Consider the following 57,671-nt stretch of genomic DNA (forward strand, 5'->3'; position numbering starts at 1 on the left):
GGCACCAGACTGGATGCACTGACTTTAAGCCTTGGCACCAGCCTTGCCCATCATCAGATTGATACGCGCCGTAAAGCCCTCGGCGACAGCAACACCGCAGACTATTCGGCCAACACAGTCCAGCTGTTCGGTGAAGCCGCCTACCGGATCGATACGGCCTATGCCGCCCTCGAACCCTTTGCCGCAGCCGCCTATACGCATCTGAAAACCGATGCCTTTACCGAGACCGGCGGCAAGACTGCCCTGTCAGGTCAATCTGATACAACTGACCTGACCACCACAACCCTTGGTCTCAGGGCCTCACATCGCTTCGTCTTGAGCGAGGCGACCGCACTCACTGCGCGCGGCATGGCGGGCTGGCGGCATGCCTTTGGCGATACCACACCGGAAGCCTCATTGGCCTTTGCCAGTGGTGGTCAGGCTTTTCCGGTCCATGGATTGCCCATCGCATCAGATACAGCCCTCGTCGAGGCAGGACTGGACTTTGGCATCGGCAAGGCAACCACGCTTGGCCTCAGCTATACCGGCCAGTTCTCGCAACAAACCCGCGACAATGCCGTCAAGGCCAATGTGACAACAAGGTTCTGATCGCGGACAATGACAATAGCGGCAGGCTGCTTGCGTAGCCCGCCGCTGCCAGTATAAGAAACAGCGCCCGGCAAGCACAGATTGTCGCGGATATCACCGGGATTGCACTTCAAAGCTTAGATTATAGTGGCTCTAGGCTTGACTTTTTGGCGGGTGTTGGTATGTGTCCGCCTGAATTTCCGCTTATAGCCACGTTGTTGGACTGAACGGCGGTCCTCTTCTAATTAAAACAGGTAAACTGAAAATGGCTAAGGCTGCGAACATCAAGATCAAGCTTCTGTCGACCGCTGACACCGGTTTCTTCTACGTAACGAGCAAGAACAGCCGTACGAAGACGGAAAAGATGTCTTTCCGTAAGTACGACCCGGTCGCACGCAAGCACGTTGAATTCAAGGAAACCAAGATCAAGTAATCTTGGCTTTTCCCGTATGATCAAAATGCCGCCTTCGGGCGGCATTTTTGTTTTCCGGGATATTTCTGGTTCTGTAATCGGCGCGCCGATTCGCGCCCTCTCTCCCACGCACGGGATATCGATCCAAAGAATCAGGCCCGGTTTGATCAGGCGGAGATACCTCTTTGGAAGGAAACGCCACTAGGCAGCGGCGGAAACGACCTTATTCCGCCCGGATGCTTTGGCGCCGTAAAGCGCCTCGTCGGCACGCTTGAGCATGTTCTGTACCGTGTCATCCTTTGACTGCACGCTGGCAATGCCGATGCTGATGGTTACCGGCACACTGGTGATACCGTCATCAACAAAGAATGGCGTCGAGGCCACCTCGCGGCGGATTCGCTCGGCCACGATAGCCGCCATGGTCAGGTCCGTATCGGGCATGACAATAAAAAACTCCTCACCGCCATAACGGCTCGCAAGATCGCTGCCGCGCACATTGCGCCGCAGGCGGCGGGCAAATTCACGCAGCACTTCATCGCCGCCATCATGCCCGTGCGTATCATTGATGAGCTTGAAGCGATCAATATCGGTCATCAGGATCGACAGCGGACGGCGGCGGTCGACGGCACGCTTGAACAATGTCGCAAGGTGTGTTTCGAGATAAAGCCGGTTGTGCAGGCCGGTCAGGCTGTCGGTGACGGCCATTTCGTAGGTTTTCACCACGCTGGCACGCAGGCCGTCATGATAGGCCTTGCGCCGCAGCTGGGTGCGCAAACGCGCCAGCAATTCGTTCGAATTCAACGGCCGGACCACATAATCATTGACGCCAAGCTCCAGCGCACGCCGGACTTTCGGCTCCTCGCCCGGATCGGCAACAAGGATAATCGGCATGGACCGGGTATTGTCGAGCGAGCGCAACTGCGCGCAAATCCGCAAGGGATCATGCTCGGCAAAACTCGATGCAATGATCAGGCAATCATGATTGCCCTGAATGGCATCAAAGAAACCGGTCTGCGGGTCGGTCTGGACATCAACCACGCATTCCGGCGACAGGACAGTCCTGATCCGCTCGGCGCTGGCCGGGCGTTCATCGATCAGCAGAACCCGCGCATCCCGCCCAAGAGTTTCGATCCCGCTCGGAAAACGCAGGATGGATTCAAGCCCGACATCGCGGGTTGTCGCGACGCGCAACCGCAATTCATCCGTGAGATTCTTCAGGCGCACAAGACTTTTGACCCGCGCAAGCAGTTGGAGATCGTTGACCGGCTTGGTCAGAAAATCATCAGCGCCAAAATTCAGGCCGGTGATGCGATCCATGTCCTGATCAAGCGCCGTCACCAGAATAACCGGAATATGCGCCGTATGAGGCTGGGATTTCAGCCGGCGGCAGACTTCGAATCCGTCCATCCCCGGCATCATCACATCAAGCAGGATGACATCAACGCTGTTGTTTTCGCAAAACTCCAGCGCCTCATAACCATTGGTGGCGGTGACAACTTCATAATATTCGGCGCTCAGCCGCGCTTCGAGCAGTTTCACATTGGCTGGAACATCATCTACGACAAGAATGCGGGCCGTCATATTTCACTTCTCCGGTAAAACTGACGGGTCAAACGTCGCCAAGGTAGGATTTGATGGTTTCTATGAATTTCGGCACTGAGATCGGCTTGGATATATAGGCTTCGCAGCCGCCCTGCCGGATGCGTTCCTCATCGCCCTTCATGGCAAAGGCAGTGACGGCAATAACCGGGATAACATGCAGGTCATCATCGGCTTTCAGCCATTTCGTCACCTCAAGTCCCGAGACTTCAGGCAGCTGGATATCCATGAGAATCAGATCAGGGCGGTGTTCGCGCGCCAGATCAAGCGCTTCAAGGCCATTGCGCGTCCGGATGGTTTCATAGCCGCTGGCTTCGATAAGGTCGCGGAAGAGCTTCATATTCAGCTCATTGTCCTCGACGATCATAACTTTCTTCACCATTGGCCACTTCCCATAGATCGTGCGTTGTGTGGGATTGCCGTATTGACAAGGCTCCCACTGCAGCATCATTGAATGGATGCATTTGATAGCGAGTTTTGATTGATGAAAAGGAAACTCTTCATGCCAATCAAAAATGCTGCGGATCATGTTTAACCAAGGCTTTATTGAACATGTTATTTTGATCAGATTCAATTGGCGCGTGCGCATTTGACCTGCGACAACCGGCCTGAATGGCTTCAATTGGCAATATTGTTCGCTGGGGGTGCCCCGTTGAGCACACATTACGGAGCAGACAAGACCCATGAAACAACAGATGAACCTCGACAGCGCGCAGGATCTGGCGATCAATTCCCTGGTTTTTCTGGCCGGGGATACGGATCTGCTGCCGCGCTTTCTGGCGCTCACGGGCATTACCGCCGAGCAGATTCGTGAGGCGGCACAGGAACCCGGTTTCCTCGCTGGCGTGCTGCAATTCTATCTGGCGCACGAACCAACCCTGATGCGCTATTGCGAGGCGACGCAAACGGTCCCTGCCCTGTTTCAGGAAGCGTTGCGGCTGTTGCCGGGCGGACGACAGGATGTGTATTGAGGCGTAAACGGCTTGCAAGACGCCTGCCACTTCGGTACGTTTGGCATGTTCTATTTATGTTCCTGGTATCATGGCAACCCTTAACGATCCCGAATTTGGATTTTGCCGCGACTGTCTGACCGCGCAGGCGTCGGCCGGGCGCCGGTGCCAGCAATGCGGCAGCCCGCGCCTCTTGCGCCACCCGGAACTCTACAAGCTTTCAATCGCCCATGTGGATTGTGATGCGTTCTACGCTTCGGTGGAAAAACGCGACAATCCTGATCTGCGTGACAAGCCTTTGATCATCGGTGGCGGCAAACGCGGCGTGGTCTCTACCGCCTGCTATATCGCCCGCATTCACGGCGTAAAATCGGCCATGCCGATGTTCAAGGCGCTGGAAGCCTGTCCGCATGCGGTGGTTATCAGCCCCAATATGGAAAAATATGTGCGTGTCGGGCGGGAAATCCGCCAGATGATGCGCGATCTGACCCCGCAGGTTGAGCCGCTGTCCATTGACGAGGCGTTTCTTGATCTGACAGGCACGCAGCGCCTGCATCATGATCCGCCTGTCCGGGTCATGGCACAGTTTTCCAATCGGGTGGAAAAGGAAATGGGCCTGTCCGTTTCTGTCGGCCTCTCCTACTGCAAGTTTCTGGCAAAGATCGCCTCGGACTTTGACAAGCCGCGTGGGTTTTCCATCATCGGCGAGGAGGAAACACCACGTTTTCTCTACGACAAGCCGGTCACTATGATCTGGGGCGTCGGCAAAGTGTTTGCCGCCACGCTGGAGAAGGACGGGATTCGCACCATCGGTCAGTTGCAAACCATGGAGCTTGGCGCGCTGATGCGCGCCTATGGCACTATGGGTCAGCGCCTTTATCAACTCTCGCGCGGCATTGACACGCGCCGGGTGGAACCCGACGGCGAATCCAAGAGCGTTTCGGCTGAGACAACCTTCAACGAGGATATCGGTACGCTTGACGATCTGGTTCCCATTCTGCGCTCGCTCGCCGAGAAGGTTTCACGCCGCCTGAAGGCAGCCGATATCGCTGGACGAACCGTGGTTCTCAAGCTCAAATCCAGCGATTTCAAGCTGAAAACCCGCAATCGCCAATTGGCTGATCCCACCCAGCTTGCCGACCGGATTTTCCGCACCGGGCTGGCATTGCTGGAAAAGGAGATTGACGGCACACGATTTCGCCTCATCGGCATCGGTGTAACTGATCTTGGCGATGATGGCCGCGCCGACCCGCACGATCTTGTTGATGTGCAGGCGACCAAGCGCGCCGTTGCGGAAACAGCCATTGATAAATTGCGCGGGAAATTCGGCAATAATGCCGTTGAAACGGGGTATACGTTTGGCAAGATCAGACAGAGAACAAGGCCAGTGCCGGATGAAATAGATTAGGTTTTTCTGATATTTATGGGATGTTTTTTATAGATTGAGTCAGGTGTAAGTGAGTGGCATTGGGTGTTCACCCCCTCTGTCCTGTCGGACTGCTGGGGCGAGCCACGGGTCTCGCCCGTCCTTCGGACCCCCCACAAGGGGGGAGATGTCCGACAGGACAGAGGGGGGTGAAAATTGGCAGATGCATTGTGTGGTTCGTGGTTCGACAAGCTCACCATGAGGGAGAGTGTGGATGAAAGGGAGCCATATTCTGCAACGTCGGTGATCTGCAATGCGAGTGATTATCGCTGCATCCACCCCTCTCCCTCATGGTGAGCTTGTCGAACCACGAACCTCACACAACGTCAAAACGCTACACCATCTCCACATCGACCACGCCGGGTATCGCCTTCATCGCGCTGGCAACTTGCGGGCCGACGCGATAGCGGTTGGGTAGCTCTATTTCCACTTCGCTCGCACCGTTTTCCTTGATCAGGATCAGGCTGACGATCTGACCGTCATTTTGTGGGGCGAGATAGGGTGTGATTGCGCTGAGGGGTTCGCTGGAGCGCATATAGAGCCGCAAGGCCTTCTGCATACGCGTCGCCTCGTCCTCGAGGGATTGCGCCGTCTGGATGCGCAGGCTGATGCCCTCGGGCCGGTCTTCGGCACCAACGGTCACCACAACGGAACGTCCGGGCTCCAGAAGATCGCGATATTGCGCCAGCGCCTCGGAGAACAGCACGGCTTCAAACTGGCCGGAGGCATCGGAGAACTGGATGATGCCCATCTTGTTGCCGGTTTTGGTTTTGCGTTCCTGCTTGGCGGTGATGGTTCCAGCCAGACGCCCGGCATTGGCGCCGCGTTTGACGGCAGCGGAGAATTCGGCCCAGCTCTGCACCCGCATCTTTTCGAGAATCGGGCGGTATTCATCCAGCGGATGGGCCGAAAGATAGAAACCAGCGGCCTCAAATTCACGCCGCAGTTTTTCCGCCGACAACCATGGCGCTGCATTGGGGAGCTGCAAGCCCTGCGAACCACCGGCGGCCATGCCGCCAAAAATATCCGCCTGCCCGCTGACACTGTCTTCCTGTGTGCGCTGGGCATGGCCGATAATACGGTCGAGACCGGCGATGAGCGCAGGCCGTTGGCGGCCAAAGCAATCAAACGCCCCGGCATTGATCAGGCTTTCAAAAACACGGCGATTGACCACACGCGGGTCAATTCTCTCGCAGAAATCTTCAAGACTGGCATAGGGCTTATCACCCCGTTTTTCGACGATGTGATCGACAGCCGCCTCACCGACGCCCTTGATGGCGGCCAGCGAATAGAAAATGCGGTTATCACCCACTTCGAAGAGGCGGAACGAGGTGTTGACCGATGGCGTGACCACTTCGATGCCGAGGCGCAGCGCCTCGCGCCTGAAATCATTGAGCTTGTCGGTATTGGCCATGTCATAGGTCATGGACGATGCGAGGAACTCAACAGGATAATGCGCCTTCATATAGGCTGTCTGGAACGAGACGATCGCATAGGCGGCGGCGTGCGATTTGTTGAAACCGTAATCGGCGAATTTGGCGAGCAGGTCGAAAATGAAATTCGCCTGTGGTTTGGTAACACCGCGTTCCACCGCACCATCGACAAAGCGCTCGCGCTGCTTGTCCATTTCGGCGCGAATCTTCTTACCCATGGCGCGGCGCAGAAGATCGGCTTCACCCAGCGTATAGCCGGACATTTCCTGCGCGATCTGCATCACCTGTTCCTGATAGATGATGACGCCCTGGGTTTCCTTGACGAGATGGTCGATCTTGGGATGGATCGAAGCCATCTCCTCATCGCCATTCTTGCGCGCATTATAGGTCGGAATGTTCTCCATCGGACCCGGACGATAAAGCGCAACGAGCGCGATAATGTCCTCGATCCGGTCAGGCTTCATGCCGATCAGCGCCTTGCGCATACCGGTACTTTCCACCTGAAACACGCCGACCGTCTCGCCGCGCGACAGCATTTCATAGCTTAGCTTGTCATCAAGCGGCAGATTGGAAATATCGACGGCAATGCCGCGCCGCTTGACCAGATTGACGGCCGTTTGCAGCACGGTGAGGGTTTTGAGGCCGAGAAAGTCGAATTTGACCAGACCCGCCTCTTCCACCATCTTCATGTTGAACTGCGTGACCGGCATGTCGGAGCGCGGATCGCGGTACATCGGCACGAGTTCGGAGAGCGGACGATCACCAATAACTATACCGGCGGCATGGGTCGATGCGTGGCGGTAAAGCCCTTCGAGCTTCAGCGCGATATCGAGCAAGCGCTCGACCACCGGCTCCTTGTCGCGTTCCTCGCGCAGACGCGGTTCATCCTCGATGGCTTTCGCCAGCGTTACCGGATTGGCCGGGTTGGCCGGAACCATCTTGGTCAGGCGATCCACCTGCCCATAGGGCATTTCAAGCACACGGCCGACATCGCGCAGCACAGCGCGTGCCTGCAGTGTTCCGAAGGTGATAATCTGCGCCACCTGATCCCGGCCATATTTGGCCTGAACATAGCGGATCACCTCGTCGCGGCGTTCCTGGCAGAAATCGATGTCAAAGTCCGGCATCGATACGCGGTCCGGATTGAGGAAGCGTTCGAACAGCAGGGAGAAGCGCAGAGGGTCAACGTCCGTGATAGTCAGCGCATAGGCAACGAGCGAGCCTGCACCCGAACCACGACCCGGACCCACAGGAATATCATGGGCTTTCGCCCATTTGATAAAGTCAGAAACGATGAGGAAGTAACCCGGATATTTCATCCGGGTGATGATCGAAATCTCGTATTCCAGCCGCTCCGCGTATTCCTGCGGTGTATGGCCATCGGCAAGGCCGAGTGTTTCAATGCGGCTCGCCAGACCTTGACGCGCCTGACGTGCCAACTCATCGGCTTCTTCCTGTAGCGCGGCTTCCGGATCATCGCTTATCCCGGTAAAACGCGGCAGGATCGGTGCACGGCTTTTTGGATAATAGGAGCAGCGCAACGCGATCTCGACGGTATTTTCAAGCGCTTCCGGAAGATCGGCAAACAGCGCGATCATCTCGTCTTCGGTCTTCAGATAATGATCCGGCGTCAGGCGGCGTCGATCATCAATCGAGAGCAGCGATCCGGCGGCAATGGCGAGCAGCGCATCATGCGCCTCATAATCCGCGCTCTTGGAAAAGAACACGTCATTGGTGGCAACGAGCGGCAACTCCAGCTCATATGCCAGATCAATATGGGTTGCTTCCAAGGCACGGTCATAGCCGCGATGGCGTTGCAATTCCACATAGAGGCGATCGCCATAGATCGAACGCAGATGGATCAGCCGCTGACGCGCGCGGTCAATACGCTCATCCTTGATCGCCTTGGCGATAGGACCTTCAGGCCCACCCGAAAGCACAATGATGCCATCGGACACCTCAGGCAGCCATGCGGCGGCAACATGGACAGGATCGCCCGCAGGCGTTTCCAGATAGGCGCGGCTGACAAGGCGAACGAGATTGGCATAGCCCGCTTCCGTCGCGGCCAAGAGAACAAGCGGCGCAAGACCAAGCGCTTCGCGCCGGTTGGCGCTGCGGCTCTCCTCGGCCTGATCATGAAAAGCAATATCAAGCTGGCAACCGATGATCGGCTGCAAACCGGATTTGGAACCCTTCTGGGCAAATTCAAGCGCACCGAACAGATTGTTGGTGTCGGTGATGGCAATGGCTGGCGCTTTGTTGGCAACGGCCAGATCAATAACCTTGGCGACCTGCAGCGCCCCTTCGAGCAGCGAATAGGCAGAATGCACGCGCAGATGAACAAAACGAAGCGCCTGCTTTTCCGCATTGCCTTCGTTCGGGTTACGCTGTCCGTCTGCCAATTCCTGCATCTCCAAAAGATTCCCGATGAATGCGCTGATTCACCATTTGGCCATTCTCGGGCAATGGCTCTGGGGTGTCCACCTATACTTTGGCCGCCAGATCGTGCGACTGTGAACAACCCCGCATTTGCACACGAAAGGCCCAATGGATGAGCAACGCATTTCCTGAAATCTATCTGGTTCGGCACGGTCAAACCGAATGGAGTCTTTCCGGCAAACATACGGGCCGAACCGACATACCGCTGACAGCAGCGGGCGAAGAGGCAGCGCGCCAACTCACGAATCGACTGCAAGGCCACGCCTTTGACGCCGTATGGTCGAGCCCGTCGCAGCGCGCATCGAATACCTGTGCCCTCGCCGGTTATGGCTCCGCCCGTCTCATCAAGGATGATCTGGCCGAATGGGATTATGGTTCCTATGAAGGTGTTACCACCAAGGAGATTCTGGCTGAGCGCCCCGGCTGGCAGCTTTTTCGCGACGGGTGCCCCAAAGGTGAACTGGCATTCGATGTCGGGGCCCGTGCAGACAGGATCATCGCCGAGATCCGCAACGCGAACAGCAGAATTCTCATCTTCTCAAGTTCGCATTTCCTGCGCGTCCTTGCGGCACGCTGGCTTGGCTTGCCGCCAGAGGGCGGCTCGCTCTTCGTTCTGGATACCGCCAGTATCAGCGTGCTCGGCTATGAGCATGATCTGACGGAGCCGGTCATTCGCCGGTGGAACCAGATATAACTGACTGGAACAAAATGACTGACGATTTCAGTCGTCATCACGGTTCCGGTCTCTTCAGATAACACTCACCCACATTGCGAATGTCGCAATAAACAGGCTGACTGTAACGAATGACATGACATCCTGGAAAAGTTCGCTCATCGGTAAAACCCTTCTTAGTTTGCTCTATGTATATGTTTTGTTCTATTTTTGTTCCAAAGTCAAGCACGCCAAAGCAACCATTGGTGCTATGGTTGTCGATTTCTTAACAGAGGGTAAAACGAAGCTGGATGGGATTGATGGCACGCAGTAAAAGGGATGCGAATTTGCTTCGCATCCCTTGTTCCCGGATCAGGAGACGGTGGTGATCTTGCCGTCCTGGAGCGTTACCCGGCGATCCATACGCAGGGCAAGTTCGTGATTGTGTGTGGCAATCATTGCCGACAGGCCGGACTGGCGCACCAGTGCTTCCAGCGCCTCGAAAACGTAGGACGCCGTTACCGGATCAAGATTGCCTGTTGGTTCGTCAGCCAGAAGCACAAGCGGTGCATTGGCCACGGCGCGGGCGATAGCCACACGCTGCTGCTCACCGCCTGAGAGTTCCGACGGGCGGTGCGAGGCGCGCGCGCCGACTTTCATATAATCGAGCAATTGCTGCGCGCGTTCGGAAGCCACGCGTGGTTTCATGCCCCGGATCATCTGCGGCATCATCACGTTTTCAAGCGCCGAGAATTCCGGCAACAGATGGTGGAACTGATAGACGAAACCGATATCATTGCGGCGGATCGCCGTGCGCTCTTCATCGGAGAGCGAGCCACAGGCGCGCCCATCCAGAATCACGTCGCCATTGTCAGGCCGCTCCAAAAGGCCCGCCGTGTGTAGCAGCGTCGACTTACCGGCACCTGACGGAGCGACAAGCGCCACCATCTCGCCTCGCCCAAGCGAGAAACTCGCATCGTCAAGAATGACGAGTTCCCGGTCAATTTCATTGTACCGGCGGCCGACATTGGTCAGCTGAAGAATAGGCCCGGCTGACATTATTCGTACCTCAAAGCTTCAACAGGATCGAGCTTGGCTGCGCGCCATGCGGGGAACAGCGTTGCCAGAAACGACAGGACAAGCGCCATCAGAATAACGGTGAAGGTCTCGTTGAAATCCATCTTGGCGGGCAATGTGCTGAGGAAATAAAGTTCAGGGTTGAACAGGGTCGTACCTGATAACCACGAGAAAAACTGTCTGATCCGCTCCACATTCAGGCAAACAAGAACGCCAAGCGCCACACCGGCAATCGTACCGGTGACGCCAATCGCTGCTCCTGTCATCAGGAAGATGCGCATGACCGAGTTTCGCGTTGCGCCCATGGTTCTGAGAATCGCAATATCGCGGCCCTTATCCTTCACCAGCATGATCAGGCCGGAAATGATGTTCAGCGCCGCAACAAGCACAATCAGGGTCAGGATCATGAACATGACGTTGCGTTCGACCTGAAGCGCCGAGAAGAAGGTCACGTTGCGCTGGCGCCAGTCCGTGAGCATCAGCGGCCGTGCCGCCGCATCCTCAATCGGCTTTTTCAACGCATCAACATTGTCAGGGTTGTTGGCAAAAATCTCGATGGATTGGACCTTGCCTTCCTGATTGAAATAAAGCTGCGCCTCGTCCAGCGGCATAAGTGCGATTGACGCGTCATATTCAGACATGCCGATCTGGAAAATTGCCACCACAGGATAGGATTTGACCCGCGGCGACACGCCGAGCGGGGTCACGTCACCATCCAGCGACATCAATGTGAGTTTGTCGCCAATGCCCAATCCCAGATTTTCCGCCATGCGCGTGCCGATAGCCACGCCGCCCGCCTTGTCGAAATTGGCAAAGGTGCCCTGTTTGACATTCTTGGCAACCAGCTGAAGCTTGTTGATATCCTCTTCACGCAGGCCGCGCACCAGTGTGCCGGTGCCCTGCCCGACATTGCCCTGCCCCAGCACCTGTCCTTCAATGACAGGAATGGCGAAGGAAACGCCCGGCACCGTATCGATGCGCTTGATAAGATTATCATAATCATCAAGCGGCCGATCCATTGGCTGCATGATGACATGGCCGTTAATGCCAAGAATGCGCGTCAGCAACTCGCTGCGAAAGCCATTCATGACGGCCATGACGATAATGAGCGTCGCCACGCCAAGCATGATGCCGGTGAAGGAAAAACCGGCGATCACCGAAATAAACGTTTCCTTGCGCCGGGCGCGCAGATAGCGCCATGCAATCATCCGTTCATAGGCAGAGAACGGTTTTGGACCCGGTTGGACAGCAGTGACGGCCGGTTCAGTCATAGAGTTCCAGCCTGAATGTCAGCAGGGCCTGCAAGCTTGTTGATTGCAGCTTCAATGCTCAGGGTTTCACGTTCACCCGTCGCGCGATCTTTTATCTCGACTTCGCCAGCGGCAACACCGCGCGGACCGACAATCACCTGCGTGGGCAGGCCGATCAGGTCCATCTTGGCGAATTTCGCACCGGGTCGGTCTTCCGTATCATCGAGCAAGGGCTCAAGACCGGCATTGGTCAAAGCTTCGTAGAGCTTGGCGGAAACCGCATCGCAGGCTTCATCGCCCGGCTTCATGTTGACGATGCCTGCACCAAACGGCGCAACCGCCTTCGGCCAGATGATGCCGTTCTCGTCATGCGATGCTTCGACGATCGCCGCGACAACGCGCGATGGGCCGATACCGTATGATCCCATGGAGACCAGATGATCCTTGCCATCGGGGCCACTGACCTTGGCACCCATTGGCTCGGAATATTTGGTGCCGAAATGGAAGATGTGCCCGACTTCGATGCCGCGCGCGGCGAGCTGATCGGACGAACCAACCTTGCCCCAGGCAGCTTCATCGTGCATTTCGTCCGTCGCCGCATAGGGCGTCGTCCATTGCGTTACGATATCGGCGATCTGCGCATTATCATCAAAATTGGTATCGGCACCGGGAACCGGCAGATCGAGATAAGCACGGTCACAATAGACCTGACTCTCGCCTGTCTCGGCCAGAATGATGAATTCATGGCTGAGTTCACCGCCGATGGGACCCGTATCAGCACGCATCGGAATGACCTTGATACCAAGACGTGAGAATGTCCTGAGATATGCAACGAACATGCGGTTATAGGCTGCCTTCGCTCCGTCGAAGTCGAGATCGAAGGAATAGGCATCCTTCATCAGGAATTCGCGCGAGCGCATAACACCGAAACGCGGGCGGCGCTCATCGCGGAACTTCCACTGGATGTGATAAAGATTGAGCGGCAGGTCCTTGTAAGACTTCACATAAGCCCGGAAAATCTCGGTGATCATTTCCTCATTGGTCGGACCATACAGCATCTCGCGATCACCGCGGTCCTTGATGCGCAACATCTCATCGCCATAGGCGTCGTAACGGCCGCTTTCACGCCACAGATCGGCGGACTGGATCGTCGGCATCAGCAATTCAATCGCGCCGGACCGATTCTGTTCCTCGCGGATGATATTCGATACCTTATTGAGAATACGCAGCCCTGCCGGCAGCCAGGCATAAATGCCGGCCGATTCCTGACGGATCAGACCGGCACGCAGCATCAGCCGGTGCGAGACGATTTCCGCCTCTTTAGGATTCTCTTTCAGGATAGGCAGAAAATAACGGGAAAGCCGCATTGAGATCACCAAATTGAAACACAGCCTGAATGCTTGAAGAATCAGGCAAAACCAAGTGCAAAGTTAGCGTATAACCCAAAAATCTTTGCTGATTTCCGCAAAGGATTACGCGCCATTGAAAGTGTCGCTGCGCTCGTCACAAAACCCTTGGGAATCCACGGCGCAGCAATGTTTCTTAGCGGCTTAACGACTGGTTGGGAACCCGCAACCCACAAATGAGACGCCTCGAATTTGTGACAGTTTTGTTACGCTGCCAGATTTGTAAGCAAAAAATGACTGTATCGAATATTTTTCGTGACATTTCGAAGGCAGTCCGCTATTTTTTTAATCATAATGAGAAAGTAAGAATAATTCTGCTTTCCAGCGCGGTCAAAGTCTTGGGAGGATGTGACCTTTGGCGCGGTAATACGCAGCCACCACGCAAGTGGATTAGGTCAGACGCGATCTAACAATGCAAGGCGAAAGCCTTGCATTTTTTTTGCTTTGTATTGGGAATACAACACGTTATCCAACATTTTTAAACTTGAATTAATGTACTGCTATTCTTTATGCCACTGCTTCATCGCTATATTTAAACTACTTGCACGCCCGGCATAATCATCGCATCGGCGATTTCAGCCATGGATGAGATTTTCTGTGTCCAGGCTAATGAATCCAAAAGTGCGAAAAAGGCTCTCTGATGCCGCTCATCGATTCGCATTCTTCCACCCGTCAGACCGCGGCATACGCCTAAGGTCGTAATGTTGAAATCATCTTGGCGTGCTAGCCTTCGATCATAAATTGACGCGTCCTTCGTGGGGATTGGCGCGTTTTTCGCATTAGTATGTTCGGGGACGACCCATGACTGACGACAGGTGCAACGCGGCAATGCCGCGCAAGCGCAGTATATGCATAAGCACAGTGACGCGTAACCGACCGGTCATGCTACAGAACCTGCTTGCTTCCTACGCAGCCATGCATATTCCTGATGATGTGCATCTGCATTTTCTCATTGTGGAGAACAATGAAGAGGCAACGCTTCGGGATATTGTGGAGCTTTTCCGTTCACAGGTGCCAGACCTATCTGTTCAATACGAACTCGAACCACGTCTAGGCATTGCGTTCGCCCGCAATCGCGCACTGGAATTTGCCTTGGACGGCAATCATGATCTGATGACTTTTGCCGACGATGATGAGCAGGTCGAACCGGATTGGCTGGTCGAGTTGCTGGCAGAACGGGATCGGGGTGACCTTGATATGGTCGCTTCGCCTGTTCGTTGTGCTCCCGTCGCATCCAATGTTTCATTTGCTGCGCGGCTTGTTTGGGCCGGGTTAAACTGCAGAAATAGAAAGAGTGAATATAAGGCAACGCGCAAACGCCAGAACAATGAAGCCAACAGAATATTGCTGGCAACCGGGAGTTGGATGGGCAAGCTCGACTTTTTCCGCCGCACCGATCTGCGCTTTGACAACGCGTTAGGTATGGCGGGCGGCGAGGACTGGCGGCTGTGCAGGCATGCATGGGCGCTGGGCGCAAAAACCGGCTGGACACCGCTGGCCGTCGCTTATGAGACTGTGCCGCTTGAGAGGCTGACGTTTCGCTATCACTTCCGGCGTGACAGGGACAACAGTGCCGTCGAGATTTGCGCAAAGCTCGCCAATTGCCGCATGACTACGCTGCTTCGCCTTCCGGGCTCTATCGCTGGCAGAGTTCTAAAGCTTTGCAGCTATGCTATCGCCGCACCATTTACGCGCGGTGAAGCGTTGATCCGGGTTGCCGCCTGTATGGGCAGTATTACTGGCATCTGTCAGGGTTGTTTTGGCAAGACTTCATCGCATTACAGGCAAACAACGGGGTCTTGAGGGTTGGGTGTTTTTTTGCGGGGTGATGGGTGGTTCAACACGCTCAGAGTCAGGGGGCTGCATTCTGCAATAGTTATTCTGCATAAACGTGGTTCGTGGTTCGACAAGCTCACCATGAGGGAGAGATGTGCTTGCAGGGAGCTTTATTCTGCAATGTTGGTGATTATCTTGCAGCCCACACCCTCCCTCATGGTGAGCTTGTCGAACCACGAACCATGTTCACGCCACCCACAATATTCATGCAAACACTAATCCAGTTTCGGGAAGAAAACCGGGATATCATCAACACCGAAACCGAGCTTCTGGTTCACGATATAGAAGATCACAAAGATAACTGCTGAGACAATCGTGGTGATGAGGAACACCCGCCCCATGCGATGCTTATGGGGCGCGCTGGCAGTCGTGCCAAGCGTGACATCATCTTCGTCGGCCTGGGTGCGAAGGCCAATCGGCAGCACGGTGAACAGCGTCAGCCACCAGAAGATGAAATAAACAGCCATTCCAGTTGCGATAGGCATTTCAGACCTGCTCCAGTTCGATCAGCGTCCCGTTGAAGTCTTTCGGGTGAAGAAAGAGAACTGGTTTGCCGTGGGCGCCGATCTTTGGTTCGCCGTCGCCCAGAATGCGGGCGCCTTGCTCTTTTAGATGATTTCGCGCCGCCAGAATATCGGTCACTTCGTAGCAGACGTGATGCATGCCGCCTGATGGGTTCTTGGCAAGGAAAGCGGCAATCAGCGAATCCGTATTCAGCGGCTCAAGCAGTTCGATCTTGGTATTGCCGACATCGATGAAGACAACGGTAACACCATGCTCCGGCAGAACCTGCGGCGCGGTGAGTTTTGCGCCAAGCATATCGCGATAAACAGCAGATGCCGCCGCCAGATCAGGAACAGCGATAGCAACATGATTCAGACGGCCGAGCATCATTTACCTCAAACGCGCGTTACGAACACGGTGACAACAGGCTTTTTGCCCCATGCCTCGTTGGTTGCAGCGCGCACCGCGCGGCGAACAGCCTCACGGACCATGGCGAGATCCCTACGCTTTTCCCGCGGAATACTTTGCACGGCGCTCACTGCAGCATCATAAAGCAGGTCTTCGAGAAGTTCACCTTCACGGTCATTCTCCGGCAGCCCGACAGGCACGACTTCCGGGTCTTCAATGATGTTGTACTTGGCATCAAGCAGCATCGACACGGCGACATGGCCGACATAGGAAAGCTTGCGGCGGTCAACGATGCCGACTTCTTCCTCGTCGCCGATCAGCCTGCCATCCTTGATCAAGCGGCCAAATGGCGCCTGATCGATGATCTCGGCCTTACCCGGTGCGAGACGCAATATATCGCCATTGCGCACCTGCGGCACTTCCGGAATGCCTGCCATGGCGGCGAGCGAGCCCTGTGCTACCAGATGTGCGGCTTCACCGTGAACTGGCACGAGGATACGCGGACGCACCCATTCATACATGCGCTTCAGCTCATTGCGGCGCGGATGGCCTGATACGTGCACCAGCTGATCATCATCGGAGATGATGTGAATGCCCTGTTCGATCAGCAGGTTCTTTGTCTCGATGATCGGCTTTTCATTGCCGGGGATCGTGCGCGACGAATAAATGACCGTGTCACCGGCCGAAAGCGCCACACTGCGCATTTCATCGCGGGCGAGCTTGGCGAGTGCAGCACGGGATTCGCCCTGACTGCCGGTCAGGATGATGACAATGTTTTCGCGGGGAATGAAACCGTAGTCCTCTTCGGACAGGAACTCCGGAATGCCGTCGAGATAGCCAAGTTCGCTGGCCACAGCGATCATGCGCTTCATCGAGCGGCCAAGCACCAGCACCTGGCGCCCGGCATCGCGGGCAGCAATGGCAATGGAGCGGATACGCCCGACATTCGACGAGAAGGTCGTGATGGCCACGCGGCCACGGGCATTCTCGATGATGTCGCGCAGACTGTCGCCGACTTCGCGCTCGGATGGCGATTCACCTTCGCGCAGCGCATTGGTGGAATCGCACATCATGGCGAGAACGCCTTCATCACCGAGCGCACGGAAACGCGCTTCGTCGATCAAAGGTCCAAGCGATGGTTCCGGGTCCATCTTCCAGTCACCCGTGTGGATGACGGTGCCAAGTGGTGTCTTGATTGCCAGCGAGACAGGTTCGGGAATCGAGTGGGTCACGGCGAGCGCTTCGAACTCGAAAGGGCCGACGTTGAATTTCTCTCCGGCACGGTAAATCGTAACGGGAATATCCGGTGCGCCCGGCTCGGAGTGACGCTTGGCTTCCAGCAATCCGGCTGTGAACGGCGTCGCATAGACAGGCACATTCAGCATGGGCCAGAGGTCCAGCAATGCGCCATAATGGTCTTCGTGGGCATGTGTGATCACAATGCCTTTGAGATTATGCCGTTCTGCCTGCAGAAAACGGATATCAGGAAGCACAAGATCAGCGCCAGGAAGATCCGGTCCAGCAAAGGTGACGCCCATATCAACGACGACCCATTCGCGTTTGTGAGCGGGGCCATAGCCATACACGGCCAGATTCATCCCGATCTCACCAACACCGCCTAGAGGCAGGAACACCAGTTCCGCCTGATCGGAATTTGCCATTTATACTCCTAACAACCGGCTATCCGGCACTTGCTGATGCGACTGCACCGAAGTGAACATCGCCGGCAGCAATCTTCACCCTCTCCCCATCATTATCGCGTATGACAAAACGACAGTCTTCGTCAATTGTCTCGAATATACCACGCAGCACCGAGCCGTCGACTCGTACTGCAACTTCACTGCCAATTCCGGCGGCCCGCTTCAGCCAACGCTTGCGGATTTCCGAGAGACCACGCCCCTCGTCCCAGATGCGGCTGTTTTCCTGCCAAGCATCAGACAGTGCCAGAAACAGGGTTTCCGCATCGCAATCCGCGCCGAGTTGCTTCAACGATGTGGCTGGATACGGCACGTCCTCAGGGTATGCAACCACATTGACGCCAATGCCAACGACGACAGCGAAGCGTCCGTCAGGCAAAAGCGTCGATTCAAGCAGAATGCCCGATAGCTTGGCCTTGTTGATCAGGACATCATTGGGCCATTTGAGTTCAATGCGCAGGTCAGACTTGCCTACGCCATCAACACCAACGGAAATCGCCGCCTGCGGGCACACCGCATCGAGCGCATCGGCCAGCGAAAGCCCGGCGACGAAGCCAAGCGTTGCTGCAGTCTTCAATTCAAAATTACCAGTAAGCAACAGCGATGCGGCCAGATTGCCGTGGGATGTCGCCCAAGCGCGGCCACGACGCCCGCGCCCGCTCTCCTGTTTTTTGGAAACAATCCACAACCGCCCGGCGTCACCCTCCTGCGCGCGTTCCAGCGCAACAGCATTGGTCGAACCAACAGTGTCAAAAGCTTCAAGCCTGAAACCGTTTTGCTGCGCCAGTGGCGAGAGCGAAAATCCCATTGATCAGGGTTCCCGGCCTCAGAAGAACGTTTTCGCGGCAGCTTCCGCATAGGTGCTAACAGGACCACCGATGAGCACATAAAGCAGCGTCAGCAGGCCTGAAACACCAAGAACCAGACGCAGTTCGCCGGCAACCGGAACAAAGCCTTCGGCTGGCTCATCGAACCACATGATCTTGATGATGCGCAGGTAGTAGAACGCGCCCACAACCGAAGCCACGATACCGATGATAGCCAGCGCATAGAGGTTGGCCTGAACAGCGGCAAGGAAGGTGTACCACTTGCCCCAAAACCCGGCGAGCGGCGGAATACCTGCTAGCGAGAACATCAGGATGGTGAAGATTGTCGCCATGATCGGATTGGTGCGGGAAAGTCCGGACAAATCCTCGATCAGTTCGACATTGCCGTGCTTGCGGCGCATCGCCAGAATGAAGGCAAACACACCCAGCGTGGTGATCAGGTAGATAAACATATAGATGACGACGCCGCGCACGCCAACCTGTGTACCGGCAGCCAGACCAACAAGCGCATAGCCCATATGGCTGATCGATGAATAGGCCATCAGGCGCTTGATGTTGCGCTGACCAATGGCGGCGAACGCGCCCAGAACCATTGAGGCGATGGCGATGAAGACGATGATCTGCTGCCAGTCATGGGTGATCGGCTGGAACGTCTCAACGGCAACACGGGTAAGCAGGGCCATAGCGGCCATTTTCGGTGCCGTGGCAAAGAACGCAGTGACCGGGGTCGGCGCGCCTTCGTAAACGTCGGGTGTCCACATGTGGAAAGGCACAGCTGATATCTTGAAGGCAAGACCCGCAAAGATAAAGACCAGACCAAACACCACGCCAAGCTGACGTTCACCGCCTGCAAGCGCCTGTGCGATACCTTCAAAACCTGTGTGACCGGTAAAGCCGTAAACGAGCGAGATACCGTAAAGCAGCATACCGGATGACAGGGCGCCGAGGACGAAATACTTCAGGCCAGCTTCCGTCGAGCGGGTGCTGTCACGGTTGATCGCGGCAACGACATAGAGCGCCAGAGACTGCAATTCGAGGCCGAGATAGAGCGACAATGTATCATTGGCCGAGATCATCAGCAGCATGCCGAGGGTCGCCAGCATGATGAGGATCGGGAATTCGAACTTGTCGAATTTTTCAGCCTTGGCAAAACCCACCGACATGACAAGCGTGACAATGGAGCCAACCAGTGTCAGCACCTTCATGAAGCGCGAGAATGGGTCCGAAACAAAGGCCCGGCCAAAAACATGGCCATCATGCGGGAACAGGACAACGAGCGCCAATGCTGCAAGCAGCACGGCAACCGCCAGTCCGTTGACCACGGAATTTGCCCGTTCACCGGAGTAGGCCCCGATCATCAGAAGAGCCAATGCTCCCACTGCGATGAGCAGTTCAGGGGCCATAAGCGTCAAGTTGGCAATCATGTCGGTCTGCATCGGCCTTGGCCTCTTCCTGCTATTTCAGCGCCAGTGTGGCGGCTGCGGACAGCGCGTTATTGTATTGATTGATAAGGGCGTGAACCGAGCTTGCCGTCGCGTCGAAAACGGGCATCGGATAAACACCATAGAAGATGGTGAGGATCACCAGCGGATAGACAACCAGCTTTTCGCGTGGCGACATGTCCAGCAGTGACTTCAGGCTTTCCTTGTCGAGCGAACCGAACACCACGCGGCGATAGAGCCACAGCGCATAGGCCGCCGAGAAAATCACACCTGATGTTGCAAACAGTGCAACCCATGTGTTGACCCGGAAGACACCAAGCAGCGTCAGGAATTCACCGATGAAGCCCGAGGTTCCCGGCAGGCCGACATTGGCCATGGTCAGGATCAGGAACACCACCGCATATTTCGGCATGTTATTGACAAGGCCACCATAGGCAGAGATTTCGCGGGTATGGGTGCGATCATAAACAACACCGACGCAAAGGAACAGCGCGGCTGAAACGAGGCCGTGCGAAAGCATCTGGAACAATGCGCCCTGAATGCCCTGCTCGTTCGCTGCAAAGATACCCATGGTCACGTAACCCATGTGCGCAACGGAGGAATAGGCGATCAACTTCTTGATGTCTTCCTGCATCAGCGCAACCAAGGATGTGTAGACGATGGCAACAACCGAGAGCGTGTAGATCAACGGAGCAAAATCAGCCGAGGCAACCGGAAACATCGGGAGGGAGAAGCGCAGGAAGCCGTAGCCACCGAGCTTCAACAGGATACCGGCCAGAATGGCGGATGCCGCTGTCGGTGCTTCCACGTGCGCATCCGGCAACCAGGTATGCACAGGCCACATCGGCATCTTCACGGCAAAGGATGCAAAGAATGCCAGCCACAGCCATGTCTGCATGGACACAGGGAAAGAATGTGCCAGCAGTGTTGGAATGTCTGTCGTGCCAGCCTGCCAGTACATGGCCATGATGGCGATCAGCATCAGGACAGAACCGAGCAGCGTATAAAGGAAGAACTTGAAGCTGGCATAGACGCGGCGCTTGCCACCCCAGACGCCGATGATGATGAACATCGGCACCAGCACGGCTTCGAAGAATACGTAGAACAGCACGATATCCAGCGCACAGAACACACCAATCATCAGTGTTTCAAGCACGAGGAAGGCAATCATGTATTCCTTGACGCGGGTCTGGATCGCTTCCCAGCTGGCAAGGATGCAAAGCGGCATCAGGAATGTCGTCAGGATGACGAACAGCATCGAAATGCCGTCCACGCCCATATGATAGGAAATTCCGGAGTCGAGCCAGGCAAGCTTTTCCACGAACTGGAAGCCGGCATGGCCCTTGTCGAAATAGTACCAGATCGGCAGGGACAAGAGGAATGTGATAACCGTCGTCCACAGTGCCACATTGCGGATATTGCGCCGCGCGGATTCACTGTCATCCCGGATCAGAAGGATCAGGAGCGCACCGACCAATGGCAGGAAGGTAACAGTCGAGAGAATTGGCCAGTCGGTCATCAGAAGTTGCTCCCGAGCATCATCCACGTGACGAGTGCGGCGACCCCAATGAGCATCGCGAACGCATAATGATAGAGGTAACCGGTCTGCAGACGCACCACGCGGTTGGTGATATCGACAACCCGGGCAGAAATCCCGTCCGGACCATGGCCGTCAATGAGCCAGCCATCGCCCTTCTTCCACAGGAACTTGCCAAGGGCCTTTGCCGGACGCACGAACAGGAAGTCGTAGAGTTCGTCAAAATACCACTTGTTGAGCAGGAACTGGTAGAGACCGCGATGCTGCTCGGCCAGACGCTTCGGCGTTTCCGGCGAGCGGATGTAGAAGATCCAAGCGAGGATAAATCCAGCCAGCATCGCCAGGAATGGCGAGGCGGCAACAAGCGCTGGAACATGATGATGCAGTTCCAGAATCTCGTTTTCCTTGCCCGTAAACAGCGCGCCCTTCCAGAACTCGGCATATTCGTGGCCGAAGAAGTATTCGCGGAAGACCACGCCGGCAAACAATGCACCAATTGCGAGAATGAACAGCGGCACCAGCATGACATAGGGCGATTCATGGACGTGATGCATGACATCGTGCGAGGCGCGCGGCTTGCCATGGAACGTCATGAAAATCAGGCGCCATGAATAGAAGCTGGTGAACAGCGCGGCAATCACAAGCAGGACAAAGGCATAAGTGGCAGCCGGGCTTGTCGAAGCATAGGCCGATTCAATGATCGCATCCTTGGAGAAAAAGCCAGCAGTACCGATAGACGTGCCGGGAATACCAAGGCCGGTCAGGGCGATCGTGCCGATAACCATCATCCAGTATGTTTGCGGGATCAGCTTGCGCAGACCACCCATATTGCGCATGTCCTGCTCATCGGAAACCGCGTGAATGACGGAACCCGCACCAAGGAACAGCAGCGCCTTGAAGAAAGCGTGTGTGAACAGGTGGAAAATGGCGGCGCCATAGGCACCAAGACCGAGCGCCACGAACATATAGCCGAGCTGCGAGCAGGTCGAATAGGCGATGACGCGCTTGATGTCGTTCTGGACGAGACCAACCGTTGCCGCAAAGAATGCCGTGGTTGCGCCAACGAATGTGACGACAATCAAAGCCGTGTGCGACAATTCGAAGATCGGCGACAGGCGGGCAACCATGAATACACCTGCCGTCACCATCGTTGCGGCGTGGATGAGTGCGGAAACCGGTGTCGGGCCTTCCATCGCGTCAGGCAGCCATGTGTGCAGCAGGAACTGCGCCGATTTACCCATCGCGCCCATGAACAGCAGCAGACAGGCAACCGTGATCGCTTCCTGCTTGCCCAGCGCATAGCCGAGGAAATTCAGGACAATTTTGCCGTCCCCTGCTCCCTCTGCTGGAAGATAGGAGGCAGCTGATTGAAACAGCGTATCAAACTGAACCGTATCGAACAGGACGAACAGCGAGAAAATACCGAGAAGGAAACCAAAATCGCCGACGCGGTTGACGATGAAAGCTTTCATCGCCGCAGCATTGGCCGAGGGTTTTTTGAACCAGAAACCGATGAGCAGGTAGGAGGCAAGACCCACGCCTTCCCAGCCGAAGAACATCTGAACCAGATTGTCGCCGGTCACCAACATCAACATCGCAAAGGTGAAAAGCGACAGATAGGCGAAGAAACGCGGCCGATGCGGATCGTGATGCATATAGCCGATTGAATAGGTATGGACGAGCGCCGAAACCGTGTTGACGACGATCAGCATGACGGCAGTCAGCGTATCAATGCGCAAGGCCCAATCAAAGCTCAGCGAGCCCGATTCAACCCAGTGCAGGACCGGAACCTTGAATGCTTCGCCATGGCCGAGCGCTACGGTCGTGAAGGCAATCCATGAGAGGACCGCAACCACGATCATCAGACCGGTGGTGACATACTCGCTCGCCTTTGCGCCGATAGCCGAGCCGAAGAGCCCCGCGATCAGAAAGCCGAGCAGCGGAAGGAAGACAATCGCCAGATACAGCATGCCCCCGTCAACCTTTCATCATGTTGACGTCTTCCACGGCAATCGACCCACGATTGCGGTAGAACACGACGAGAATAGCAAGTCCGATGGCCGCCTCAGCGGCTGCAACGGTCAAGACAAACAATGCAAAAACCTGTCCAACCAGATCCCCCAGAGCGGCGGAGAACGCCACGAAGTTCAGGTTGACCGCAAGCAGGATCAATTCGACCGACATCAGGATGACGATCACGTTCTTACGATTGAGGAAGATACCAAAAATCCCCATCGTGAACAGCAGCGCGGAAACTGTCAGATAATGTGCGATACCGATTACCATCATGGCGCTCCTGTCAAATACCCTTGCCCGTTTCGACCTGCTTGACCTCGATGGCCGTCTCGGGCGTGCGTGCGACCTGCTGCGAGATGTTCTGGCGCTTCACGCCTTCCTTGTGGCGAAGCGTCAGCACAATCGCGCCGATCATGGCGACCAGAAGCACGAGACCGGCAATCTGGAAGTAATAGATGTAATCCGTATAGAGGATGTCGCCGAGCGCTGCCGTGTTGGTGCGCGTCGCCACATCAGGCGTTGGCTGAACGACAACCCGTCCAATGCTCGGCGCGAAGATCGAGCCACCGAGAACGACGATCAGTTCAACGGCGAGGATCATGCCGACAAGCGCGCCAATGGGTGCATATTGTAATGCACCGCGCTTCATCTCGGTAAAGTCCACATCCAGCATCATCACAACAAAGAGGAAGAGGACGGCAACCGCGCCGACATAGACCACAAGAAGGATCATCGCCAGGAATTCAGCACCGGTCAGCAGGAAGAGCCCCGCCGCGTTGAAGAAGGCGAGGATGAGAAACAGCACGGAGTGCACGGGATTACGCGCCGCAATCACCATGAACGCACTGGCGACGGTGATGAAGGCGAAGAGATAAAAAAACGCCGCCGCAATACCTGTCAGCATGGGTTCCCCCGATTTCCATTCCGGCAGACTGTTCTGCCATTTTTAAAGCGATTCACGGAAGCTTCCGCGTATTCGCAGCCTCTTAACGCATGTTCCTGCCGGGTAGAAGCACCCTGCCCTAAGACACATGCGCGCACTCGGATGAGACGACGCCCCATCCACTCAATTCTTACCGGTACGGCGCATCCATTGCGATGTTCCGGGCCAGTTCGCGTTCCCAGCGATCGCCATTGGCGAGCAGCCGGTCCTTGTCATAATAAAGCTCTTCACGGGTTTCCGTGGCGAACTCGAAATTCGGACCTTCAACGATGGCATCAACAGGACAGGCTTCCTGACAGAAGCCGCAATAGATGCACTTCACCATGTCAATGTCATAACGCACCGTGCGGCGCGTTCCGTCATTGCGGCGCGGGCCAGCTTCGATGGTGATGGCCTGTGCCGGGCAGATCGCTTCGCAGAGCTTGCAGGCAATGCAGCGTTCTTCGCCATTGGGATAACGGCGCAGCGCATGTTCACCACGGAAACGCGGGCTAAGCGGTCCCTTTTCGTAAGGATAGTTCAACGTCGCCTTCGGCGCGAAGAACTGCCGCATCGACAGGAAGAATGCCCCGACGAATTCCGCCAGCAGGAGCGATTTAGCAGCTTGTGCGAGTTGTGCCATGCTGATTCTCCTTACGGTGTCAGGCCGGTGATTTTAAGAAAGGCCGCGGTTGCGATGACCATGAAGAGCGAGATCGGCAGGAACACTTTCCAACCCAGACGCATCAATTGATCATAGCGGTAACGCGGAACGAATGCCTTCACCATGGCGATCATGAAGAAGACGAAGAAGAGCTTGAGCATGAACCAGATGATGCCGGGTACCCAGTTCAGGAACCATACATCCACCGGGGGCAGCCAGCCGCCGAGGAACAGGATCGTCGTCAGTGCGCACATCAGCGTGATGGCGACATATTCACCAAGGAAGAACAGCAGGAACGCGGTCGACGAATACTCGATCATATGACCGGCAACGAGTTCCGATTCCGCTTCGACCAGATCGAAAGGCGGGCGGTTGGTTTCGGCAAGCGCCGAGATGAAGAAAATGACGAACATCGGGAACAGGCCGAGCCAATGCCAGTCCAGGAATGTGTTTGGCAGGCCGACCATCGTGCCAAGGCCCGTTTTCTGCGACAGGACGATATCCGTGAGGTTCAGCGAACCGACGCAGAGCAGAACGGTGACAATGACGAAACCGATGGAGACTTCATAGGAAACCATCTGTGCAGCAGAGCGGAGCGCACCGAGGAACGGATATTTTGAGTTCGATGCCCAGCCGGCCATGATGACGCCGTAGACTTCCAGCGATGAAATGGCGAGCACATAGAGAATGCCAACATTGACGTTGGCGATCGCCCAGCCTTCATTGACCGGGATGACCGCCCAAGCAGCCATGGCAAGCACCGAGGAAACCAGTGGTGCCAGCAGGAAAATGCCCTTATTGGCGCCAGATGGAATGATCGGTTCCTTGACGACGAACTTCAAAAGATCGGCAAAGGACTGCAACAGACCGAACGGGCCAACCACGTTCGGACCACGGCGCAACTGAACGGCCGCCCAGATCTTGCGATCCGCGTAAAGCAGGTAAGCGATGATCAGCAGCATCACCACGAGCATCAGCACTGATTTTCCAAGGATAATCAGCAGCGGCAGGATGTAGGTTGCGAAAATTTCCATATCAGTCTCTTCCCCGCCTACTCGGCCGCCTGCTTGAACCCGCCCTTGGCCAGCGCGGAACATTCAGCCATGACGGCGGAGGCGCGGGCGATCGGGTTGGTCAAGTAGAAGTCTTGCACTGGCGATACGAAGGCCGTCTTTTCAACGGTGCCCGATGCATTGGCCAGTTTCTGGATATCGGCAGCGTCACCGGCCTTGATGGCGTCGATGACAGCCAAATGCGGGTATTCTGCATAAAGTTTGGCGCGCAGTGCGGCCAGCGTGTCGAATGGCAGCTTCTTGCCAAGCACATCGGACAGTGCGCGCAGGATCGCCCAATCTTCCTTGGCATTGCCGGGCGCAAAAGCAGCACGGCTGGTCATCTGCACACGGCCTTCCGTGTTGACGTAAGTGCCGGATTTTTCCGTATAGGTCGCACCCGGCAGGATTACGTCAGCATTGTGTGCGCCCTGATCGCCGTGGGTACCGATATAAACGGTGAAGGCACTGCCTTTGTCCGCCCAGTTCAACTCATCGGCACCGAGCAGGAACAGCACATCGAGTGCGCCCTTCATTTCGGCAACCGACTTGCCGCCCTCGCCCGGCACGAAACCGATATCGAGTGCGCCAACGCGGCTGGCAGCAGTATGAATAACCCCGAAACCGTTCCAGTCATCGGCAAGTGCGCCAGTGTCCGCAGCGATCTTGGCGGCAAGCGCCAGAACCGCATTACCATCCGCACGGCTGAGAGCGCCCTGCCCGATGATGATGATTGGCTTCTTGGCCTTCTTCAGCACCGCGTGGAATTTTAGCGAACCATTGGCAAGTTCCGCCAATGTATCAGCACCAGCGCCGAGATATTCGTAGTTGAAGCGCAGGTCGGCCTGTTCGCCGATCAGTGCAATCGGGATACCAGCGGCGCGCCAGCGCTTGCGCAGACGCGCATTGAGCAGCGAAGCTTCATAGCGTGGGTTGGAACCGATGATGAGGATGGCATCAGCATCTTCAATACCGTCAATGCTTGGATTGAAGATGTAAGACGCGCGGCCATTGGCGGTGTTCAGCACCGTTCCGTCCTGACGCCCGTCAATATTGGCAGAGCCAAGCGAGGTAACGAGCTGTTTCAGCGCATACATTTCCTCGACGGTGGCAAGATCACCGGCAATCGCGCCGATCTTGTCGCCTGTCGTCTTGGCAATAGCAGCCTTGATTGCGTCGAAAGCCTCCGGCCAGCTTGCCGGAACGAGACGGCCATCCTTGCGAATATAGGGGCGGTCAAGGCGCTGGGTGCGCAGACCATCCCAGATGAAGCGGGTCTTGTCGGAAATCCACTCTTCGTTGACAGCCTCATTGACGCGCGGAAGTACGCGCATCACTTCGCGGCCACGCGTATCGACGCGGATCGATGAGCCGACAGCATCCATCACGTCAATGGATTCGGTCTTGGTCAGTTCCCACGGACGGGCCTGAAAAGCATAGGGCTTCGATGTCAGTGCGCCGACTGGGCAAAGGTCAATCACATTGCCCTGCAATTCCGATGTCATCGCCTGTTCGAGATAGGTGGTGATTTCGGCATCTTCGCCGCGACCAATGAGGCCAAGCTCGGAAATACCGGCAACTTCCGTCGTGAAGCGAACGCAGCGGGTGCAGTGAATGCAGCGGGTCATCACCGTCTTGACGAGCGGTCCGATATACTTGTCTTCAACGGCGCGCTTGTTTTCCTTGTAGCGCGATGCACCGATGCCGAACACCATGGCCTGATCCTGCAGATCGCACTCGCCGCCCTGATCGCAGATCGGGCAATCCAGCGGGTGGTTGATCAGCAGAAATTCCATCACGCCTTCACGGGCCTTCTTGACCATGGGCGTGTTGGTGAAAATCTCCGGAGTTTCGCCATTCGGGCCCGGACGCAGATCGCGCACGCCCATGGCGCAGGAAGCGGCAGGCTTGGGTGGTCCGCCCTTCACTTCAATCAGGCACATGCGGCAATTGCCGGCGATCGACAAACGCTCATGGAAACAGAAACGCGGCACCTCGGCACCCGCCGTTTCTGCAGCCTGCAGAAGCGTGTAGTGATCCGGTACTTCGATTTCCCTACCGTCGACTTTGATCTTTGCCATTATTCTTCTCCGGCACGGGTTGCCGCTTCATAAGCTTCAAACAGATCTTTCAGGGGAACGCCATTGATCGTCATTCCTGCGAGCATGGCGTTTTCGATCTTAACATTGCTCATATTAACATTTGTGAACAAGGTATTGGAAAGGTTCACATCTTCAACTTTTGAATTGCTGAGGTTCGTATTACCGATCCGCACACAAGACAGGTTAACGTTGTTAAATCCGGTGTTCGACAGATTGACATCGTCAAAGATGGAATTGGTAATCACGCATTCGCGTACATCAAGAACATCGCGCCTGGAATGTATCTCCATTTCAATGCCCCCCTGATGAGGTCTGGAGAGCTTTGGCCTGCGCCGTCCACTCATCCCGCACGATACGTCCGCCAAACTTCAAATGATCATCGATCCGGGCGACTTCTTGCGCCGACCACGCCGCAATCTGGGCATAGGTGTAGACACCAAGGCCGTTCAGAACCTGTTCCAGCTTTGGACCGACACCCGAAATCCGCTTCAGATCATCGGGCACAACAGATTTTTCCGTAGCAACCAGCTTTACCGGTGCAGCGGAAACAGTGACCGGAACTTCAGCAGCCTTGACGGTAACGGCTTTGGGAGCAGTTTCCACCGACTTCTTGCGTATGATCGTCTTCAATTCAGCAACATCTGGTGCTTGTTTGGCATCAGCCTCAGGCAAAGTACCCAGCGGCTTCAATTTTGTATTGGCATCAAGCACACCGGCCAGAGCACCGGCCCACAGGCCCCACATCTGGCTGGCAATACCGAGACTTAAAACAGACGCAGCCGCCAGCGCGCCTATGGGCGGCGTCAGCAGATTGGCAGCCGGAACGATCTGCTTCGGCATCACTGCCGACCAGTCTGCGCCCGGTTTTTTGTCTGTCTTGTTATCCGGCATGTCCCCTCAACCCTACTCTGCTGCAACAAGCACGGGGCTTGCCGAAGAAGCATTGCGTGTGAATTCATCAATGCGGCGCTCGATCTCAGGACGGAAGTGCCGGATCAGACCCTGCACCGGCCATGCAGCCGCGTCGCCAAGCGCGCAGATGGTGTGGCCTTCGATCTGCTTGGTCACGTCGAGCAGCATGTCGATTTCGCGCTTCTGCGCATTGCCGACTGCCATACGTTCCATGACGCGCCACATCCAGCCTGTGCCTTCACGGCATGGTGTGCACTGGCCGCAGCTTTCATGCTTGAAGAAGTAGGACAGGCGCGCAATCGCACGAACGATATCCGTGGATTTATCCATGACAATAGCCGCAGCCGTTCCGAAAGACGACTTGACGTTGCGCAGGCCATCGAAATCCATAGGGCAATCGATAATGTCAGCAGCCGGAACAACCGGGCAGGATGCACCGCCGGGAATAACCGCCAGCAGATTGTCCCAACCGCCGCGGACACCGCCCGCATGCTTATCAACCAGTTCGCGGAAGGTGATGCCCATGGCCTCTTCAACCGTGCAGGGACGATTGACGTGGCCGGAGATCATGAACAGCTTGGTGCCGACATTGTTCGGACGGCCAATGCCGGAGAACCACGCAGCACCACGGCGCAGGATGGTCGGGGCAACGGCAACGGATTCAACATTGTTGACGGTTGTCGGGCAGCCATAAAGACCCATATTGGCCGGGAATGGCGGCTTCAGGCGCGGCTGGCCTTTTTTGCCCTCAAGGCTTTCCAGCAAGGCCGTTTCTTCACCGCAGATGTAAGCGCCAGCGCCGTGATGGACGTAAATGTCGTAGTCCCAGCCGTTCTTGTTGTTCTTGCCGAGCAGCTTGGCATCGTAGCATTCGTCAATGGCCGCCTGCAGCGCTTCACGCTCGCGAATATATTCACCGCGAACATAGATGTAGCAGGTGTTGGCACCCATGGCGAAACCGGCAATCAGGCAGCCTTCGATCAGTGTATGCGGATCATTGCGCATGATATCGCGGTCTTTACAGGTGCCCGGCTCGGATTCGTCTGCATTGATAACGAGATAATGCGGGCGACCATCGCTTTCCTTGGGCATGAAGGACCACTTCAAACCCGTCGGGAAGCCGGCACCACCACGGCCACGCAGGCCGGAGGCTTTCATCTCGTTGATGATCCAGTCACGGCCTTTGGCGATGATCCCCGCTGTGCCATCCCATTGGCCGCGTGACATCGCACCCTTCAACGATTTGTCGAAAAGGCCGTAAATATTGGTGAAGATGCGGTCTTTGTCAGCGAGCATATCGCACCCGTCCTACTCTCTTCGTCCATTCTCCAGCGGAAACGCCTATCGTTTCCGCCAATGATATTATCTCGGCTTTTTGCCGAAAACCTTGATGTACTCGGCTTCGCCGCCCTTGGCCAAGGCCTTGGCCTGCTTCACCCAGTCGTCGCGTTCGATACGGCCCTTGAAGTTCAGGTAACCATCAACCCATTCGCGCTCAGCCTTTTTCCAGCTGGCGACCTGGGCATATGTGTAGATGCCAAGCTCGTGCAGAATGCCTGCAATCTTTGGACCAACGCCAGCAATCAACTCCAGATCGTCTACGACGGCTGGCTTTTCGATTGCTGCGGGGCGGTTCTTGTCCTCAAGCGAAACGGCAGGAACTTTGATTGACTGCACCGATGGCTTTTCGCCCAGTGAACCCTCGGCAATTTTGGGGTTCTTGATCGCACGCGCCGCAGCAGGTGTTGGTTCAGCGGGCTTTGATGCCGCATCTTCCGATGCCTTCGATGCCTTCACCTTCGATGGCGACTTGATCGCCTCACTGGTGGTCACATCATGCGTTACTGGCTTGGCCGCATTGGTTGGCGGGACGGCCGCGCCATTGGCAGCTTTCGCCGCAGCCTTTGGCTTGGCAACGCCATTGCCACCTGTAAGCGATGTACGCTCACCAATAGGAGCCGATAGATGACGATCAATCTGCGGTCCCGGGGTGATCGTGTCACCCTTGCCAGCTTCAAACGCATCGATGATTTCTTCGAGACGTTCCGGCGTCAGATCCTCATAGGTATCCTTGAATACCATGATCATCGGGGCGTTGACGCAGGCGCCGAGGCATTCCACCTCTTCCCACGACAAGGTGCCTGATGCGTTGAGTTCAAACTGGTCATGATGAATGCGATGCTGGCAGACCTTTTTCAGATCTTCCGAACCGCGCAGCATGCATGGTGTTGTGCCGCAAACCTGGATATGGGCGCGGGTTCCGACCGGCTTCAGCTGGAATTGCGTGTAGAACGTCGCAACTTCCAAGACGCGGATCAGCGGCATGTCGAGCATGATTGCAACATGTTCGATTGCTGCCTTGGTGACCCAGCCATCCTGCTCTTGCGCACGCATCAGCAATGGAATGACAGCCGACTGTTCGCGGCCCTTGGGATATTTCTTGATGGTCAGCTTGGCCCAGGCAGTGTTTTCGCGATTGAACGCAAACGCTGCTGGTTGGACGCTATCTTCTGCAAGACGACGGACGGACATTAGCGATCAACCTCACCAAATACGATATCGAGCGAGCCGAGGACAGCGGAGACGTCGGCCAGCATGTGACCACGGCACAGGAAGTCCATGGCCTGGAGATGGGCAAAGCCCGGAGCGCGCAGCTTGACGCGATACGGCTTGTTGGAACCATCGGAGACGAGGAACACGCCGAATTCGCCCTTTGGCGCTTCGACGGCGGCGTAAACTTCACCGGCTGGGACGTGATAGCCCTCGGTGTAAAGCTTGAAGTGATGGATCAATGCTTCCATCGACCGCTTCATCTCACCGCGCTTCGGCGGAACGATCTTGGCCGACATATTGGAAACAGGCCCTACCCGCTCCTTGCCGAGCAGGAGATCGACGCACTGGCGCATGATGCGAACCGACTGGCGCATTTCTTCCATGCGGATCAGATAACGATCATAGCAATCGCCGTTCTTGCCGATCGGAACATCAAATTCCATCTCGGAATAGCATTCATAAGGCTGCGACTTGCGCAGATCCCATGCGGCACCCGAACCGCGCACCATGACGCCGGAGAAACCCCATGCCCATGCATCTTCCAGTGTCACAACACCGATATCGACGTTGCGCTGTTTGAAAATGCGGTTCGGGGTGATCAGGTCATCAAGGTTCTTGACGGTCTGCAGGAATGGGTCGCACCACTTGCCGATGTCTTCGACAAGTTTATCAGGAAGGTCCTGATGCACCCCACCGGGACGGAAATAGGCCGCATGCATACGGGCACCACAGGCGCGCTCATAAAACACCATCAGCTTTTCGCGCTCTTCAAAGCCCCAGAGCGGCGGTGTCAAGGCGCCAACGTCCATGGCCTGCGTGGTCACATTGAGCAGATGCGAGAGAATACGGCCGATTTCCGAGAAAAGAACGCGGATCAGCTGACCACGCTTGGGCACTTCAATGCCGAGCAGACGTTCGACAGCCAGCGCATAGGCATGCTCCTGATTCATCGGCGCCACATAATCGAGACGGTCGAGATAGGGCACGGCCTGCAAATAGGTCTTGGCTTCCATCAGCTTTTCAGTGCCGCGATGCAGAAGACCGATATGCGGGTCAACGCGTGCGACCACTTCGCCATCCAATTCCAGCACAAGGCGCAAAACACCGTGTGCCGCAGGATGTTGCGGGCCAAAGTTAATGTTAAAGTTGCGGACGCTGTGTTCAGTCATATTTCGCTTCCTGGCGTCTTACACATCTGTATTCGAGCGCACTCAGTTCACCTTCGCCTTCTCATCACCGGGCAGCACATAATCAGTGCCTTCCCAGGGTGACTGGAAGTCGAAATTGCGGAATTCCTGCCGCAGTTCCACAGGCTCATACACCACGCGCTTGACCTCATCGTCATAACGGACTTCGACGAAGCCTGTCAGCGGGAAGTCCTTGCGCAGCGGATGCCCTTCAAAACCGTAATCGGTCAGGATGCGGCGCAAATCCGGATGACCGGAGAACAGCACGCCATAGAGATCATAGGTCTCGCGTTCGTACCAGTCAGCACCCGGATAAACAGGCGTTGCTGATGGCACCGGCGTATCCTCGTCGGTTGCTACCTTCACACGAATGCGCAGGTTCTGGCGCGGGGACAGGAGATGATAAACCACATCAAAGCGATGCGAACGATACGGATAATCCACGCCACTGATATCGATCAGCGAGATGAACTGGCACTGCACATCATCACGCAGGAATGTCAGCGTATCGATCAGCGCACCCGCTTCCACTTCGACAGACAGATCGCCATAGGCAAGTGCTACGGATTTCAGCGAAGAGCCCAGCTTTTCCGTGAGATAACCGGAGAGTTCATTCAATGCTTCTTCAAACATCGCCCTCTCCTATCGCTCAATCGTGCCGGTGCGGCGGATTTTCTTCTGCAGCATCAGAACACCGTAAAGCAGCGCTTCCGCAGTGGGCGGACAGCCGGGAACATAGATATCAACCGGAACGACGCGATCGCAGCCACGCACAACCGAATAGGAATAGTGGTAGTAACCGCCGCCATTGGCACAGGAGCCCATTGAGATGACATAGCGCGGCTCTGGCATCTGGTCATAGACCTTACGCAGCGCCGGGGCCATCTTGTTGGTCAGCGTACCGGCTACGATCATCACATCGGACTGACGCGGTGAAGCGCGCGGCGCAAAGCCGAAGCGCTCGCCATCATAGCGCGGCATCGATGTGTGCATCATTTCGACGGCACAGCATGCCAAACCAAAAGTCATCCACATCAGTGAACCGGTACGCGCCCAGGTGACAAGCGCGTCAGCAGATGTGACGAGAAATCCCTTGTCGGCAAGCTCATTGTTGATCTCACCAAAAAACGCATCATCGGAACCCAGAGGCTTGCCCGTATTGGGGTCAATAATACCTTTGGGCCTCGGTGCAACGAGGGTGGTATTGCTGTCGGTCAATCCCATTCCAGCGCTCCCTTTTTCCACTCATAAATAAAGCCGATTGTCAGAACGCCGAGGAAGATCATCATCGACCAGAAACCGAACCAGCCGATCTTGCTGAAGGCGACCGCCCACGGAAAGAGGAAGGCTACTTCCAGATCGAAGATGATGAACAGAATCGAGACAAGATAGAAGCGGACATCAAATTTCATGCGGGCATCATCGAATGCGTTGAAGCCGCACTCATAGGCCGACAATTTTTCCGGGTCTGGCGACTTGTATGCGACCAGAAAAGGCGCAACCAACAGTGCCAAACCGATTACCAGCGCTACCCCGATGAAGATAACGATGGGCAGGTAGGAACTTAAAAGCTCGTTCATGATCCGACTTTTTCCGCCTTGTGAACTCAGGCTGACAAGAATGCCATGTTATGCACATGACTGCCACATATACGCGACAGACCGCCCCGGCTTTAACACCGCTGCGATGCGGCGAGGGTTAGCGCGTTAGCGCCATGCGCGCAAGTGCAACAATCGCCCCAGTGTCACCCCGATTTGGTCACCATTGCGTGACGCAGATCAGTAAAAAGCTGCATATTTTGCTGTTTTCCGCCAGTTTAGCCCGCAAAACGCAGCTGAATCGCTCTTTAGAATGATATTAATGTGCCTTGCCGGCCTGTTCGTCCGCGACGTGGTTTTTAGAACTGCGACATTCGGTCCTATAAACGATTTAGGGCAAAATACAGATATTCTGCGCGCAGCAAAACAACACTCGCACCACGGCGCGAATGTTGTTTCACCAACTCTGGGAAAGAGGGGCGCTTAAAGACCCGCAAGTGGCTCGAGACTGAGCCTTTCACCCTCTTCGGAAACATATTTCTTCTGCTGCGCCTTGCGGTCCAGCAGCAGCGACCAGATCGCCACACCGAGCCCCAGCAAAGCCAGCACCGCTCCCACAAAGGGAAGATTCTGATAGGACACACCCCATGTCAGCGCCGCGCCACCGACCCAGGCACCTGCGGCATTGCCGGCATTGAACGCCCCCTGATTGAGCGTGGCTGCCAGATTGGGCGCCTCACTTGCGGTTTCGACGACTCGCATTTGTAATGGCGGCACGATGACAAAGGTCAAAACGCCCCACAGGAACACAACTGCAATCGCGGCCACGGCCGTGCCGCTGACTTCGGCAAGCAAGACGTGGGTGAACACAACGGTGACCAGCGTGCCGATAACGGTCGGCATCAACTTCCAGTCGGCAAGCCTGCCGCCGATGACATTGCCGATGGTCATACCAACACCAAACAGCAACAGCACCCATGTAACCGCCGAGGTCGATATGCCCGAAACGTCGGTAAGGATTGGCTTTATATAGGTAAAGACAGCAAAGAGACTGCCGGACGCTAGCGCCGAGATCAGCATGGCGAGCCAGACCTGCAGTTTTCCAAGAACCTTGATCTCACTCAGAATGCCTCCGCCCTTCTCTTCTTCCTTGGCCGCAGGCACCAGCAGCGCAATGGCGATGACTGCGGCTATACCAATGGCGACAACGGCAAAGAAGGTCGAGCGCCAGCCATAGACCTCGCCCAGTGCCGTGCCCGCCGGAACGCCGAGAATGTTGGCAAGTGTCAGACCGGCAAACATCAGCGCAATGGCACTGGCGCGCTTGTGGCGAGGCACAAGGCTGGCGGCAACAACGGAACCGATGCCGAAAAATGCACCATGGCCGAATGCCGTGACCACACGGGCGATCATCAGCATCCAGTAATTGGGGGCGATGGCACAAAAAAGATTGCCGATAACAAACAGCATCGCAAGACCGATGAGAACCGGCTTGCGCGGCAGCGATGCAGTGGCGATAGCGATGATGGGCGCACCGATAACGACGCCAAGGGCGTATCCGGTGACGAGCAGACCCGCATGGGGAATGGTGACATTCAGATCAGCGGCCATCTCAGGCAGAAGCCCCATGATGACAAATTCGGTTGTACCGATGCAGAACGACGCAATGGCAAGGGCAAGAATCGGCAAGGGCATGGATGGCAACCATCAGAGCTGGAGTAAGGAATCATGCTGCCTAGTCCAAGAAGGTTTCACAATTGTTCTTTGTGCAACGCAGCAATGCATTTATGTGGGGATGGGAAGTCCCCTGAATAAGCGATCAAATCGAATCATTCGATCCTTTAGGTCGAGACTGGCATTCCAAGTCACTCTGAATTAAGACGGCATAATCAAAGTCGAGTACGGTCGACCTACTTAGGGAAAGTTTTAAGTGACGGAATTAACGACGGACGCATCGTTTATGGCCTTCTCTGGACTGAATGAGTCCGGTTCTCACGACACCGCTGTTGTCAGGGATGCTTCCAAACTCATTGCATTTTATCTCCCTCAATTTCATCGCGTGGCTGAAAACTCCGAATGGTGGGGGCCTGGTTTTACCGAGTGGATGAATGTGGCGCGTGGACGTCCAAACTTTGTAGGCCACTATCAGCCGCATATCCCGCGGGAACTGGGCTTCTATGATCTTAGCCAAACTGCGGTAATCGCCGAACAGGCTGAACTCGCCCGGTTATATGGCATCCATGGTTTCTGTTTCTATCATTATTGGTTCAGCGGCCGACGCATTCTGGAACGTCCAGCAGAGAACTTTCTCAAGTCTGATATCAATATTAACTTCTGTTTATGCTGGGCCAACGAGAATTGGACCCGCACGTGGGATGGCGATACCAAGAGCGTGTTGCTTGAGCAAAAATATGCGGAAGATGACGCAGAAAATTTCATTGAAAGTCTGATCGAGTATTTTCAGGATTCCCGATATATTAAAGTCAACGGCAAGCCGCTCCTCGTTGTCTATCGAGCCAAACAAATACCTGATCCAAAAAAGACATTTGCGAAGTGGCGCGAACTGGCAAAACAACATGGTTTTTCTGATCTTCATATAGCGGTAGTCGATTTTTACGATATATCCTCGCCGGAAGAGTGTGCAGCGGACGCGCTGGTTGAATTTCCTCCCCATAAATTTAATAGCCGTAAAAGCGTGCCGGAAAACCCGCCAAAAGTGATTAATCCGGAATTCACAGGCAATCTCGTAGATTACCACAAAATGATTGCGCAAAGCGCTAACCGAGCGACACCCCCCTTTACACTTTATCGTGGCATCATACCGAGTTGGGACAACACAGCTCGGCGACAAAACACGCCTACGATCGTCGTCAACGCCAATCCTGATCTTTACCAGGAATGGTTGAGCTTTCTTCGAACATATACCCGTCAAGAATCAAAGGGAGCTGAGAATTTCATCTTCATCAATGCCTGGAATGAATGGGGTGAAGGCTGCCATCTTGAGCCAGACCAAAAATGGGGTCTATCGTATCTCGCAGCCACATTGCGATCCTCGTTCTATCATCCCAGCAATCCAGCAACTGAATCCTTGGCAGCAGCGCGCGAAGCTCTATTTGCGAAAACAGAAGAACTCATTTTGGTGCAGCATGGCAAGCAGATCACAGATGAAGCTGAAGCGCGTGCAACAGGATTGGCATTGGCACGATACCGCCCTCCCAACCCGATTGTGCAGCAATTTTCCGCCATTCTGATCAAATGGCCCTTCGTTCATCGGATTGCAAAGCGCGTATATTCGATGATCTCACACATACGAGGTTAATCTGGCTGTTGCGGTTTACCAACCTACCCAGTCCCATATGCTTTTGCTTTGACCCGAACATGGTAATTTGCTGTTTGATCAGAACTGCATGCGGAACTGAGCTGTTACCGAACCGCCGATAATATTCTCGCCATACTGAAAATCACCGCGCACGCTGCCGATGACAAGCCGGTCCACACCGTTGATCTTGCCTGTTAATGCTAGAAGATTGGCACCAAAACTGACTTCACCGTATGTCTTCAGACGATCTGTCTTGACTGGTAGAACAACTGGATTGGAACTGCTTGGATCCATTGTTAGTGTTGCATCAATATCACCAGCAAAGTCATGGTAGGCCGTCGCTGTGACGAATGGAGACAGGCGGATGCGGTCGTCCTTGAAGAAGAAATTCCGGGAAACAGTAATGCCGCCAAAACCAATCAAGCTCTCCACATCGGAGAATCGAACACGTGCCTCATTCTGGTTAAGCAGGATATTGCGCGGGACCAGCAGGTCATCCGTGCTGCTCTTTGAATAGGTAAAGCCGGTAGCAGGAATAAACGACCAATCCTTATACGGAAGCGTATAGGAGGTTGAACCGCCAATCGACATACGCTTGCCTTCGACATCGCCGCCCTTAATTTTGAAGATCGGGTCGTCAACGTTGACGGTGTAGTCCATCAGTTCCTGACGCACCTGCAAATCAATGAAGAACGGTCCCTTGGTATAGGCAGCGTAGGCACCATAGAACACAGAACTGAAATCCGTAGTGTTCGCAAAGTTCTTCTGATCGGACTTACCAAAAATCTGACCGCCAGTGATGCCGAAATTAACGTTACTGCCAGTGTCCTGGATGTTGAAGAAACCGCTATCCAAGCCTACCTGATAGCCGTAATAGCTTGTCTCGATCGTTGCGGGTGCCTCCACAGAAGTACCATCAGGCTGATAGATCGTACCCTTGGTATCGATTTTGGACATGCCGCCATTGGTTCTGATCCACGGAGCAAGTCCGAACTGGTTCTTGTCAGGATCAACCGGCGCTGAGATCAAACCGCTCGATGGCTTGAAGAACGATGAACCGATAACGTTCTGTGCCGCGATAAAGCCGGAGACCACACTACTTGCGGCTGTACCATTAATACCGGAACGAATGACAAAACGCGAAGGATCGCTCCCTGATCCACCAATGCGGGCGACATCATACTGCACGATGCCACCTGATGGCAGGCCTTCAACGGTTACCGTTCCGTCTCCGCCCTTAGCTGCATCCAAAACAAGGATCGTTTTGCCGAAGGCAGTCGGAGCCTGGCCCGCAGTGAGAGCATTCAGTTTCAGATTGGTCGTTCCCATCAACACGCCGCCAACGGTGACAGCATCAGCCGTCGAGTTGTCAAAATTGACGTCAAGAGCGATATTTGAGCCGGCGTGTCCGATATAGTCACCGGAAATTGTCAACTTGTCACCGACGGCACCGTTTACCAGACTAATTTGGCCGCCAGCGTTGTTTTCAAAACGCTCCAAACCGTTCAGCTGGGTGTTGCCAGTGGCTTTTATCAACCCCGAGTTCTGAATAACATCATTGCTACCCAGCAAATTCGATACGCCCGAATTGCCCATATCCCAAATGCCACCGGACATATTGTTGACGAGCGTCTGCGCCCCGGCTCCTGACGACAGCATACCCTGCATCTGCCCACCGGAATAATTATTGAGAACCGCCTGACCGGCAACATTGTCGAGTAACGTCAAACTGGCAGCATTTCCTGATGCGGATTTGATCGTTGAATAATTGTCGAATGTCACCACACCGGTGCTATTGCTTCGCAATGCGGTTTGCCCGGCAGTGATATCTTGATCAAGCAAAGCGTGGGAATTTGTTGTTTCGCCCTTGAAAGAGATAGCAGTATCCGTGGCGGTCAAAGCCCCACCAAGATCAAGTTCCATAGCACCGTTGCCAGTGGTTTCAAGAGCGACAGCGTTATTACCGCTGATTACATTGCCAGTCTTGACGGAAATATTGCCAGCTTGTGATTTAGCGAAAACACCGTAACTGCCGCCGTTCAGTGCACCGCTGCCAGCAATCGTCACATTTCCGCCAACAGAGCCAGCGGAAATAGCAGCTCCAGACGTTCCCGCAACCGCACCGTTCGCAGTGATATTTACGTTGCCGGCTCCTGTAGCATTAGCGCTGATACCAGCTGCGGCTGCCACAGCGCCATTGGTTTGGACATCGATCTGTCCGGTCTGTGAAGAGGCCAGGACACCGTAAGAGCCGCCCTGTACATTATCAAGAGCTATGACTGAAACATGCCCGCCTGCAGAACCCGCTGAAATCCCGGCACCCGATGTACCCAAGACCCCGCCGCTTGCTGTTACAGTTACATTGCCAGCACCCGTATTGTTGGCGCTGATGCCGTTTGCTCCGGATACTATTTTGCCGGCCTTTACGTCGATCTGACCGTTCTGCGAAGACGCCAAGATGCCGTAAGAACCGCCTTGTACATTATCACGAGCAGTAACTGAAACATTGCCACTCACAGAACCGGCCGCAACCCCGGCACCGGATGTACCCAATACCCCACTGTTTGCAGTAACCGTTACGTTACCGGTGCCTGTATTATTGGCACTGATGCCATTTGCACCAGATACGACCTTATCCGCCTGTACGTCAATCTGACCGTTCTGCGAAGAAGCAAGAATCCCGTAAGAACCGCCTTGCACTATGTCATGGCTTGTAACAGAAACGAAACCATCTACTGAGCCTGCCGAGATTCCAGCACCAGTTGTGCCTCCTACCGCTGCGTCAGCTACAATATTTACATTACCACCACCTGCGGTCGTGGCGTCAATTCCTGCCGTTCCAACTACAGTCGCGCTGGTGCGAATGGTGATGTTCCCGGTCGTCTCCCGAGCGGTGATTGCCGTACCAGTTGCGGTGCCGATAGGACTGTCGCCACTTGTGGAAATATTAATACCTTGGCCGGTGGTGTTCCACACATTGATGCCATTTTGTGAGAGAGCCGAAATGGTTCCCCCCATTGCTCTGACATTAATGTCGGCAATCACGTTACCGAAATTGATCGTACCGCCGGTCTGACCAAAGGCTTTGGTCGTTACACGATCAGCTCTATCCAGAGTGCCACCACTCAACAAATATGTATCCGTCTTTACACGTCCATCCATCGTACCTGTGCCGGATTGCTCGTAGAGTGAAGTCTCAACGGTTCCGTGCATATCTGCGGCATCCTTCTGCTGGACACTGCCGCCAACAGTTTTAATGGTGCCATTAGAGCGAATTATGGCACTACCGCTAAGGACAGCTGTTTCACCGGTTACAGTGCCTGCAAGAGCACCGGCAGAAATATTGTAGTGTGTTGCCTTGATATTATCGCTATCGATCGTGCCTTGTTTTTGGTCAAGCGTCGTTGCCGTGACTGTACCGGTCAGAGAACCACCGGAGAAGGTATATGTCGCCGTGGTGGCCGTACCATTCATTATTGTCCCAATAGACTGGGTGATGCTCGTAGCAGCATTGATTGTTCCACTGGATCTGATAATCCCAGAGTCGCTGATTACGGCATTCTGTCCAGTAACAGTCCCCGTCAACGCACCAGCGGAAATATTATAATTCGTTGCATTAATATTATCGCTCTGAATGGTCCCTTGTTTTTGATCGAGGGTTATCGCATGGACGGTACCTGTCAGAGTGCCACCGGAGAACGTATAGGTACTCGTCGTTGCATTCCCAGCCATGGTGCCAGTGGATTGGGTAATACTGGTGGTAGCATTAAGGGTGCTGCCCGCAACGACATTTCCACCGCCGGTTGTCATCGTCACGGTATCCGCATTAACTGTTCCAGTAAGCCTACCAGAGGCGGACAGGTCATAGGCATTCACATTTGCCGTTCCCGATAGCTCTCCACCGGTCTGAGTATAAAGTGGTGTCTTGGCCAGTAACGTGCCTACTGTGCCAGCCATTGTTCCGCCGGATTGGGTAATACTGGTGCCAGCATTGAGGTGCGCGCCCGCATCGACATTCCCATTATTCTTTATTGTTGCTGTATCTGTATTGACGGTTCCGGTCAGTTTACCATCGCCAGACAGATTATATGCATTCACATTTGCAGTTCCTGACAACTCGCCGCCGGTCTGAGTATAAAGCGGGGTCTTGGCTCCAGGCGTGCCCACTGTGCCAGCCATTGTACCACCAGATTGAGTAACACTTGTACTGGCATTTAATTGCACGTCAGCAGCAACAGTTCCGCCATCGTTAATTGTTGCCGATCCAACACCTATCGTGCCGTTCTTTATGGTTCCGCCGTCAACACTTAAACCGCCATCTTGCTGCTGGGTTGTGCCGCCAAGATCAAGCGTTCCACCTGATATCACTGTAGATCCTGTTGTAGCACCCAGTGTTCCACCGTCTTTGAGCAGAAGCGTTCCTTCTTCGACGGTTGTTCCCCCTTGATAGGTATTATTGCCGGAAAGAATAATTGTTCCTTTGTCCTGTTTTACAAAGCGAGATGATGCATCACCTGATATCTGGGCGTTGATTTCGCCCGTTATGCCCTGACCGGCTTTAAAATTGTTTGACGAATCAAACAGTTCATTTGTCAGCTTTAAACCATCGGCTGTTGTAGCTGATTTAATCTGGTATCCATTAACATTGAACGTCACACCGCCAATGGATTGCACACCACCTACGGTGACGATTCCAGTTCCGGGTGTACCTTGAAAAACAGCAGTATCGCGATTTGTACTTGACCAAGCAGTATTAACTTGCCCGAGTGAACCGGTCCAATTTGTTGTGGTGGAGTCCCAAGTTCCAGGACCACCATTTATAACCCCATTTCCAGTTGTATTGCTGCCATCCCAATACCGATTATCAGCGCGGGCCCCCTCAGGAGGCAAGACACCCAACCCCGCCGACAACAAACCGGACACCAGAGCAAACCGGGAAAGATTTGTCGTTGACCAAAGCTGGCTAACGTAATTCTTCCGCCGAGGTTTCCTGCGAGCGCAGCAATCGGAAGCCATGTTTTGTTTCTTCAATGAAGTGGATTTCATTTTGACCAAAAGTTAGGAGAGAGCAAATCAAGCTATTTTCTTCGCGCAAGTTACACAAACGCAATGGAGTACTCAACCCGAAGATGCACTTACATCACACTAGTTGCAATTATGTGTCGATCTCATGCCTATACTTTAGTCCGTTAAAACGAACAAAAGTTGCACCACACCATAATGCGCTCATCGTATAATCTGGACCGAAGCTAAAACACTAGAACGAACCAGCTAAATCCGCAGAAAAGCACCCATCTATCCTTAAAAAGCTGAATGAACACGTCGGAGCGACAACGCTCTGCTGTCAATACGCCAAGAAAATTTTCTACGACGAGTTGGTTCTATTGTCTATGTCACATCACTTTCCAACGTCAGCTGGAATTCGGCACCCAACTTCCCGACTCAATTAGGCCAAATTGATTTCAACATAGACGACAATATTCTTAGCGGCTTGGTTATCGCCCAAGAGGTACTGGATAATAGTTGAGATACACGCGTGCTGAGTTGTTCAATTTGCAACTCCTTGGCTTGGATATCTGCTTCACGGGCATCGAGCGCTGCCTGCTGTTCGGCAAGCTCCTGATGCACCGCCTCAAGCTCGGTTGCTCTGTACACCATTTGAGAGCTTAATTCCGTGTTCTCAGAGTTTAATTGCGTGTTCTCAGACTGCAGTTGACCTACTTCTGCGGCGATTTCAACGATCTCCTGCCGGATCTTTACATTTTCAGACTTCAGTTCAAGAGCCTTTGATGAAGTTTCAATAAATTCCTTTTGTATATCAGTAGCTTGCTTGAGTTGCTCGTGGGATACGACTAGTTTTCCGTCGCTTTTATCTTGTGACGCTATTGTTTCTATTCGGCCCACAACCTCAAAAATTTTACCCGATACCAATCTCTCATTTAGAACCGAGCGGTCAGCTTTGCGAATTACGCAAATAGAATTAGCAAACGACATCTCCGCTATTTCGAACTGGCTCTCTGGTAGATAGACACCATAGCGATCGGCGTAAGGTTTAAGATAATCAAAATCTTCTGATGGCTCCTTCCAGAAATCCTTACTCAGTAAATCGGTAAGCAATTTCAAGAATCCCATTGAGCTTAACTGGAGATCACTGCCGCCACCAAAATCTGGCCAGTATGAGCTATGGAGGTCTTCAATAACGTACAAGCCTCCCGGACTTAATTTTGGAAAATATAATGCAAATGAACGAATTACATCCTCAACTCGATGCGACCCATCATCAATAATGATATCAGGCTCTCCGAGCTTTTCGGTTATTTTCTGCGAGGTTTTGAGATCACTTGCGTCGCCGATAACCACGTCGATTCGCTGATCGGCGAATTGCAATTTTGCACATGCCGCATCAATATCGCACCCTAGAATTCTGTGGGCCTTGGGGAAAAACTGCGCCCATATCTCAAGCGACCCACCATTCTGGATGCCAATTTCCAGCAGATTGATTTCTTTCTCACGAAGAGATTCAAACTGCTTTTGATAAATCTCAAAATATGAGAGCCACTTATCCGAGCCAAACCCATGGTGTTGGTCAAATAGCTCTCTCAATGACTTTTTCTTCATATCACATTCCGATTACAAAAGAGATTGCTAAAGCATCGTGGTAACTGATGATACCCAGATGCACCTCTGATCCTTCCGATCTTGACTATCAGAAAAGGATAAAAACGTGGCAATTGGAAGCTACAAGGACAAATGTCCAATATAGCGTCGGCTGATTCACCCAGCATCATAGGTATTGCACATCAATTGGCGAAATATCTTTGACAAAATCCTCAGAGAATAATCGATTGTGCCATTAACTCGCGCTAATGCCGCGTACTTCGAGAAACCGGCGTACGTGTTAATTCTCACCAACGAATCGCCTCAGCGTATCAAGTATACTGCTCTATCGTAGCTAGTATTAACACGACAAAAGGCAAGTCAAACTCTACGGCCACCCCGGACATCACGCAACACAAACAATAAGCACGGGTCAGACCGGATAAAACTATAATTGGTCTCCTCAGAATTGAACACAAATGCAACTCAGCCTTCCGTTTGCCTCTTTCGCTGATGAAAATGAACGTAGAACTCCGTATGACAAGAGGTACGATAATAGTGTCTGTTGTTCAATTTCGCGATAAGAGTTTCCTGCTCGAGAAGAAGCGCATCTGGCACAGTCGATTGGAAGGTTACGCAGCGTACTCTTCTACGGAACCATTTAACTGCCTCTGGTCGGCCCTCGACACAAAATAACGTTTCAACTGCAGGAAACGCTTTTCAACGAGATAAAAGGACAAAACAGCCAAAACGAGTGTGACAGCAAAATTGTAGCCTAAAAGCTGCCATGGTCGCGGTTCCAGTTTTTGCAAAAACATTAATGTTGGGAAATGCCATAGATATAGGCCGTACGAAATTGTCCCGAGCCAAACGACGATCTTGTTCGATAATATCGAGTTTGTCAGACCGGTACGACGATAAAGAACATTGAGGATCAATATTACAGCTGCAATCTGCACAATAGTAAACCCGATAAGATTTGCAAACCTCGACAATTGATCAACAAACATCGCATGTAGAACTAGGATTACCACGCTCACCGGTGTCCAAAATCTTAGAGAAATTGGCATCTTCTGGCGGCACAGTTCATCTATTCGGGCTGAGGAGAGAGCAAAAGCCAGTAAACAACCCGCCAGCAGATCATCTGCTCGGGTATCAAAGCCGTTATAAATCCGATCTGTGCTGGCTCCTTTAAAAGTAAGAATATATCGGATCACAATCGAAGCAATGAGCAATATTGAGGTACATATGATTTTTGCTCTAAGCGTCGGCAGCCGAAAAAGGCCTATGCAAATCAGTGGCCAAACAAGATAGAACTGTTCTTCCACTGAAAGCGACCAAGTATGATCAAGGACATTGAATCGTGCCCAACCAAACGCTCTCGACCAGTTCATTAAATACAGTGCAGTGAATACGCTCGCCTGGAGATCATCATGTGGGCTCATTAATGTGAAAACGAAATGGCTAAATAATAGGAACGCTATCACTACCAGCGCGAGAGCTGGAAAGAGGCGCAATGCGCGCTTCGCATAGAAATTTCGAAAATTGAGGCGTCCCGTTTGCTCCAATTCCGCAGAAATTATGGATGTGATCAAAAAACCACTCAGCACAAAGAAGACATCAACGCCAAGAGAACCGCCGGGTAGTGAAAGTACTTTAGCGTGATACACGATTATCAGCAGGGCAGATATTCCACGCAATCCATTCAAGCCGGGTATAAATGTACCCGCTACGCTCTTTGTCATAAAAAATCCTGGTTCGTTTACGGGCAGTTGCTGATCCAGTACTCCATGCCCTGATCAAATTCAATCATGGCAATCACTTCTCTTTCAATGAAAACATTTGTAGAACAAAACACCATTGCAACTGCTTTCACTAAATATTTCGAAATTTGAAAAGGTAGACGATTTCAGCAGTGGGGAAGGCAAGCGGGCCGCGAGTCTACATCTTGTGAACGACAAATGTTCAATTATCATCACTTCGAGAGAAGCTACCGGCGAACATAATTGTATAAATACTTACTATATTATCGCACGTTATTACTTCATTGCTCTTGCAATGTCCGACTAAATCCTCGCGTTATACGATGAACTTTTAGTTTACAAAAAATAGAGTCTCGACAACAGAGCGAGAGACGTTTGATTTCAGGCATGCATTGGTAATGATCGGGAAATAGATTTCAGTCCAACCCTTCGAGCGACCCTATCGATATCAATCGACGACCTGAGACTCAAACAACGCATAGAACAATTCCAACAACATCGATTGGGTCGACGCGGCATCCTTGCTTTCATCGATGTTGTTGTGAAGGGTCATCTTTTCGATGCCCAAGACAACGAGTTTGTCCAGATCAATGGTTATGCGAACCACTGGCGCGCTGTCAACGGCGCAATCAAGACTTGCTGTCGTCATAAGATTGATACTTGAAAGGAAACAAGATGTCGTCCCGCTTCGTGCAGAGGAGATCGATTGGATAATATGAGCCGTCTCTCAATGATATCCAATCACCTTTGGCTCTGGCTGATGGTCGTTGTGATGACATTCACCTTTGTGAATCTCAACTGAGATTGAAATGTTCAAATCAGTTTCAGACGCGAATGTCAGAACTTTTATCGTTCTCGTTTGATTCTGGTTTGAACAGAAGCGCTCATCTGCTCACGAAAGAATGCTGCCGGCGTTGCGGGCGTTCTTGGAGGAAGAGAAACTTGACGAACCTGTTTTCGGTAAAGCGCGCATATTCAGTTTCTGAGACTTATTAAGGGCGAAGAATCACTAACGCGAGAATCCCTACTCAAACAATGTCTGGATTGATCAACAAAACAAGCTTCTTGGCTAACCGAAATTTCTTATGTCCAAGGGTGTTAAACCACCATTTATTGGTCAACTATGCCGTAAATTGTCCTGCTAGAATTAACCAAATGTCATGCAGTACCGCATTTATCCACCGCATCCCGCTGTTTGCTGAATATGCGTCGGCAGAGCGGGTAGAGTTGACATTCGTGATAGCAAATGACGTTCAAAAGTCGGAACAGCTGATCTTTTGCATCAACTTTTCCAACAACAGTTTTCGGAAAATCATTGATTTAAAAGGGGCAAAAGTGGCGCGAGTGACGGGGCTCGAACCCGCGACCTCCGGCGTGACAGGCCGGCACTCTAACCAACTGAGCTACACCCGCGCACTTTGCAAACCAGAAGTTCATCTGGTGTGAGGCGTCGTTTAAGGGGTTCGCAGGGGAGTGTCAAGCGCTTCGCAACACGAAAAATGCGATTGTGAAAAACTCTTCAAACAAATCATAAAAGTGTCGCATACCCCCTTGCCAATAGCGCGCGAAACGCCTAAACGCTCCCCACAGACCCTCTGTGAGGGGCGATTAGCTCAGTTGGTAGAGCGCTTCGTTTACACCGAAGATGTCGGGAGTTCGAGTCTCTCATCGCCCACCAATCCCTGAACGTTTTGATAGTTAGAATTTACCGAAAGCTTGGTAGATACAAGGGATTCATTGGCCATTTTTGGGCATGAGAGTGCCCAATCTTGCGCGTGCAATCCTGCAAATTATTATGCGAACCAGAAACCCTTCTGGTACCCAAACTCCCTCGACACCCTTATTCGACACCAGCTATGAGTAGGAATACAGATTTTAACTAGTATCGTAAGGGCCTCGATTCTATAAGAAGCCTCATTTTTGGAGGAGACGGATATGTTGCTGGAGAATACTACGAATGACGATGGTCGCCCGAAGCCTTTTCGTTTGCTCGGGTACTGTCCCGTTTGTAGGCAGGATACAGTTTTTGAAGGGCACAATGATTGGCACCGCGATTATCTTAACTGCACAAAGTGCCCCACAGGCTCGGTTCCTCGTGAACGCGCATTAGCCCTTGTTCTTTCAGAGCAACGCCCAGACTGGCGGAATTTGGCCATACACGAATCCTCACCATCACCTCGCGGAATATCGGCTGTTATCGCCAAAGAGTGTTCTCGATATATTGCGACACAGTATTTCCCCGACAACAAGTGGGGCGATGTCGTTGGCGGGGTCAGAAATGAGAACTTGGAAAAGCAGACATTCTCTAATGGTCAGTTTGATATTGTTGTGTCACTTGATGTGATGGAGCATGTTTATCATCCTGAGAAAGTTTTCTCAGAAGTCTTTAGGACCTTGAAGCCAGGTGGCTTATACATCTGCACGTTTCCGGTTCGAAAGAACCAGGTTGCAGGCTGGGAGCGCCGATTTGTGTTCAATCAAGACGGAACGCGTCACGATATTAAAGAGCCTGAAATTCACGGAAATCCCGTTAGCAATGAAGGATCAATCGTTACAGTAGATTATGGTTATGATCTACACCAACAGATCGCTGAGTGGGCACCATTTAATGTTCGCGTTTATCGGTTCTGCGATAAAGAGCATGGCATCATCGGAGAATACACCGAGGTTGTGGTTTGCAAGAAACCGATGGCGTAACATCCCAATGTTGGGCTTAGTGCACCAAAAAGTTTGACACCAAGAGTTGGGGGGGTAATGACAACGCCACCTATCCTTGTAAGAAGAGCCAATATGATTAAGCCAATTGCGTTTTACCTCCCACAGTTTCATCCAGTGAAAGAAAACTCAGAGTGGTGGGGGCCGGGTTTCACAGAGTGGACAAATGTCGCGAAGGCACGACCAAATTTTGAGGGTCACAATCAGCCTCAGATCCCCAGAGATCTTGGATTTTATGACCTCCGTATGGCTGAAACCATGCAGGCTCAAATCGAATTGGCAAAGGCCAATTCCATATTCGGGTTCTGCTTTTACTATTATTGGTTCTCAGGTCGTCGAATTCTTGAAAAGCCAATCGATGTGTTCGTTAACAACAAGATCGATTTCCCATTTTGCTTTTGCTGGGCAAATGAGAACTGGACCAAACGCTGGGATGGTGGCAACAACGAAATTCTCTTGGCCAATGAACATAGTGTCGAAAATGACAATCGCTTTATCGACGATGTCATTCCCTACATGCGGGATGACCGATATATTCGATACGACGGATTACCACTTATAATCATCTATCGTCCAGATATCCTTACGGATTCAAAAGCAACGTTTGCGCATTGGCGAAAGCGCGCAAAGGAAGCTGGACTACCGGGATTATTCATTGCTTCCGTAGCCTTCTATGACATTTTCCATCCCGATGATTGGGGGGCAGATGCTCTGGTAGAATTTCCTCCACATCAATATCTTGGTAATGCCTTCAGCTCAACAAGACCAAGGATCACCAATCCGGAGTTTCGTGGAAATATAATGGACTATCGCTCCGTCATGACGGAGTCCATTAACCGCAGACATGATGATTTTCTGTTCTTTCATGGTGCTATGCCATCTTGGGATAACACAGCGCGCAGGCAAAACGATCCGTTCACTTTCATAAACTCATCGCCCGAACTATTCGAACTATGGTTGCGAAACCAAAGCTTGAAAACCAGCGCTGATAAACAAAACAAAGAGAAGTTTGTCTTCATCAACGCTTGGAATGAATGGGCCGAGGGATGTCATCTGGAGCCATGTTTAAAGTATGGGCACCAACACCTTGAAGCAGTTCATAGGTCAGTAAACATTGATCGATATGTGACACCCACACCACCCCACGATAATGTTATGGGAGCCCTTGCTTCTATCGAGAATTATGACCTAGGAAACTTCAAATATTTATCTGGGCTTGAGATACGATATAGTGAAGCATTGGCAGATATCTCACATCTCAAGGCACATCAAATACCTGCTCCCGTCTCTCTTGCTTCGGCGATTGCGCAAAAGCTACGCGGCAATCCTATTGCTTATCGCATAGCCAGAAAGATTTTTCGCACTATGAGAAAAGTACGAGGGCAATAAATGTCTGTAGGTGCTATCATTGCTCACTTCGATCCCAGCGGGGAAAGGTCGTCAAACTGGCGCTTACTTCTGGAAACAGTTAGGTTATTTGCCTCAACTGGGGTGGTTGTCTCTACGGGCATTTCAGAAAAAGATAGTCAGGTTGCAAAAGACCTTGGATTCGCTGTAATCCGAAGGAAGAACATTGGCTACGACTTTATGAGTTATGCCGTCGGTTATGACGCCCTGAAAGGTGCTGCGCCCGTAAAACAAATTCTATTTTGTAATGACAGTTTTTTTGTATCCCGCAGCGATGTCTTCCGTCTGACTATTGAACGGTTAGTTGAAAGCGAGCGAATGGCCTTGTTCGCCACTGTTTCCAACCAGATAGTGCGCCATGGGCAAAGTTACCTTTTTTCCGTGAAACGCGAAGTTTTTGAACGGCGGGAATTTTCCGAATTTCTCCATTCAGTAAGACCCCTTGCGTCGCGAGAACATGTGATTTTCTCGTACGAACTGGGATTTTCGCACAAGTTAAATGATCTAAATGCCCCATTCTCAGGGTTAGTGGAGACTAAGGCAAAGAAGGTATTCTCCAACAAAAGGGGTATCAATCCAACTCATGACCATGCCAAGCAAATCGACAAGGAGCTTGGTATAATTAAGTATGAAAGGATCGTCAGAAATCCACTCGCCCTCAAGGGTGGCAACTGGTTGAAAGATATTTCCGACCGGGCTCGTGAAAATGGTCCTAAAACAGCAATGTTAACCGGCGTTAAGAAGCCCAAAGCTGTTGTCGTTTGCCACTGCCACTATCCCGAAGTTGTTGATGAACTTTTGGCTTATTTCGACAGATTCCCCGACGGAACAGACATACACGTCACGTCATCCAACAGTGACGTTCTGGCAAAATTCAAGGCTAAATGGCATAGGCGCCATGTATTCCTTGGAGTACATCCCGCGGAGAATAGAGGCCGCGATGTTCTGCCATTTTTCTCGTTGTTGCCAACGTTAGATATTGATGATGATACGCCGATACTAAAGATACACGGGAAGCGCAGTCTCTACTCACCCAAAGGTGAGTCATGGCGCAAAGATATGCTTACAAGTCTGGCAGGGTCAGAAGAATCCATCGAAGTCATACTTACCAATTTTAAGAATAACCCAAAGTTGGGCATACTGGGACCGGATCATTCATTTGTGAGTAGCCCCAACTATTGGGGCGCAAACAGAGACCGCGTCTTCTCTCTCATGGCAACTGCCGGAACACCGTCAGATGACGCAGACGATTTGGGCTTCTTTGCTGGAACTATGTTTTGGATACGTGCACAATGCGCAAAACAGGCCGCACAAATCGTTGACCGTAATAGTTTTGAACGTGAAGATGGCCAGAGGGACGGAACGTACGGTCACGCCCTTGAGCGGGCAATCCCGATGATACTTTTCAAAAAAGGATGGGAACTTCGCGAGATAACAGGTGTATCGCCACTCTATCCTGATCTCGTTCGGCAACGAAAACTCAGTTACTTCTGATTCGGCGTCCCAAGTACACTACGCGCCGACTGCGATGAATTATTGGCAATACCCACACGGAACTAACGGTGTGGGTTCGGGAAAATGAAACTTTTCTTTGGACAAATTCTACAGTTGATTTGGTCAAAGTTCTTGGAGTTCTTGGATAGGGCGCCCCTCGGACTTTCTCCGCTAATTTCGAACAGGCCCTGTGTTTTCCTCATTGCACGCATCATTTTCTGCGGCAACAATGTGTTTCTCCTTCCAAGAGACAAACCAAATAATGGGAACAACACATGGTAACGATCCGCACGTCACGATTCGCCGTCTTTTCACTCGCTACACTCTACCCTGCCCTTGCCTATGCCCATGTGGGCGTGGGGGAGACCAGTGGCTTCACCCACGGCTTTGCTCACCCCATATCCGGCCTTGATCACGTCCTTGCGATGATTCTCGTCGGCATCTTTGCCTTCCAGCTGGGCGGTCGCGCCCTCTGGCTCGTTCCCGCCGCTTTTGTCGGCATGATGGCCGTCGGCGGCGCGCTCGGCGTTGCCGGGATCACTGTGCCCTTCGTGGAGTTTGGAATAGCTCTCTCGGTCATCGTGCTCGGTGCAGCCGTGGCGTTTGAGGTTCAGGCGCCGGTGGCCATAGCAGCTGGCCTGGTGGGGCTGTTTGCGGTTTTCCATGGCCATGCCCATGGCGCGGAAATGCCTGAGAGTGCCGGTGGTCTTGCCTATGCGGGTGGGTTCATGGCTGCGACCGCCCTGCTCCACATCGCCGGTATTGGCATTGGCTTTGCTGTCGGCAAAATCGGCCAGCGCGTGGGCTCCAGCGTTGTCAGGCTTATTGGTGGGCTTGCGGCCCTTGTCGGCGTCGGCATCCTCACGGGCACGCTCTAAGACATCCACCGATAGAATCAAAAAAGCCGGGCAATTTCTTGCCCGGCTTTTTGTTTGTTTCGATCTTAGTGCGCGATCTGCGCCGAAGCATCATCCTCGGTGGATGCAGCTGCCGGTACATGAACCGGCTCGGTCCATTCGATCGGTACAGGCGCACGCACGAGCGCGTGTTTGAGCACCTCGTTGGCGTGGCTGACCGGAATGATCTCAAGGCCGTTCTTCACATTATCAGGAATTTCCGCCAGATCCTTGGCGTTCTCTTCCGGGATCAGAACTGTCTTGATGCCACCACGTAAGGCGGCAAGCAGCTTCTCTTTCAGACCACCAATCGGCAATACCCGTCCGCGCAATGTGATTTCGCCAGTCATGGCGATATCCTTACGCACAGGAATACCGGTCAGGATCGAAACGATCGCTGTTACCATGGCAACACCAGCCGATGGGCCATCCTTGGGTGTCGCACCCTCAGGCACGTGCACGTGGATATCCCTGCGATCGAAGAGCGGCGGTTCGACACCGAAATCGATAGCCCTTGAACGGACATAGGATGCCGCCGCAGAAATCGATTCCTTCATCACGTCGCGCAGATTGCCTGTGACGGTCATGCGGCCCTTGCCGGGCATCATGACGCCTTCAATGGTCAGCAATTCGCCGCCCACTTCCGTCCAGGCAAGACCTGTGACAACACCAACCTGATCTTCACCGTCGATCTGGCCGAAGCGGAACTTCTGTACGCCGAGATAATCGTTGATGTTGGCCTCAGTGACCTTCACCGACTTCTTGGTCTTCGACTTCAGAATTTCCGTCACGGCCTTGCGGGCAAGCTTCATCAGTTCGCGTTCGAGGCTACGAACACCGGCTTCGCGGGTGTAATCGCGCACGATGGCCCGAATGGCACCTTCTGAAACCGAGAACTCCTTCGGCTGCAACGCGTGATCGCGGATAGCCTTGGGCAATAGGTGCCGCTTGGCAATCTCGACCTTTTCGTCTTCCGTGTAACCGGCAATACGGATGATCTCCATACGATCCATGAGAGGACCGGGGATGTTCAGCGTATTGGCAGTCGTGACGAACATCACATTCGAAAGGTCATATTCGACCTCAAGATAGTGATCCATGAAGGTTGAGTTCTGTTCCGGATCGAGCACCTCGAGCAGAGCTGATGACGGATCGCCGCGGAAGTCCTGGCCCATCTTGTCGATCTCGTCGAGCAGGAAGAGCGGGTTGGACTTCTTTGCCTTCTTCATCGACTGGATGACCTTGCCGGGCATCGAACCGATATAAGTGCGGCGGTGACCGCGGATTTCAGCCTCGTCACGCACGCCGCCAAGCGACATACGGATGTATTCACGGCCGGTAGCCTTGGCGATCGAACGGGCCAGAGAGGTCTTACCGACGCCGGGAGGACCAACGAGACACAGGATCGGGCCTTTGATCTTGGTCGACCGCGCCTGTACGGCGAGATATTCCACGATCCGGTCTTTCACCTTGTCGAGGCCATAATGCTCGGCGTCCAGAACCTCATCGGCGAGGTTCAGATCGTTCTTCACCTTCGACTTCTTGTTCCACGGAATGGTCAAGAGCCAGTCGAGATAGTTGCGAACAACCGTCGCTTCGGCGGACATCGGGCTCATCTGACGAAGCTTCTTCAGCTCCTGATTGGCCTTCTCACGCGCTTCCTTGGAGAACTTGGTCTTCTTGATGCGCTCTTCCAGTTCGGCTGCCTCGTCGCGGCCATCTTCGCCGTCGCCAAGTTCCTTCTGGATCGCCTTCATCTGTTCATTGAGGTAGTATTCGCGCTGGGTCTTTTCCATCTGGCGCTTGACGCGCGAGCGGATACGCTTTTCCACCTGAAGAACGGAAATTTCCGACTCCATGAACGACATGGCTTTTTCCAACCGTGCACGTACGGAAAGAATGGACAGCATGTCCTGCTTTTCAGGAATCTTGATCGCAAGATGCGAGGCAACCGTATCGGCCAGCTTCGAGTAATCCTCGATCTGTCCGGCGGCGCCAACAACTTCTGGCGAAATCTTCTTGTTCAGCTTCACGTAGTTTTCAAAGTCGGACACGACGGAGCGAGCCAGAGCTTCGATTTCAACGGGATCTTCTGATGGTTCTGCCAGCGTCGTGGCATTGGCTTCGTGGTAATCCTCACGATCACTGAAACTGGTGATTTCAGCGCGGGCAATACCTTCAACCAGTACCTTTACCGTTCCATCCGGCAGTTTCAGCAACTGCAGGACATTGGCAATGGTGCCTATGCTGTAGATCGCATCCGACTGCGGATCATCATCCGCAGCGTTCTTCTGTGTGGCAAGCAGGATTTGCTTGTCGACGCCCATTACTTCCTCAAGTGCGCGAATGGATTTTTCGCGACCGACGAAGAGTGGAACGATCATGTGTGGGAAGACAACGATATCGCGCAATGGCAAAACGGCATAAAGCCCGCTTTCCCCACCCGCTGGTGTCTTCTTGCTTGCAACCGTCATTTCATGTCCTTTCTCAGGCCAATCGGCCTAGATCGCCACATCCGGGTACCCTTTGGTTGCATGATCTTTTCCAAAAATCGGGATCCATTTTTGGGATCATGCGAAGAGCGGCGTACTACCGGTTGTGCAGCTTAACCTTTACTTGGAGTGGCGAGGCTCTCGTTTCAAGCGCCCCGGTTTCAAGCACAGTCACAGAATCGTAATCTATCCTGCTCCTACCAACGTCCAAGCGCAATCTTTTGCGATGCAGCACACCTCTGAAGAGGATGATTTTCGTGGAAATCATCGGTCGACCGGGGCGATACTGCCCGCTTCGGGCTTTTACGCCTACGCTGCTCTCACAAAAATTGTGCGCCTCTCATAGTTAATCAATCGTAAATATTGTTTCGTGGCGCAATTAAGACGAGCAACAAATGCAAAAGGCCCCGCTGATGCGGAGCCCTTGCTTTTCTGACATCGCTTTGACGCTTTAAGCCGAAACGTTGCCCTTCTCTTCCTTGCGCTCCGCATAGATGTAGAGCGGGCGTGAATTGCCTTCGACCACATCGCCGGAGATGACAACCTCCTGCACGCCGTCGAGCGTTGGCAGTTCGTACATCGTATCGAGCAGGATCTTTTCCATGATCGAACGAAGGCCACGCGCACCGGTCTTGCGGGCAATGGCCCGCAAAGCGATTGCTTTCAACGCATCCTCATGGAACGTCAGCTCGACATTTTCCATATCGAACAGGCGCTGATACTGCTTGACCAGAGCGTTCTTCGGCTCCGACAAAATCTGCACCAGGGCAGCTTCATCGAGATCCTCGAGCGTCGCGATGACAGGCAGACGACCCACAAATTCGGGGATGAGACCGAATTTCAGCAGATCTTCGGGCTCAAGCTCGCGGAAGATTGCGCCAACACGGCGTTCGTCCGGGCTTTTGACCGCAGCGCTAAAGCCGATGGACGTCTTCTCGCCACGTGCCGAGATGATCTTGTCGAGACCGGCAAAAGCACCACCGCAGATGAACAGGATGTTGGTTGTATCCACCTGCAGGAATTCCTGCTGGGGATGCTTGCGTCCACCCTGCGGCGGAACGGAAGCGACCGTACCTTCCATGATCTTCAAAAGTGCCTGCTGTACACCCTCACCCGACACGTCGCGTGTAATCGACGGGTTGTCGGACTTGCGGCTGATCTTGTCGACTTCGTCGATATAGACAATGCCGCGCTGTGCCCGCTCGACATTATAGTCGGCAGACTGGAGCAGCTTGAGAATGATGTTCTCGACATCCTCACCGACGTAACCGGCTTCCGTCAGCGTCGTCGCGTCTGCCATGGTAAACGGCACGTCGATGATGCGGGCGAGCGATTGCGCCAGATAGGTTTTGCCGCAACCGGTTGGACCAACGAGAAGGATGTTGGACTTCGCCAGTTCGACTTCATTGTTTTTCGATGCGTGGGCCAACCGCTTATAGTGGTTGTGCACCGCGACAGAGAGAACACGCTTGGCATGGTTCTGACCGATGACATAATCATCGAGTACAGCCATGATTTCCTGCGGCGTCGGAACGCCTTCACGGGATTTCACCATCGAGGATTTGTTTTCCTCGCGGATGATGTCCATGCACAGCTCGACGCATTCATCACAGATGAAAACAGTCGGGCCCGCAATCAGTTTGCGAACTTCGTGCTGGCTCTTCCCGCAAAACGAGCAATAAAGCGTATTCTTTGAATCACCGCCGCCGTTGCTGACTTTGCTCATTGCAGTTTCCTTTCAGTATCGGCGCCCTGTTTGGCTGGGAACCGTTCACCCCCTTTGGACTATGCCCTGCGGGGAATGATTCGAATAGTAATTCGAAGAATAGGCTTCCTCTACTCACCAATGACTTAACGTAACGTCTGTTGGCCTGCATGCAAGCCGGTTGTGTGGCAAAAAGTCCGCATCCGGGTCAAAAAAAGTTCATTCTTGGCCCGGTGCGGCCATTTAGCCGGTTACTTTGCGTCGCCTTCGATGATCGCACGCGATTCAAGCACCTTGTCGATCAGTCCGAACTCAAGTGATTCCTGCGCTGTCATGAAGTGATCGCGATCGAGAGTCTTCTCGATTGTCTCGTAGTCGCGGCCCGTATGCTTCACGTAAATCTCGTTCAGGCGGCGCTTCATCTTGATGATATCCTGGGCATGGCGCTCGATATCCGAAGCCTGACCCTGAAAACCGCCTGATGGCTGGTGAAGCATGATACGGGCGTTTGGCAGAACGAAACGCATATCCTTTTCACCGGCGGTCAGCAGGAGCGAGCCCATCGACGCAGCCTGACCGAAGCAAAGGGTCGATACGGCAGGACGGATAAACTGCATGGTGTCATAAATCGCCATGCCTGATGTGACGACGCCGCCGGGTGAATTGATGTAGAGGTTAATTTCTTTCTTCGGATTTTCCGATTCAAGGAACAGGAGCTGGGCGCAGATCAGCGTCGCCATGCCGTCCTCGATCGGGCCGGTAATGAAAATGATGCGTTCTTTCAGCAGGCGCGAGAAAATATCATAGGCCCGCTCGCCCCGGTTGGTCTGCTCGACGACCATGGGTACGAGGTTCATTGCTGTTTCGATTGGATC

General features: G+C 53.5%; 45 protein-coding genes and 2 tRNA genes (1 of these 47 running past the window's edge). 12 read left to right on the forward strand and 35 right to left on the reverse strand.

Annotation, left to right across the window (positions count from 1 at the left end):
• Both BLU05_RS19455 and rpmG read left to right on the forward strand, forming a co-directional pair.
• A partial coding sequence (locus BLU05_RS19455) for an autotransporter outer membrane beta-barrel domain-containing protein (protein WP_139210491.1) occupies window positions 1–588 on the forward strand: 588 nt, incomplete at its 5' end.
• Window positions 589–832: 244 nt separating this feature from the next.
• On the forward strand, window positions 833–1,000 hold the full coding sequence (rpmG, locus tag BLU05_RS19460) for a 50S ribosomal protein L33 (RefSeq protein WP_008122896.1): 168 nt from the start codon (window positions 833–835) through the stop codon (window positions 998–1,000).
• A 180-nt stretch (window positions 1,001–1,180) separates the two neighbouring features.
• On the opposite strand, the gene BLU05_RS19465 is transcribed toward rpmG, so the two are convergent.
• Together BLU05_RS19465 and BLU05_RS19470 are read right to left on the reverse strand one after the other, a co-directional pair.
• Window positions 1,181–2,560 (reverse strand): PleD family two-component system response regulator, encoded by a 1,380-nt coding sequence (locus BLU05_RS19465; protein WP_091883742.1) that lies wholly within the window; start codon window positions 2,558–2,560, stop codon window positions 1,181–1,183.
• A 28-nt stretch (window positions 2,561–2,588) separates the two neighbouring features.
• A complete protein-coding gene (locus tag BLU05_RS19470; protein ID WP_091884087.1) occupies window positions 2,589–2,960 on the reverse strand; it encodes a response regulator in 372 nt (123 codons plus the stop codon).
• Between the two features lie 301 nt (window positions 2,961–3,261).
• Here BLU05_RS19470 and BLU05_RS19475 point away from each other — a divergent pair, with 301 nt between their 5' ends.
• Complete coding sequence (locus tag BLU05_RS19475) at window positions 3,262–3,549, forward strand: DUF3572 domain-containing protein (RefSeq protein ID WP_091883743.1); 288 nt, start codon at window positions 3,262–3,264, stop codon at window positions 3,547–3,549.
• 70 nt (window positions 3,550–3,619) lie between these two features.
• On the forward strand, window positions 3,620–4,936 hold the full coding sequence (locus tag BLU05_RS19480) for a DNA polymerase IV (protein WP_091884090.1): 1,317 nt from the start codon (window positions 3,620–3,622) through the stop codon (window positions 4,934–4,936).
• A gap of 352 nt (window positions 4,937–5,288) precedes the next feature.
• Here the strand turns inward: BLU05_RS19480 and dnaE are convergent, their stop codons facing one another.
• The gene (gene dnaE / locus BLU05_RS19485) at window positions 5,289–8,789 is read right to left on the reverse strand and encodes a DNA polymerase III subunit alpha (protein ID WP_091884093.1); all 3,501 of its coding nucleotides are present in this window, start codon (window positions 8,787–8,789) and stop codon (window positions 5,289–5,291) included.
• Between the two features lie 149 nt (window positions 8,790–8,938).
• On the opposite strand from dnaE, the gene BLU05_RS19490 reads away from it, so the two are divergent.
• A complete protein-coding gene (locus tag BLU05_RS19490) occupies window positions 8,939–9,520 on the forward strand; it encodes a histidine phosphatase family protein (RefSeq protein WP_091883745.1) in 582 nt (193 codons plus the stop codon).
• Between the two features lie 330 nt (window positions 9,521–9,850).
• On the opposite strand, the gene BLU05_RS19495 is transcribed toward BLU05_RS19490, so the two are convergent.
• The 3 genes from BLU05_RS19495 to proS are packed head-to-tail and all read right to left on the reverse strand — an operon-like array spanning window position 9,851 to window position 13,172.
• Complete coding sequence (locus BLU05_RS19495) at window positions 9,851–10,537, reverse strand: ABC transporter ATP-binding protein (RefSeq protein ID WP_091883747.1); 687 nt, start codon at window positions 10,535–10,537, stop codon at window positions 9,851–9,853.
• Window positions 10,537–11,826: a lipoprotein-releasing ABC transporter permease subunit gene (locus BLU05_RS19500; protein WP_091883748.1), complete on the reverse strand. Its 1,290-nt coding sequence runs from the start codon at window positions 11,824–11,826 to the stop codon at window positions 10,537–10,539. The genes BLU05_RS19495 and BLU05_RS19500 overlap by 1 nt, the downstream gene beginning before the upstream one ends.
• A complete protein-coding gene (gene proS, locus BLU05_RS19505; RefSeq protein ID WP_091883750.1) occupies window positions 11,823–13,172 on the reverse strand; it encodes a proline--tRNA ligase in 1,350 nt (449 codons plus the stop codon). Before proS ends, BLU05_RS19500 begins: the two co-directional genes overlap by 4 nt.
• 900 nt (window positions 13,173–14,072) lie before the next feature.
• Between proS and BLU05_RS19510 the strand changes: the two genes are divergently transcribed.
• Window positions 14,073–15,014, forward strand: a complete 942-nt coding sequence (locus BLU05_RS19510) for a glycosyltransferase family 2 protein (protein ID WP_244518440.1) — start codon at window positions 14,073–14,075, stop codon at window positions 15,012–15,014.
• A 248-nt stretch (window positions 15,015–15,262) separates the two neighbouring features.
• On the opposite strand, the gene BLU05_RS19515 is transcribed toward BLU05_RS19510, so the two are convergent.
• The 21 genes from BLU05_RS19515 to BLU05_RS19615 all read right to left on the reverse strand — a co-directional run bounded on the left by BLU05_RS19515 (window position 15,263) and on the right by BLU05_RS19615 (window position 36,103).
• Window positions 15,263–15,532: a DUF1467 family protein gene (locus BLU05_RS19515; protein ID WP_091883753.1), complete on the reverse strand. Its 270-nt coding sequence runs from the start codon at window positions 15,530–15,532 to the stop codon at window positions 15,263–15,265.
• Window position 15,533: 1 nt separating this feature from the next.
• Entirely contained in the window at window positions 15,534–15,938 is a 405-nt protein-coding gene (gene mce, locus BLU05_RS19520) for a methylmalonyl-CoA epimerase (protein ID WP_091883754.1), read from the reverse strand.
• Window positions 15,939–15,946: 8 nt separating this feature from the next.
• Window positions 15,947–17,620, reverse strand: coding sequence for a ribonuclease J (locus BLU05_RS19525; RefSeq protein ID WP_091883755.1), 1,674 nt, complete (start codon window positions 17,618–17,620; stop codon window positions 15,947–15,949).
• Window positions 17,621–17,639: 19 nt separating this feature from the next.
• On the reverse strand, window positions 17,640–18,464 hold the full coding sequence (locus BLU05_RS19530; protein WP_091883757.1) for a biotin--[acetyl-CoA-carboxylase] ligase: 825 nt from the start codon (window positions 18,462–18,464) through the stop codon (window positions 17,640–17,642).
• 18 nt (window positions 18,465–18,482) lie between these two features.
• Complete coding sequence (gene nuoN, locus BLU05_RS19535; RefSeq protein WP_091883758.1) at window positions 18,483–19,919, reverse strand: NADH-quinone oxidoreductase subunit NuoN; 1,437 nt, start codon at window positions 19,917–19,919, stop codon at window positions 18,483–18,485.
• 19 nt (window positions 19,920–19,938) lie between these two features.
• Entirely contained in the window at window positions 19,939–21,444 is a 1,506-nt protein-coding gene (locus tag BLU05_RS19540) for an NADH-quinone oxidoreductase subunit M (protein ID WP_091883759.1), read from the reverse strand.
• Entirely contained in the window at window positions 21,444–23,432 is a 1,989-nt protein-coding gene (nuoL, locus tag BLU05_RS19545) for an NADH-quinone oxidoreductase subunit L (RefSeq protein ID WP_175540675.1), read from the reverse strand. Before nuoL ends, BLU05_RS19540 begins: the two co-directional genes overlap by 1 nt.
• 7 nt (window positions 23,433–23,439) lie before the next feature.
• The gene (gene nuoK / locus BLU05_RS19550; RefSeq protein ID WP_091883761.1) at window positions 23,440–23,748 is read right to left on the reverse strand and encodes an NADH-quinone oxidoreductase subunit NuoK; all 309 of its coding nucleotides are present in this window, start codon (window positions 23,746–23,748) and stop codon (window positions 23,440–23,442) included.
• Between the two features lie 13 nt (window positions 23,749–23,761).
• Window positions 23,762–24,382, reverse strand: a complete 621-nt coding sequence (locus tag BLU05_RS19555) for an NADH-quinone oxidoreductase subunit J (RefSeq protein WP_091883762.1) — start codon at window positions 24,380–24,382, stop codon at window positions 23,762–23,764.
• Between the two features lie 169 nt (window positions 24,383–24,551).
• Entirely contained in the window at window positions 24,552–25,043 is a 492-nt protein-coding gene (gene nuoI, locus BLU05_RS19560; RefSeq protein ID WP_091883764.1) for an NADH-quinone oxidoreductase subunit NuoI, read from the reverse strand.
• Between the two features lie 11 nt (window positions 25,044–25,054).
• Window positions 25,055–26,098 (reverse strand): NADH-quinone oxidoreductase subunit NuoH, encoded by a 1,044-nt coding sequence (nuoH, locus tag BLU05_RS19565; RefSeq protein ID WP_091883765.1) that lies wholly within the window; start codon window positions 26,096–26,098, stop codon window positions 25,055–25,057.
• 17 nt (window positions 26,099–26,115) lie between these two features.
• Complete coding sequence (gene nuoG, locus BLU05_RS19570) at window positions 26,116–28,197, reverse strand: NADH-quinone oxidoreductase subunit NuoG (RefSeq protein ID WP_091883766.1); 2,082 nt, start codon at window positions 28,195–28,197, stop codon at window positions 26,116–26,118.
• Window positions 28,197–28,508, reverse strand: a complete 312-nt coding sequence (locus tag BLU05_RS19575; RefSeq protein ID WP_091883768.1) for a pentapeptide repeat-containing protein — start codon at window positions 28,506–28,508, stop codon at window positions 28,197–28,199. Before BLU05_RS19575 ends, nuoG begins: the two co-directional genes overlap by 1 nt.
• A 1-nt stretch (window position 28,509) precedes the next feature.
• Window positions 28,510–29,109, reverse strand: a complete 600-nt coding sequence (locus BLU05_RS19580; RefSeq protein WP_091883769.1) for a hypothetical protein — start codon at window positions 29,107–29,109, stop codon at window positions 28,510–28,512.
• A 12-nt stretch (window positions 29,110–29,121) separates the two neighbouring features.
• Window positions 29,122–30,426 (reverse strand): NADH-quinone oxidoreductase subunit NuoF, encoded by a 1,305-nt coding sequence (gene nuoF, locus BLU05_RS19585; RefSeq protein WP_091883771.1) that lies wholly within the window; start codon window positions 30,424–30,426, stop codon window positions 29,122–29,124.
• A 66-nt stretch (window positions 30,427–30,492) separates the two neighbouring features.
• Window positions 30,493–31,662 carry an NADH-quinone oxidoreductase subunit E gene (locus BLU05_RS19590; protein WP_091883772.1) on the reverse strand — a complete coding sequence of 390 codons (1,170 nt, stop codon included), beginning with the start codon at window positions 31,660–31,662 and terminating at the stop codon, window positions 30,493–30,495.
• Complete coding sequence (locus BLU05_RS19595; RefSeq protein WP_091883774.1) at window positions 31,662–32,852, reverse strand: NADH-quinone oxidoreductase subunit D; 1,191 nt, start codon at window positions 32,850–32,852, stop codon at window positions 31,662–31,664. The genes BLU05_RS19590 and BLU05_RS19595 overlap by 1 nt, the downstream gene beginning before the upstream one ends.
• A gap of 42 nt (window positions 32,853–32,894) precedes the next feature.
• Window positions 32,895–33,503 carry an NADH-quinone oxidoreductase subunit C gene (locus BLU05_RS19600; RefSeq protein ID WP_091883775.1) on the reverse strand — a complete coding sequence of 203 codons (609 nt, stop codon included), beginning with the start codon at window positions 33,501–33,503 and terminating at the stop codon, window positions 32,895–32,897.
• A 9-nt stretch (window positions 33,504–33,512) separates the two neighbouring features.
• Complete coding sequence (locus tag BLU05_RS19605; protein ID WP_091883776.1) at window positions 33,513–34,094, reverse strand: NuoB/complex I 20 kDa subunit family protein; 582 nt, start codon at window positions 34,092–34,094, stop codon at window positions 33,513–33,515.
• Complete coding sequence (locus BLU05_RS19610; RefSeq protein ID WP_091883778.1) at window positions 34,085–34,450, reverse strand: NADH-quinone oxidoreductase subunit A; 366 nt, start codon at window positions 34,448–34,450, stop codon at window positions 34,085–34,087. The genes BLU05_RS19605 and BLU05_RS19610 overlap by 10 nt, the downstream gene beginning before the upstream one ends.
• Window positions 34,451–34,891: 441 nt before the next feature.
• Window positions 34,892–36,103: an MFS transporter gene (locus BLU05_RS19615; RefSeq protein ID WP_091883779.1), complete on the reverse strand. Its 1,212-nt coding sequence runs from the start codon at window positions 36,101–36,103 to the stop codon at window positions 34,892–34,894.
• Window positions 36,104–36,338: 235 nt separating this feature from the next.
• Here BLU05_RS19615 and BLU05_RS19620 point away from each other — a divergent pair, with 235 nt between their 5' ends.
• Window positions 36,339–37,727, forward strand: a complete 1,389-nt coding sequence (locus BLU05_RS19620) for a glycosyltransferase WbsX family protein (RefSeq protein WP_210184621.1) — start codon at window positions 36,339–36,341, stop codon at window positions 37,725–37,727.
• Between the two features lie 78 nt (window positions 37,728–37,805).
• On the opposite strand, the gene BLU05_RS19625 is transcribed toward BLU05_RS19620, so the two are convergent.
• From BLU05_RS19625 to BLU05_RS19650, 5 genes are all read right to left on the reverse strand, one after another.
• Window positions 37,806–42,650, reverse strand: coding sequence for an autotransporter-associated beta strand repeat-containing protein (locus BLU05_RS19625; protein WP_175540676.1), 4,845 nt, complete (start codon window positions 42,648–42,650; stop codon window positions 37,806–37,808).
• 519 nt (window positions 42,651–43,169) lie between these two features.
• Window positions 43,170–44,345, reverse strand: coding sequence for a class I SAM-dependent methyltransferase (locus tag BLU05_RS19630; RefSeq protein WP_091883784.1), 1,176 nt, complete (start codon window positions 44,343–44,345; stop codon window positions 43,170–43,172).
• A gap of 611 nt (window positions 44,346–44,956) precedes the next feature.
• Window positions 44,957–46,069, reverse strand: coding sequence for an acyltransferase family protein (locus BLU05_RS19635; RefSeq protein ID WP_091883785.1), 1,113 nt, complete (start codon window positions 46,067–46,069; stop codon window positions 44,957–44,959).
• A 466-nt stretch (window positions 46,070–46,535) separates the two neighbouring features.
• On the reverse strand, window positions 46,536–46,736 hold the full coding sequence (locus tag BLU05_RS19645) for a hypothetical protein (protein ID WP_091883789.1): 201 nt from the start codon (window positions 46,734–46,736) through the stop codon (window positions 46,536–46,538).
• 687 nt (window positions 46,737–47,423) lie between these two features.
• A tRNA-Asp gene (locus BLU05_RS19650) sits at window positions 47,424–47,500 on the reverse strand.
• 189 nt (window positions 47,501–47,689) lie between these two features.
• Here BLU05_RS19650 and BLU05_RS19655 point away from each other — a divergent pair.
• The 5 genes from BLU05_RS19655 (at window position 47,690) to BLU05_RS19675 (ending at window position 52,581) form a co-directional block, all read left to right on the forward strand.
• Window positions 47,690–47,765, forward strand: a tRNA-Val gene (locus BLU05_RS19655).
• Between the two features lie 257 nt (window positions 47,766–48,022).
• Window positions 48,023–48,784 (forward strand): methyltransferase domain-containing protein, encoded by a 762-nt coding sequence (locus tag BLU05_RS19660; protein WP_091883790.1) that lies wholly within the window; start codon window positions 48,023–48,025, stop codon window positions 48,782–48,784.
• 57 nt (window positions 48,785–48,841) lie between these two features.
• Window positions 48,842–50,191, forward strand: a complete 1,350-nt coding sequence (locus BLU05_RS19665) for a glycosyltransferase WbsX family protein (RefSeq protein ID WP_091883792.1) — start codon at window positions 48,842–48,844, stop codon at window positions 50,189–50,191.
• Window positions 50,192–51,703 (forward strand): rhamnan synthesis F family protein, encoded by a 1,512-nt coding sequence (locus BLU05_RS19670; RefSeq protein ID WP_091883793.1) that lies wholly within the window; start codon window positions 50,192–50,194, stop codon window positions 51,701–51,703.
• Window positions 51,704–51,978: 275 nt separating this feature from the next.
• Window positions 51,979–52,581: a HupE/UreJ family protein gene (locus tag BLU05_RS19675; protein ID WP_091883795.1), complete on the forward strand. Its 603-nt coding sequence runs from the start codon at window positions 51,979–51,981 to the stop codon at window positions 52,579–52,581.
• Window positions 52,582–52,646: 65 nt separating this feature from the next.
• Here the strand turns inward: BLU05_RS19675 and lon are convergent, their stop codons facing one another.
• From lon to BLU05_RS19690, 3 genes are all read right to left on the reverse strand, one after another.
• Window positions 52,647–55,073 carry an endopeptidase La gene (lon, locus tag BLU05_RS19680; protein WP_091883796.1) on the reverse strand — a complete coding sequence of 809 codons (2,427 nt, stop codon included), beginning with the start codon at window positions 55,071–55,073 and terminating at the stop codon, window positions 52,647–52,649.
• A gap of 469 nt (window positions 55,074–55,542) precedes the next feature.
• Complete coding sequence (clpX, locus tag BLU05_RS19685; RefSeq protein WP_091883798.1) at window positions 55,543–56,817, reverse strand: ATP-dependent Clp protease ATP-binding subunit ClpX; 1,275 nt, start codon at window positions 56,815–56,817, stop codon at window positions 55,543–55,545.
• Between the two features lie 230 nt (window positions 56,818–57,047).
• Window positions 57,048–57,671, reverse strand: partial view of an ATP-dependent Clp protease proteolytic subunit gene (locus BLU05_RS19690; protein WP_091883799.1) — the 3' portion only. Its footprint extends 6 nt past the window's final position; only the last 624 of its 630 coding nucleotides appear in the window; its start codon lies off the right edge, out of view — the gene reads right to left on this strand; the stop codon is at window positions 57,048–57,050.

The sequence above is a fragment of the Phyllobacterium sp. OV277 genome, from assembly GCF_900104355.1.
In the GTDB taxonomy this organism is placed as follows: domain Bacteria; phylum Pseudomonadota; class Alphaproteobacteria; order Rhizobiales; family Rhizobiaceae; genus Phyllobacterium.

Excerpts from the sequence above, each read along its gene's own strand:
- rpmG (WP_008122896.1), top strand. The coding sequence starts at position 833 with ATGGCTAAGGCTGCGAACATCAAGATCAAGCTTCTGTCGACCGCTGAC.
- BLU05_RS19465 (WP_091883742.1), bottom strand. The coding sequence starts at position 2,560 with ATGACGGCCCGCATTCTTGTCGTAGATGATGTTCCAGCCAATGTGAAA.
- BLU05_RS19470 (WP_091884087.1), bottom strand. The coding sequence starts at position 2,960 with ATGGTGAAGAAAGTTATGATCGTCGAGGACAATGAGCTGAATATGAAG.
- BLU05_RS19475 (WP_091883743.1), top strand. The coding sequence starts at position 3,262 with ATGAAACAACAGATGAACCTCGACAGCGCGCAGGATCTGGCGATCAAT.
- BLU05_RS19480 (WP_091884090.1), top strand. The coding sequence starts at position 3,620 with ATGGCAACCCTTAACGATCCCGAATTTGGATTTTGCCGCGACTGTCTG.
- BLU05_RS19490 (WP_091883745.1), top strand. The coding sequence starts at position 8,939 with ATGAGCAACGCATTTCCTGAAATCTATCTGGTTCGGCACGGTCAAACC.
- BLU05_RS19495 (WP_091883747.1), bottom strand. The coding sequence starts at position 10,537 with ATGTCAGCCGGGCCTATTCTTCAGCTGACCAATGTCGGCCGCCGGTAC.
- BLU05_RS19500 (WP_091883748.1), bottom strand. The coding sequence starts at position 11,826 with ATGACTGAACCGGCCGTCACTGCTGTCCAACCGGGTCCAAAACCGTTC.
- proS (WP_091883750.1), bottom strand. The coding sequence starts at position 13,172 with ATGCGGCTTTCCCGTTATTTTCTGCCTATCCTGAAAGAGAATCCTAAA.
- BLU05_RS19515 (WP_091883753.1), bottom strand. The coding sequence starts at position 15,532 with ATGCCTATCGCAACTGGAATGGCTGTTTATTTCATCTTCTGGTGGCTG.
- mce (WP_091883754.1), bottom strand. The coding sequence starts at position 15,938 with ATGCTCGGCCGTCTGAATCATGTTGCTATCGCTGTTCCTGATCTGGCG.
- BLU05_RS19525 (WP_091883755.1), bottom strand. The coding sequence starts at position 17,620 with ATGGCAAATTCCGATCAGGCGGAACTGGTGTTCCTGCCTCTAGGCGGT.
- BLU05_RS19530 (WP_091883757.1), bottom strand. The coding sequence starts at position 18,464 with ATGGGATTTTCGCTCTCGCCACTGGCGCAGCAAAACGGTTTCAGGCTT.
- nuoN (WP_091883758.1), bottom strand. The coding sequence starts at position 19,919 with ATGCAGACCGACATGATTGCCAACTTGACGCTTATGGCCCCTGAACTG.
- BLU05_RS19540 (WP_091883759.1), bottom strand. The coding sequence starts at position 21,444 with ATGACCGACTGGCCAATTCTCTCGACTGTTACCTTCCTGCCATTGGTC.
- nuoL (WP_175540675.1), bottom strand. The coding sequence starts at position 23,432 with ATGCTGTATCTGGCGATTGTCTTCCTTCCGCTGCTCGGCTTTCTGATC.
- nuoK (WP_091883761.1), bottom strand. The coding sequence starts at position 23,748 with ATGGTAATCGGTATCGCACATTATCTGACAGTTTCCGCGCTGCTGTTC.
- BLU05_RS19555 (WP_091883762.1), bottom strand. The coding sequence starts at position 24,382 with ATGCTGACAGGTATTGCGGCGGCGTTTTTTTATCTCTTCGCCTTCATC.
- nuoI (WP_091883764.1), bottom strand. The coding sequence starts at position 25,043 with ATGGCACAACTCGCACAAGCTGCTAAATCGCTCCTGCTGGCGGAATTC.
- nuoH (WP_091883765.1), bottom strand. The coding sequence starts at position 26,098 with ATGGAAATTTTCGCAACCTACATCCTGCCGCTGCTGATTATCCTTGGA.
- nuoG (WP_091883766.1), bottom strand. The coding sequence starts at position 28,197 with ATGGCAAAGATCAAAGTCGACGGTAGGGAAATCGAAGTACCGGATCAC.
- BLU05_RS19575 (WP_091883768.1), bottom strand. The coding sequence starts at position 28,508 with ATGGAGATACATTCCAGGCGCGATGTTCTTGATGTACGCGAATGCGTG.
- BLU05_RS19580 (WP_091883769.1), bottom strand. The coding sequence starts at position 29,109 with ATGCCGGATAACAAGACAGACAAAAAACCGGGCGCAGACTGGTCGGCA.
- nuoF (WP_091883771.1), bottom strand. The coding sequence starts at position 30,426 with ATGCTCGCTGACAAAGACCGCATCTTCACCAATATTTACGGCCTTTTC.
- BLU05_RS19590 (WP_091883772.1), bottom strand. The coding sequence starts at position 31,662 with ATGTCCGTCCGTCGTCTTGCAGAAGATAGCGTCCAACCAGCAGCGTTT.
- BLU05_RS19595 (WP_091883774.1), bottom strand. The coding sequence starts at position 32,852 with ATGACTGAACACAGCGTCCGCAACTTTAACATTAACTTTGGCCCGCAA.
- BLU05_RS19600 (WP_091883775.1), bottom strand. The coding sequence starts at position 33,503 with ATGTTTGAAGAAGCATTGAATGAACTCTCCGGTTATCTCACGGAAAAG.
- BLU05_RS19605 (WP_091883776.1), bottom strand. The coding sequence starts at position 34,094 with ATGGGATTGACCGACAGCAATACCACCCTCGTTGCACCGAGGCCCAAA.
- BLU05_RS19610 (WP_091883778.1), bottom strand. The coding sequence starts at position 34,450 with ATGAACGAGCTTTTAAGTTCCTACCTGCCCATCGTTATCTTCATCGGG.
- BLU05_RS19615 (WP_091883779.1), bottom strand. The coding sequence starts at position 36,103 with ATGCCCTTGCCGATTCTTGCCCTTGCCATTGCGTCGTTCTGCATCGGT.
- BLU05_RS19630 (WP_091883784.1), bottom strand. The coding sequence starts at position 44,345 with ATGAAGAAAAAGTCATTGAGAGAGCTATTTGACCAACACCATGGGTTT.
- BLU05_RS19635 (WP_091883785.1), bottom strand. The coding sequence starts at position 46,069 with ATGACAAAGAGCGTAGCGGGTACATTTATACCCGGCTTGAATGGATTG.
- BLU05_RS19645 (WP_091883789.1), bottom strand. The coding sequence starts at position 46,736 with ATGACGACAGCAAGTCTTGATTGCGCCGTTGACAGCGCGCCAGTGGTT.
- BLU05_RS19660 (WP_091883790.1), top strand. The coding sequence starts at position 48,023 with ATGTTGCTGGAGAATACTACGAATGACGATGGTCGCCCGAAGCCTTTT.
- BLU05_RS19665 (WP_091883792.1), top strand. The coding sequence starts at position 48,842 with ATGACAACGCCACCTATCCTTGTAAGAAGAGCCAATATGATTAAGCCA.
- BLU05_RS19670 (WP_091883793.1), top strand. The coding sequence starts at position 50,192 with ATGTCTGTAGGTGCTATCATTGCTCACTTCGATCCCAGCGGGGAAAGG.
- BLU05_RS19675 (WP_091883795.1), top strand. The coding sequence starts at position 51,979 with ATGGTAACGATCCGCACGTCACGATTCGCCGTCTTTTCACTCGCTACA.
- lon (WP_091883796.1), bottom strand. The coding sequence starts at position 55,073 with ATGACGGTTGCAAGCAAGAAGACACCAGCGGGTGGGGAAAGCGGGCTT.
- clpX (WP_091883798.1), bottom strand. The coding sequence starts at position 56,817 with ATGAGCAAAGTCAGCAACGGCGGCGGTGATTCAAAGAATACGCTTTAT.